The organism is Flavobacterium ammoniigenes, assembly GCF_020886055.1.
GTDB lineage: Bacteria > Bacteroidota > Bacteroidia > Flavobacteriales > Flavobacteriaceae > Flavobacterium > Flavobacterium ammoniigenes.
Window position 1 is genome coordinate 922,743 of record NZ_AP025184.1, and the last position, 57,671, is coordinate 980,413.

The 57,671-nt window shown below is 34.9% G+C and carries 47 protein-coding genes and 1 tRNA gene (2 of these 48 cut by a window edge); 16 read left to right on the forward strand and 32 right to left on the reverse strand.

The window, feature by feature from the left end:
- The 10 genes from acs to LPC21_RS04160 all read right to left on the reverse strand — a co-directional run.
- A protein-coding gene (gene acs, locus LPC21_RS04115; RefSeq protein ID WP_229318238.1) for an acetate--CoA ligase crosses the window boundary here: on the reverse strand, positions 1-859 show its start. 1,049 nt of this gene lie to the left of the window's left edge; 859 of the gene's 1,908 nt are visible here — the first part of the coding sequence; the start codon lies at positions 857-859; its stop codon lies off the left edge, out of view.
- Positions 860-895: 36 nt separating this feature from the next.
- The gene (locus LPC21_RS04120; protein ID WP_229318239.1) at positions 896-2,794 is read right to left on the reverse strand and encodes a propionyl-CoA synthetase; all 1,899 of its coding nucleotides are present in this window, start codon (positions 2,792-2,794) and stop codon (positions 896-898) included.
- Between the two features lie 27 nt (positions 2,795-2,821).
- Complete coding sequence (locus tag LPC21_RS04125; protein ID WP_229318240.1) at positions 2,822-3,187, reverse strand: response regulator transcription factor; 366 nt, start codon at positions 3,185-3,187, stop codon at positions 2,822-2,824.
- A gap of 4 nt (positions 3,188-3,191) precedes the next feature.
- Positions 3,192-5,897 carry an ATP-binding protein gene (locus LPC21_RS04130; protein ID WP_229318241.1) on the reverse strand — a complete coding sequence of 902 codons (2,706 nt, stop codon included), beginning with the start codon at positions 5,895-5,897 and terminating at the stop codon, positions 3,192-3,194.
- A complete protein-coding gene (locus tag LPC21_RS04135; protein ID WP_229318242.1) occupies positions 5,890-6,084 on the reverse strand; it encodes a hypothetical protein in 195 nt (64 codons plus the stop codon). The genes LPC21_RS04130 and LPC21_RS04135 overlap by 8 nt, the downstream gene beginning before the upstream one ends.
- 133 nt (positions 6,085-6,217) lie before the next feature.
- Positions 6,218-6,439 carry a DUF6814 family protein gene (locus LPC21_RS04140; RefSeq protein WP_229318243.1) on the reverse strand — a complete coding sequence of 74 codons (222 nt, stop codon included), beginning with the start codon at positions 6,437-6,439 and terminating at the stop codon, positions 6,218-6,220.
- Between the two features lie 33 nt (positions 6,440-6,472).
- Positions 6,473-8,041: an MFS transporter gene (locus tag LPC21_RS04145; RefSeq protein WP_229318244.1), complete on the reverse strand. Its 1,569-nt coding sequence runs from the start codon at positions 8,039-8,041 to the stop codon at positions 6,473-6,475.
- A 37-nt stretch (positions 8,042-8,078) separates the two neighbouring features.
- Positions 8,079-9,344 (reverse strand): DcaP family trimeric outer membrane transporter, encoded by a 1,266-nt coding sequence (locus tag LPC21_RS04150; RefSeq protein WP_229318245.1) that lies wholly within the window; start codon positions 9,342-9,344, stop codon positions 8,079-8,081.
- A 107-nt stretch (positions 9,345-9,451) separates the two neighbouring features.
- The gene (locus LPC21_RS04155) at positions 9,452-9,871 is read right to left on the reverse strand and encodes an IS1/IS1595 family N-terminal zinc-binding domain-containing protein (RefSeq protein WP_229318246.1); all 420 of its coding nucleotides are present in this window, start codon (positions 9,869-9,871) and stop codon (positions 9,452-9,454) included.
- A gap of 225 nt (positions 9,872-10,096) precedes the next feature.
- A tRNA-Phe gene (locus LPC21_RS04160) sits at positions 10,097-10,169 on the reverse strand.
- 98 nt (positions 10,170-10,267) lie between these two features.
- Here LPC21_RS04160 and LPC21_RS04165 point away from each other — a divergent pair.
- The 4 genes from LPC21_RS04165 to LPC21_RS04180 all read left to right on the forward strand — a co-directional run bounded on the left by LPC21_RS04165 (position 10,268) and on the right by LPC21_RS04180 (position 15,295).
- Entirely contained in the window at positions 10,268-11,002 is a 735-nt protein-coding gene (locus tag LPC21_RS04165; RefSeq protein ID WP_229318247.1) for a type III pantothenate kinase, read from the forward strand.
- Positions 10,995-12,245: a BamG family beta-barrel-assembly machinery protein gene (gene bamG / locus LPC21_RS04170; protein ID WP_229318248.1), complete on the forward strand. Its 1,251-nt coding sequence runs from the start codon at positions 10,995-10,997 to the stop codon at positions 12,243-12,245. Before LPC21_RS04165 ends, bamG begins: the two co-directional genes overlap by 8 nt.
- A 20-nt stretch (positions 12,246-12,265) precedes the next feature.
- The gene (lptC, locus tag LPC21_RS04175; protein ID WP_229318249.1) at positions 12,266-12,835 is read left to right on the forward strand and encodes an LPS export ABC transporter periplasmic protein LptC; all 570 of its coding nucleotides are present in this window, start codon (positions 12,266-12,268) and stop codon (positions 12,833-12,835) included.
- Positions 12,836-13,198: 363 nt separating this feature from the next.
- Positions 13,199-15,295 (forward strand): peptidylprolyl isomerase, encoded by a 2,097-nt coding sequence (locus LPC21_RS04180; protein WP_229318250.1) that lies wholly within the window; start codon positions 13,199-13,201, stop codon positions 15,293-15,295.
- Between the two features lie 76 nt (positions 15,296-15,371).
- Here LPC21_RS04180 and LPC21_RS04185 read toward each other — a convergent pair whose 3' ends face one another.
- A complete protein-coding gene (locus LPC21_RS04185; RefSeq protein ID WP_229318251.1) occupies positions 15,372-16,286 on the reverse strand; it encodes a GYDIA family GHMP kinase in 915 nt (304 codons plus the stop codon).
- Positions 16,287-16,292: 6 nt separating this feature from the next.
- The gene (locus tag LPC21_RS04190) at positions 16,293-17,609 is read right to left on the reverse strand and encodes a hydroxymethylglutaryl-CoA reductase, degradative (protein ID WP_229318252.1); all 1,317 of its coding nucleotides are present in this window, start codon (positions 17,607-17,609) and stop codon (positions 16,293-16,295) included.
- A gap of 175 nt (positions 17,610-17,784) precedes the next feature.
- Between LPC21_RS04190 and LPC21_RS04195 the strand changes: the two genes are divergently transcribed.
- From LPC21_RS04195 to LPC21_RS04210, 4 genes are read left to right on the forward strand one after another with little or no spacing between them, the layout of a single operon-like run.
- Positions 17,785-19,956, forward strand: coding sequence for a S9 family peptidase (locus tag LPC21_RS04195; RefSeq protein ID WP_229318253.1), 2,172 nt, complete (start codon positions 17,785-17,787; stop codon positions 19,954-19,956).
- 34 nt (positions 19,957-19,990) lie between these two features.
- Positions 19,991-21,685, forward strand: coding sequence for a peptide MFS transporter (locus LPC21_RS04200; RefSeq protein ID WP_229318254.1), 1,695 nt, complete (start codon positions 19,991-19,993; stop codon positions 21,683-21,685).
- A complete protein-coding gene (locus LPC21_RS04205; protein WP_229318255.1) occupies positions 21,672-23,159 on the forward strand; it encodes a peptide MFS transporter in 1,488 nt (495 codons plus the stop codon). The genes LPC21_RS04200 and LPC21_RS04205 overlap by 14 nt, the downstream gene beginning before the upstream one ends.
- Positions 23,160-23,195: 36 nt before the next feature.
- The gene (locus LPC21_RS04210; protein ID WP_229318256.1) at positions 23,196-23,657 is read left to right on the forward strand and encodes a thioredoxin family protein; all 462 of its coding nucleotides are present in this window, start codon (positions 23,196-23,198) and stop codon (positions 23,655-23,657) included.
- A 5-nt stretch (positions 23,658-23,662) separates the two neighbouring features.
- Here LPC21_RS04210 and LPC21_RS04215 read toward each other — a convergent pair whose 3' ends face one another.
- The 3 genes from LPC21_RS04215 to LPC21_RS04225 all read right to left on the reverse strand — a co-directional run bounded on the left by LPC21_RS04215 (position 23,663) and on the right by LPC21_RS04225 (position 27,211).
- Positions 23,663-25,699, reverse strand: coding sequence for a ComEC/Rec2 family competence protein (locus LPC21_RS04215; protein WP_229318257.1), 2,037 nt, complete (start codon positions 25,697-25,699; stop codon positions 23,663-23,665).
- Between the two features lie 97 nt (positions 25,700-25,796).
- A complete protein-coding gene (gene lpxB, locus LPC21_RS04220) occupies positions 25,797-26,909 on the reverse strand; it encodes a lipid-A-disaccharide synthase (protein WP_229318258.1) in 1,113 nt (370 codons plus the stop codon).
- A gap of 26 nt (positions 26,910-26,935) precedes the next feature.
- The gene (locus LPC21_RS04225; protein WP_229318259.1) at positions 26,936-27,211 is read right to left on the reverse strand and encodes a hypothetical protein; all 276 of its coding nucleotides are present in this window, start codon (positions 27,209-27,211) and stop codon (positions 26,936-26,938) included.
- Between the two features lie 184 nt (positions 27,212-27,395).
- Here LPC21_RS04225 and LPC21_RS04230 point away from each other — a divergent pair, with 184 nt between their 5' ends.
- Positions 27,396-29,660 carry a carboxy terminal-processing peptidase gene (locus LPC21_RS04230; protein ID WP_229318260.1) on the forward strand — a complete coding sequence of 755 codons (2,265 nt, stop codon included), beginning with the start codon at positions 27,396-27,398 and terminating at the stop codon, positions 29,658-29,660.
- A 70-nt stretch (positions 29,661-29,730) separates the two neighbouring features.
- On the opposite strand, the gene rodA is transcribed toward LPC21_RS04230, so the two are convergent.
- Genes rodA through purH form a run of 6 tightly spaced genes read right to left on the reverse strand, consistent with a single transcriptional unit; the run spans position 29,731 to position 36,888 of the window.
- The gene (gene rodA, locus LPC21_RS04235) at positions 29,731-30,966 is read right to left on the reverse strand and encodes a rod shape-determining protein RodA (RefSeq protein WP_229318261.1); all 1,236 of its coding nucleotides are present in this window, start codon (positions 30,964-30,966) and stop codon (positions 29,731-29,733) included.
- A gap of 2 nt (positions 30,967-30,968) precedes the next feature.
- Positions 30,969-32,918, reverse strand: a complete 1,950-nt coding sequence (mrdA, locus tag LPC21_RS04240; protein ID WP_229318262.1) for a penicillin-binding protein 2 — start codon at positions 32,916-32,918, stop codon at positions 30,969-30,971.
- Entirely contained in the window at positions 32,915-33,421 is a 507-nt protein-coding gene (locus LPC21_RS04245) for a rod shape-determining protein MreD (protein ID WP_229318263.1), read from the reverse strand. Before LPC21_RS04245 ends, mrdA begins: the two co-directional genes overlap by 4 nt.
- Entirely contained in the window at positions 33,414-34,238 is an 825-nt protein-coding gene (gene mreC, locus LPC21_RS04250; RefSeq protein WP_229318264.1) for a rod shape-determining protein MreC, read from the reverse strand. The genes LPC21_RS04245 and mreC overlap by 8 nt, the downstream gene beginning before the upstream one ends.
- A 41-nt stretch (positions 34,239-34,279) precedes the next feature.
- Positions 34,280-35,308: a rod shape-determining protein gene (locus LPC21_RS04255; RefSeq protein WP_229318265.1), complete on the reverse strand. Its 1,029-nt coding sequence runs from the start codon at positions 35,306-35,308 to the stop codon at positions 34,280-34,282.
- A 53-nt stretch (positions 35,309-35,361) separates the two neighbouring features.
- Positions 35,362-36,888, reverse strand: a complete 1,527-nt coding sequence (gene purH, locus LPC21_RS04260) for a bifunctional phosphoribosylaminoimidazolecarboxamide formyltransferase/IMP cyclohydrolase (protein WP_229318266.1) — start codon at positions 36,886-36,888, stop codon at positions 35,362-35,364.
- A 166-nt stretch (positions 36,889-37,054) separates the two neighbouring features.
- On the opposite strand from purH, the gene LPC21_RS04265 reads away from it, so the two are divergent.
- Positions 37,055-38,305 (forward strand): ABC transporter permease, encoded by a 1,251-nt coding sequence (locus LPC21_RS04265; protein ID WP_229318267.1) that lies wholly within the window; start codon positions 37,055-37,057, stop codon positions 38,303-38,305.
- Positions 38,306-38,385: 80 nt separating this feature from the next.
- On the opposite strand, the gene accD is transcribed toward LPC21_RS04265, so the two are convergent.
- Genes accD through tamL form a run of 3 tightly spaced genes read right to left on the reverse strand, consistent with a single transcriptional unit; the run spans position 38,386 to position 42,957 of the window.
- A complete protein-coding gene (gene accD / locus LPC21_RS04270; RefSeq protein WP_229318268.1) occupies positions 38,386-39,240 on the reverse strand; it encodes an acetyl-CoA carboxylase, carboxyltransferase subunit beta in 855 nt (284 codons plus the stop codon).
- A 57-nt stretch (positions 39,241-39,297) separates the two neighbouring features.
- Complete coding sequence (gene fbaA, locus LPC21_RS04275) at positions 39,298-40,365, reverse strand: class II fructose-bisphosphate aldolase (protein ID WP_229318269.1); 1,068 nt, start codon at positions 40,363-40,365, stop codon at positions 39,298-39,300.
- A gap of 57 nt (positions 40,366-40,422) precedes the next feature.
- On the reverse strand, positions 40,423-42,957 hold the full coding sequence (tamL, locus tag LPC21_RS04280) for a translocation and assembly module lipoprotein TamL (RefSeq protein WP_229318270.1): 2,535 nt from the start codon (positions 42,955-42,957) through the stop codon (positions 40,423-40,425).
- A 36-nt stretch (positions 42,958-42,993) separates the two neighbouring features.
- On the opposite strand from tamL, the gene LPC21_RS04285 reads away from it, so the two are divergent.
- Positions 42,994-43,725, forward strand: coding sequence for a TrmH family RNA methyltransferase (locus tag LPC21_RS04285; RefSeq protein ID WP_229318271.1), 732 nt, complete (start codon positions 42,994-42,996; stop codon positions 43,723-43,725).
- A gap of 3 nt (positions 43,726-43,728) precedes the next feature.
- Here LPC21_RS04285 and porT read toward each other — a convergent pair whose 3' ends face one another.
- From porT to LPC21_RS04325, 8 genes are all read right to left on the reverse strand, one after another.
- Entirely contained in the window at positions 43,729-44,454 is a 726-nt protein-coding gene (porT, locus tag LPC21_RS04290) for a type IX secretion/gliding motility protein PorT/SprT (RefSeq protein ID WP_229318272.1), read from the reverse strand.
- A 1-nt stretch (position 44,455) separates the two neighbouring features.
- Entirely contained in the window at positions 44,456-45,187 is a 732-nt protein-coding gene (gene ubiE / locus LPC21_RS04295) for a bifunctional demethylmenaquinone methyltransferase/2-methoxy-6-polyprenyl-1,4-benzoquinol methylase UbiE (protein ID WP_229318273.1), read from the reverse strand.
- Positions 45,188-45,600: 413 nt separating this feature from the next.
- Positions 45,601-46,083 (reverse strand): dihydrofolate reductase, encoded by a 483-nt coding sequence (locus LPC21_RS04300; protein WP_229318274.1) that lies wholly within the window; start codon positions 46,081-46,083, stop codon positions 45,601-45,603.
- A 34-nt stretch (positions 46,084-46,117) separates the two neighbouring features.
- Complete coding sequence (locus tag LPC21_RS04305; RefSeq protein ID WP_229318275.1) at positions 46,118-46,942, reverse strand: thymidylate synthase; 825 nt, start codon at positions 46,940-46,942, stop codon at positions 46,118-46,120.
- Between the two features lie 42 nt (positions 46,943-46,984).
- Positions 46,985-48,274, reverse strand: a complete 1,290-nt coding sequence (locus tag LPC21_RS04310) for a metal-dependent hydrolase family protein (RefSeq protein WP_229318276.1) — start codon at positions 48,272-48,274, stop codon at positions 46,985-46,987.
- 18 nt (positions 48,275-48,292) lie between these two features.
- A complete protein-coding gene (locus LPC21_RS04315; RefSeq protein ID WP_229318277.1) occupies positions 48,293-48,913 on the reverse strand; it encodes a bifunctional nuclease family protein in 621 nt (206 codons plus the stop codon).
- A gap of 104 nt (positions 48,914-49,017) precedes the next feature.
- Positions 49,018-49,983: an electron transfer flavoprotein subunit alpha/FixB family protein gene (locus LPC21_RS04320; protein ID WP_229318278.1), complete on the reverse strand. Its 966-nt coding sequence runs from the start codon at positions 49,981-49,983 to the stop codon at positions 49,018-49,020.
- A 12-nt stretch (positions 49,984-49,995) separates the two neighbouring features.
- Entirely contained in the window at positions 49,996-50,742 is a 747-nt protein-coding gene (locus tag LPC21_RS04325; protein WP_229318279.1) for an electron transfer flavoprotein subunit beta/FixA family protein, read from the reverse strand.
- Between the two features lie 266 nt (positions 50,743-51,008).
- On the opposite strand from LPC21_RS04325, the gene LPC21_RS04330 reads away from it, so the two are divergent.
- The 5 genes from LPC21_RS04330 to LPC21_RS04350 all read left to right on the forward strand — a co-directional run.
- Positions 51,009-51,986, forward strand: a complete 978-nt coding sequence (locus LPC21_RS04330) for a pyruvate dehydrogenase complex E1 component subunit beta (RefSeq protein ID WP_229318280.1) — start codon at positions 51,009-51,011, stop codon at positions 51,984-51,986.
- Between the two features lie 90 nt (positions 51,987-52,076).
- Entirely contained in the window at positions 52,077-54,566 is a 2,490-nt protein-coding gene (locus LPC21_RS04335) for a DUF5686 and carboxypeptidase-like regulatory domain-containing protein (protein WP_229318281.1), read from the forward strand.
- Between the two features lie 33 nt (positions 54,567-54,599).
- Positions 54,600-55,193 (forward strand): DNA-3-methyladenine glycosylase family protein, encoded by a 594-nt coding sequence (locus LPC21_RS04340; protein WP_229318282.1) that lies wholly within the window; start codon positions 54,600-54,602, stop codon positions 55,191-55,193.
- Positions 55,194-55,307: 114 nt separating this feature from the next.
- Positions 55,308-55,838 (forward strand): inorganic diphosphatase, encoded by a 531-nt coding sequence (locus tag LPC21_RS04345; RefSeq protein ID WP_229318283.1) that lies wholly within the window; start codon positions 55,308-55,310, stop codon positions 55,836-55,838.
- 110 nt (positions 55,839-55,948) lie between these two features.
- Positions 55,949-57,671, forward strand: the 5' portion of a protein-coding gene (locus LPC21_RS04350; RefSeq protein WP_229318284.1) for a sodium-translocating pyrophosphatase. The gene runs 833 nt beyond the window's last position; the window shows 1,723 of its 2,556 coding nt (coding positions 1-1,723); its start codon is at positions 55,949-55,951; its stop codon lies beyond the right edge, outside the window.

Consider the following 57,671-nt stretch of genomic DNA (forward strand, 5'->3'; position numbering starts at 1 on the left):
AAATATCATTCTCTTCGTAACTAAATACATTTTTAAAAGTGTAAGCCGTATACACCATATATCCAGCGGTTGTATGTACCATTCCTTTTGGTTTTCCTGTAGAACCTGAAGTATAAAGGATAAATAAAGGATCTTCAGCATCCATAATTTCGGCAACGTTGGTGTTCATTGCATCGTCTAGAAGAGGTTGTAACCATTGGTCACGACCGGCTTTCATATTGACGTTGGTGTTGGTTCTTTTGGCCACCAATACTTTTTCAACTGTTGGACATTTTTCTAAGGCTTCGTCCACAATGCCTTTTAAGTCAATGGCTTTGTTACCACGGTAACTTCCATCGGATGTGATGACCATTTTACATTCGCAATCATTGATTCTTGAAGCTACTGCCGAAGCAGAAAACCCTGCAAAAACAACCGAGTGAATCGCTCCAATTCTGGCACATGCTAAAACCGAAACCGCTAATTCAGGAATCATTGGTAAATAAATGCAGACGCGATCCCCTTTTTTGACGCCTTGCTCGCGCAAGACATTGGCCATTTTTGAGACTCGTTCGTACAATTCATTATATGTAATATGAAGCGCTTCTTCTTTTGGATCATTCGGTTCAAAAATGATAGCCGTTTTTTCACCTCTTTTAGCAAGGTGTCTGTCGATACAGTTTTTTGTAATATTGACTTTGGCATTGGTAAACCATTTAATTTCGGCTTCGGCCATATTGAAATCAATTACATTGTCCCATTCTTGGTACCAAGTAAAGTTTTCAGAGGCAATTCGGTCCCAGAATTTTTTAGGTTCACGAATTGATTTTTTGTAATGTTTGAAATATTCTTCTAGATTTTCAATTTTATAATAACTCATGGTATTCTATTTTATATGTTCTAATTCTGTTTATTATTATTTGCTATAACTTCCAATTTTGTATTTTTTTAATACTTCGATAATTTCACCTACAATCTCCTCGTCATCGATAGTAGAAGGAATTTGATAGTCTTCTCCGTCAGTAATGCTTCGCATTAATTTGCGTAGAATTTTTCCGGAACGAGTTTTTGGTAAACGCTGCACAATCACCACATTACGTAGGGATGCAACTGCACCAATTTGTTGGCGCACTAGTTTAACTATTTCTTGTTCCAATTGGAAATGCTCTATGTCTTCTCCGTGTTTGATTACTACCAAGGCCAAAGGAGTTTGTCCTTTTAATTCGTCATGTATTCCAATAACGGCGCATTCAGCCACTGACGAATGCGATGCAACAATTTCTTCCATTTCAGCGGTAGAAAGACGGTGACCCGCTACATTGATTACGTCATCAACACGTCCGGTTATGAAAATATATTCATTGTCATCTTTGAAACCTCCATCACCTGAAAAATAATAACCAGGGAATTTTTCTAAATAACCCGCTTTAAATCTCGGGTTGTCTTTCCATAAATCCAATAAGGTTCCTGGAGGCAATGGTAATTTAATTACTACGTAGCCTTCTTCATTGGGACCCACTTCAGTTCCGTTTTCACTAAAAATTCGAATGTTGTATCCTGGAACTGCTTTTCCAACAGATCCTGGTTTGATAGGCAAATATTCTATTCCCATCATATTGGCAACGATTGGCCAACCTGTTTCTGTTTGCCACCAGTGATCAATTGCTGGAACGGGAATATGTTCTTGGTACCATTCGAGTGTGGCTACATCGCAACGCTCTCCGGCCAAGAATTGAATTTTCAACGAACTCAAATCGTATTTTTTGATAAATTCTCCGTTTGGATCTTCTTTTTTGATGGCACGAATGGCGGTTGGAGCTGTAAACATTACACTTACTTTGTGCTCTTCAATAATTCGCCAGAAAGTACTGGCATCGGGAGTTTTGATTGGTTTTCCTTCGAAAATAATCGTTGTATTTCTATTAATTAGCGGTCCGTATACAATATAACTATGCCCTACAACCCAGCCCACATCAGAGGCAGCCCAAAATACTTCTCCAGGTTTGGCGTTGTACACGTTTTGCATAGAGTATTTTAGCGCAGTAGCATAACCACCCGAATCACGCACGATTCCTTTGGGTTTACCAGTGGTTCCCGAGGTATACAATACATACAAAGGATGAGTAGAATTTAATGGTACGCAATCGGCTTCTTCAGATCCATAAACCAAAGCATCATAATCTACATCGTATTTTTTAAAGGGCACTTTTGCTCCTAATTTTCTGTTAAGAATGATCACTTTTTTAGGTTTGTGCTCAGCCAATTGAATCGCTTCGTCAACTAAAGGTTTGTAAGCAATCAATCGGTCAATTTCAATTCCCGATGAAGCTGTAATAATCGCTCTAGGTTTGCAATCGTCAATTCGGATCGCTAATTCGTGAGGAGCAAATCCCCCAAAAACTACTGAATGCGTAACACCAATTCGCGCACAAGCCAACATGGCAAAGGCAGCTTGCGGAATCATCGGCATATAAATAACGGTGGTATCGCCTTTTTTTAAACCCAAAGATTGCATTCCTCCAGCGAGTTTAGCCACTTCGGTTTTTACTTCTAAGAAGGTGTATTTTTTAATAGTTTGTGTCACAGGCGAATCATAAATTAAAGCGATTTCATCGCCATAACCATCTTCAATGTGTTTGTCTAATGCCAAATAGCATACGTTTAATTCGCCGTCTTTATACCAAAGCGGATATCCATTTTCATCCGAAGATAAAATGGATTCGGGTTTTGTAAACCAACGTATAGCGTCGGCTTGATCTTTCCAGAATGCTTCTGGATTTTCAGTACTTGCGGTATAGGTATCTTTGTAATTCATGGTGATAATTCTGTAAATAAAATGGGACTAATTTTCGATCAATTCATGTACTTGTTCTACTAATTTTTTAGCAGAAAATGGCTTGACGACATATAAATTAGCTCCTAAATTCATCCCTTTTTCAATATCACTTTCTTTATTTTTTGCCGAAAGAAAAATCACTTTGCAATGTGCTAAACGTTCGTCTTTTTTAATTTCTTCTAAGGTGGCATAACCGTCAACCATTGGCATCATAACATCAAGAATGATGACATCGGGTAATTGTTTTTCTAAAATTTCCAATGCTTCTTGTCCATCACGCGCAATGAATACTTCAAAATTATTTTTTTTGAAAGTGTATTCTAAAGCCATTACGATGTTCGGCTCGTCATCTACGATTAGTATCTTTTTCATCTTCTTAGTTGTTTTCGGTTGTGTTGTAGTTGGGTAATGTGAAGACAAAAGTGGCTCCTTCTTTGACATTGTTTTCGGCCCAAATGGCGCCTTTATGATGTTCAATAATTTGTTTGCAAATGGCTAATCCAAGTCCGCTACCAATAGGTTTTTTGACATTTTGATTTCTTGACTGATAGAATTTATCAAAGATGGCTTCAAAATCTTCGCTTTTGATTCCTTTGCCATTATTGTGAATGGTGACGGCAACATTGGTTTCGTTTTCTGTAATTTGAATACGTATTAAACCGTCTGTTTCAGCAGAAAATTTAATTGCATTCGACACCAAATTATGGATGACTTGGATGATGCGTTCTTCATCATAAAAGGCTTTGATTTCTTTGCCGGCATCCTCAAAAACTAGTTGTATTTTTTTATTTGCAATCAGTTGTTTAACGGATTCTAATGTTTTTTCTACTGTTAATGCAATATTATTTCTGGAGAGATAGATCTTCTGTTTTCCTGTTTCGAATTTTTCTAAATCCAATATTTTATCAATCAAGCGATTTAAGCGATCCGATTCAGAAATGATATTTTGCAAGAATTGTTTGCGTACTTCATAAGGCACCTCTTCATCGTCATGTAGTATTTCACTGGCAGCTCTGATGGCTGTAATTGGAGTTCGTAATTCGTGTGTAACCGTGTCTAAAAATTCATCTTTTTGAATATCTTTTTTAACCAGCTCTTCATTGGCCACTTTTAACTGCTCTGATATTTTCTGTAATTCGTTTGAAGTATCAGTCAATTTTTTATTGATGATAATATTTTCTTTGGATTCTTCCAAAATACGTAATAATTCAGGCAAACTTATTTCGTCTTCTTTTACCACACTGGCGATTAAGATTTTGGCGGAAGCCGTACCAATATGTCCTGTCAATAAATTTTCGGCAAATTTGATAAACCGTGCGTCTGCAGTCGCTACATTTTTGTCAATATTGTATTTCAAGTTGAAAATGGACAAGGCGCGTTTGGTTCTTTCTTCTCCAAGAAATCGCAGTAATACTTTTTCGATATCCGAAACATAGGCAGTTCCCTTCCAAACAAATGCATCTTCGTGATTGGTAATGTATTTATCGATATCGACAAACATTTCGGCATAATTACGTTCTCTATAATTACCTTTGAAACTTACAGAAACAGCAGCAAATCCGATGGTATTGAAGAATAAACTCCAAAATAATGCATGCGGAATAGGATCTAAATAATCCAATCCAAATAGCTGAAATGGTTTCAATAATTCGATTCCCCAAGGGCCTTCTTTGAAGAATAAACTAGTCGAATTAGTAATTCCCAAAGCATAAGGGGCAAGTAGGGTGTAGCAACAAATTCCAAATCCAATTACTATTCCTGTAATGGCACCTTTGTTAGATCCTCTTCTCCAAAATAATGCGCCAAAAAAGGCAGGTGCTAATTGCGAAATGATTACAAAGGATACGAGTCCGATGGATACTAATGAGTAATCTAAAATAAAGATTCGATAAATGGCATAGGCCAAAATGATTAATAAAAAGATACCAATTTTCCTACTTCGTACGATTCGATTGTTATTTTTTTCTTGTGATTTATTTCTCAATCTTCCTACAAATCCGTACGGAATTAATAAGTTGTTACTGAGCATAGTCGCTAAGGCAATTGAAGAAACAATAATCATTGAAATTGCCGCTGAAAACCCTCCTAAAAAGACCAGTACAGTAAGTGTATTATTGTTGAAAAATTGGGGAATTAATAAGGAATAGGTATCGGAATTGAATCCTTTTCCTTCAAATAAAATGTTACCGCCCCAGGCGATTGGGAATACAAAAATATTAAACAACAATAGGTACAATGGGAACAACCACATGGCAGTTTTAAGATGTGTTTCTTTGTTGTTTTCTACAATGGATGTGTGGAATTGTCTTGGTAATAAGAAAATAGCAAACATCGATAGGATACAAAGAAAAAACCAGTTGATAGCCTCATTTAAACCTCCGATGGAATTTTTCTTTGCAAAATTTTCTAATCCTGAAGCTTTAGTGTAAATATCATCAAATCCATCAAATACAAAGTAGGTTACATAGATTCCAATAATTAAAAAGAAAACTAATTTTAGTACTGATTCTAATGCGACAGCAGTAACGATACCTCGCCTTTTTTCAGAAGCATCAACATAGCGTGTACCGTAATAAGAGGCAAAAAGTGCTAATGCAATACAGGCATAAGTGGTGGTGTCAAAAAAAATGTTAGAACTGGATTCGGTTTTGGTAACAATATGAAAAGTGTCCGAGATGGACTTTAGTTGCAAAGCAATGTAAGGCACAATACCAAAGATACACACGATGGTAACTAAGGCGCCTAAGAATCTATCATTGCCGTATCTCAAAGAAATGAAATCAGCAATACTAGAAATTTTATTTACTCTAGAAATTCGGATGATTTTTTTCAAAATAATCATCCAAGTAGGAATGATAATTATGGGACCTAAATAAATAGGCAAATAACTTAAACCGGAATTAGCTGCAACGCCAATACTTCCGTAATACGTCCAAGCGGTGCAGTACACAGCTAACGAAAGAGAATAGATGTAGGGATTATTAGTCCATTTGGAATGGTCCCTTTTTTCAGCCCAATAGGCGATATAAAAAAGGATTAGCATGTACAATGCTACAATAAACAAAAGGCCAAAACTACTCATAATATCGTTTAATGATTAGGTAGGTCGTGCCAATTGAAAATATCCAAGCCGAAAATATATAGATGTATACAATTGGAAAACCTAAAAAAGGTTCAGCACTATCAAACAATAACAATAGCGGCATGTTCAACGCTAATACCATTAGCATTGAAAGAATAACCAGCTTTTGTTCGTGTCTTTTTTTCATAAATTGTTCTATACTCTATTTTCGAATTTGATCGTAGTAATATACGAATTGTTATGAGGAATTCGTTGTTTTAAAAATATACAAACGCTGCCAGTAATTGACAGCGATTGCATATTTTAAACTATAAAATGAATTAGTTATCGCTATATTCTCCTGTAAGAGAGTAGTATCCAAAGATACCCAAACCACCTACGATAATCGGTGAAAGAATAAAGGTATAAATAATTGCAGGAATCATATCTTCTGGTTTTCCTGACTCAAATTTTGGAATAGCTTGGTTAATCAATAGATAATATCCAGCTGCAAGACCTAAACCGATCCACACAATCCCTAATAATTTTTTTATTGCGTTCATAATGATGTTTTTTTAAAATTTAAATTAAGCTAATTAGTGTTTGTGAGAAGTGCTTTTACCATCTACATAAATAGCTCCGATAATGAAACAGATGGCTCCAATTATAATTGGGTACCAAAGTCCTTGTAAATACGGTTCAGCTACGGCAACTGCTTGACCAGCTTCTGTTGCTGCATCGTTTGCTTTGGTTGCTGCTGCCACTAATGAAGTAGCTACCGCAGGAAGCAATCCTCCAAAGATACCGTTACCAATATGGTATGGTAAAGACATCGAAGTATAACGAATTTTTGCAGGGAACAACTCTACTAAGAAAGCCGCTGTCGGTCCGTAAACTACAGTCACTAAGAAGATTTGAATGAAAACTAACCAAACCAAAGTCCATTTGTCTGATTCATTTACCACCATTGTTTTCTTAACTTCTACTTTTGGTTTTCCATCATCACCAATTTTAGCTACACCATTTTCTAAAGTTACAGTTTTAACTTCTTTCCAAGTCGCTCCGTCTGTAAATTCTTTGGTTGTTGTATACACTGAATCTAGTGCTTTTGCTTTGTTTTCTTTTGTCTCAGCAAGAACTACTGTTTTTGCTTCGATTTCAGTTTTATTTTTGATGCTTGTAGTTTCATACATTGCTCTATAAATAGGTCTGTAGGCCACAACGGCAATCAAAATACCAGCAAGCATTAACCATTTTCTACCAATTTTATCAGAAATCCATCCGAAGAATACAAAGAAAGGAGTAGCCATTAAAATTGCATACATCATAATGTCTCCCACTTGATCAGAAAGACCCATTACTTTTTCAATAAAACTCATAGCGTAGAATTGTCCAGTGTACCAAACTACACCTTGACCCATTACGATTCCAAATAAAGCTAACAATACAAATTTAAAGTTCAATTTGTTGCCAAAACTTTCTTTCAATGGATTTTTAGACGTTTTTCCTTCTGCTTTTACTTTTGCAAATTCAGGAGACTCGCTCATGTTTTTACGAATTAAGTAAGAAACTAGAATCATTAAGATAGATACCCAAAACGGAACTCTCCATCCCCAATCTTCAAAGGCTTCTTTGGACATAGCGCTTTTTGTAGCCATGATTACCATAAGAGAAACAAATAGACCAATTGTAGCTGTAGTTTGAATCCAAGAAGTCCAATATCCTCTTTGACCTGGTCCAGCATGTTCTGCTACATAAGTCGCAGCACCACCGTATTCCCCACCAAGAGCAAGACCTTGAAGTAAACGTAGAACCAATACTAAGGTTGGTGCCATAAATCCAATAGTTTCATAACTTGGGATACATCCAATTAAGAAAGTAGCTCCCCCCATTAATACTAAAGTAACCATGAACGTATATTTACGTCCGATTAAATCGCCTAGACGTCCAAAGAATAAGGCTCCAAAAGGACGCACAACAAAACCTGCAGCAAATGTTGCCAAAGTAGATAAGAAGGCAGCAGTTGGATTGTCTGAAGGGAAAAATTTAGTTGAAATAATAGTAGCTAAACTACCAAAGATGTAAAAGTCATACCATTCGATCATGGTACCTACTGAAGACGCTCCAATTACGGTCCATAAGGAGCTTTTTTTGTGTTGATTCATAATATAATTGTTTTTTGGTTTGGTTAATTAATTGTTATTAAAAGGTGTATACACAAGATACCATTGTTCTAAAGTTGCTTACGTTAGTTAAAGCACCTGTTGCTTTTCCATACGAATCTGAAGCACCCCAATCAGCTGAAGTCAATTCCAACTCTGGAGTAATTCTAAATTTATTTTTCTTAAAGTCAATACGTCCAGATACTCTCCAAACATTATCAACCATTCTAGCGCCATTTACACCAATTCCTCTTCCGTAAGCCACGGTTCCGACTTTGTCAGCTCCATTGTTTTGTGATCTTCCGAAGAAAATTCCAGGAGCCACTGATTTTCCATTACTAGCAATGTCTATCCAAAAAGCAGATGTTTTGGTAGCCTCATAAGATTCGATCCCATTTGCAGTTGAACCAATGTATCCTCCTAACATGACCATGTTGAATAAGTTGCCACCTGAAATACCATACGCTTTAATAGTGATATTGTCGTTAGCATATTTTCCATATCCAAAAACCGATGTGCTGTTTGCTTTTTCTGTAGAGTTTAATTTTGAAGCGCCAGTTAAACCATTGTCTGTTCTTGGTTGTAGTGATTTAATTTCAACACCGGCACCCATAAATAGATTTTTACCTTTGTATTGTAGTTGGGTATTGATAGAAGGAATAGCCGAGTTAATCGAAGCTGAATTTTGTGTTCCAGGTCCAGAAGTAGTAAACTCACGTTCTTTGTAGGCAGTAAAACTAATCGAAAGGTCTTTACTTAAGTTTTGTTTCAATTTCACTTGAGAAGCCCATCCAAAAGGATTGAACATAATTCCGGTACTAAAATTGGCTACCCCAGGAAAAACCTCTGGAATAAAAGTAGGGTACCAAGTTTGTCCCATGGTTAAGGAAGTTTTTTTCCAATCTAATTGTGCATAGGCATGACGCAAACGCAACATTCCAATTGATGATCCTTCAAAGTTTCCGAAGAAATCACCTTCAAGAGTCCCACTTACTTTGGCACCCCATACATCTGGGCCTTTAACTTTAACGCCTAAACGAGATACAACAGATAAAAAGTTAGATTGTCCAACAGCGTTAGCATCTTTCCCGTCACCTGCATTTATTGATTTATCTAAAGGGTATAAATTCAAATGGTCTTCTCTTACTTGAGCTGATTTTCGGGTGTCCCACATATAATCAGTTCTTACAAATCCGTACCAAGTGATACTGTAGTCATTTGCTACAGGCGCTGGTGCGGCTGGTGTTTGTGAATATCCTTTAAAAGAAGCTACAGCAGCTAAAAGGAGTAAATAACGTTTTTTCATAATAATTTTTTGGTTTGGTTAGTAAAAGGGTTAGTTTTCACACTGCCAAATTGATTTATTTTTGGAATAAAAAAAATTATTATATATTTTTATGTAAACTACTATAGTTAATCTTTAAAACGCTCCCATTTTATAAGCATAAACTTGTCTCCAAGTTCGGTTATTATCATCCCGGCTCCAGAAAGTAAATCTTTGTTTTTTAGGTATTCTACCAATTCTAAATGATTAAAAATCTTATAAGTAGGGTGGTAATTGGTTTGAGATGGTTTTTTGATATTAAAACTTTTTACCCAATTGCTTATCGTAACGTGTGACACCCCGATAATCCGTTCAATTTCGCGAAAACTCAATCCTTCTAAATACAATTGTAATGCTTTGGTAACATAGTAATTGTCTATCTTTTTACCTATTTTGTTTACTGTAAAAAAATAGTTGCATTTTTTGCATAAATACCTTTGTTTGTTGTTGATGATACCACTTTTAATGATGTGATTATTTTGGCATTTTGGACAGCTTACAATTTCCATATATATAAATTTTGCATAAATATAATAAATTAGCAAATATGACAATTATAATTCAGCAATAAATTGCAATAAAAATTACAAACCCTTTAGTTTTATTGAATAAATTATGGATGATTGATAACGTAATCTGTAATTATAAAAAAAAACTACAGGAAAGAAGGATGTCGGCAAACAATTTTTGCTAAAGAATACAAACAAAAAACCCACTCGTTTGAGTGGGTTTCGTGGTACCTCCAGGGATCGAACCAGGGACACATGGATTTTCAGTCCATTGCTCTACCATCTGAGCTAAGGTACCTTGCTAATGCGGGTGCAAATATAGAATCATTTTTAATTTATCCAAAACAAATATTAAAAAAAATCAATTCGTACCTTCGCGGGGTTAAATTAAACAATATGATTCTAACTATTGATGTTGGGAATACTCGAATTAAAGGTGCTGTTTTTGAGAACGATACCTTAATAGAGCAATTTCATACTGAGCCAAGAGCAATGCAAAATGCAATTGAAAGTATTTTATTAAAATACCCTAATGCTTCTGATTTGGTGGTGGCCAATGTGGGTAATTTTGATAAAAATGACTTTTTAGCTTTTTCTAATCGGATTGCCATTCATTTTGTTTCGCATTCGGATACGTTTCCATTTTTAAATGCCTATGCTACACCAAATACCTTAGGAATTGATCGTATGGTTTTGGCAGCAGGAGCCACCTTGCGTTATCCAAATCAAAATCGGTTAATAATTGATGCAGGTACCTGTGTCACCTATGATTTTATTAGTCAAGATGATGTATATTTAGGAGGTGCTATTTCTCCTGGATTGCGTTTGCGCTACCAATCACTTCATAACTTCACTGCTTCATTACCACTTTTGGATTCAGAATGTCCAGATTATTTTATAGGAAATTCAACGGCTAATTCTATTCACTCTGGTGTAGTCAATGGATTGGCACATGAAATTGATGGCTTCATCGAAGAATACCAAAGTCGTTACCCAAATTTTATCATAATTTTAACGGGCGGAGACGCAGAATTTTTGGCTAAACGATTAAAAAATACCATATTTGCCAATTCAAATTTTCTTTTAGAGAGTTTGAACCAAACCTTTCAATATAAAATCAAAAATGATTAAAAAATTTATACTAAGCGGTTGTTTGTTATTTTCACTAGTATCCTTTGCCCAACAAGGTACATCTTCTCCGTATTCCTATTTCGGAATTGGAGATGTTAGGTATAAAGGTACTGCTGAAATGCGCTCAATGGCTGGAATTGGTGTAGAGCAAGATAGTATCCATCTTAATTTAGATAATCCTGCAAGCTTTGCGAATCTTAAACTGACTGTTTTGTCAGTAGGAGGAAGTTATGCTACTAATAAATTAAAAACATCAACCCAATCAGCAAGCACCCAGAGATCTACTTTAGATTATTTAGCAGTTGGATTGCCAATGGGAAAATTAGGTTTTGGTTTTGGTTTGATTCCTTACTCTTCGGTGGGCTACAAAGTAGAATCAATAGCAACAGATGTTAGTCAAAATAGTAAACGATTTGATGGGACAGGCGGTTTAAACAAAGTTTTCTTGGGTGTTGGTTATAAAATAACTCCTTCATTAAGTTTAGGAGCAGATATGCATTACAATTTTGGTAAGATAGAAACATCAAGTTTAGAATTTTTGTCGACAATTCCTGTTGGAACTAGAGAAATGAATTCTGCAGTTTTATCAGGATTTAATTTTAATGCAGGCTTGATGTATCAAACCAAGATTAGTACAAAAATGAATTTGTATTCTAGTTTAAATTATTCATTAGAGAGTACTATAACATCCAATAACACTAGTAATATTGCTACCGTATTAATTGATGGTGATTTCAACACCTCTGTAGTAGATGCTGCTGATGATGTCGTTCAAACGGCATCTATGATTACACCAAGTAAATTAACTTTCGGACTTGGTTTTGGTGAATCCAAAAAATGGATGTTAGGCGCTCAATTTAGTTCAAGAAATGCAGCTCAATGGGGAAATACGTATAATTCATTCTCCAATTTGTCATTTGAAAAATATCAAAAAATCAGCCTAGGGGGTTACTTTATACCTAATTACAATTCTTTTACTAGCTATACTAAACGATTAGTATACAGAGGAGGATTTAAATTTGAAAAAACGGGTTTAGTGATCAACTCACAATCCATTAATGATGTTGGTCTTACCCTTGGAATTGGTTTTCCTGTAACAGGATCTTTTTCAAATGTTAATCTTGGGTTTGAGTTAGGTAAAAAAGGAACTACTACTACTAATTTAGTGCAAGAGAATTATGCTAATTTCAGTTTAAGTTTGTCTTTGAACGACAAATGGTTTGAAAAAAGAAAATTCAATTAATTTTTTAATTTCTTTTTATTGTGTTAGATCGAATCAAAGTATTCTCCAATAAAAAAAGGTACAGCTTCCTTGTTGTATTCTTTGTAATTGGAATACTTGTGGGGTGTGAAAGCAATCTTAAGGACATTCAAAAAGACAATTTTTCCGATTTTGTTCCTAGCAATAATGCAGATGAAGTCCATTTAAAATATACTGATTCTGGAAGAATTACCGGAATTTTAGTAAGTAAGAAAATGTTGGATTATGCTGTAGTCGACTTTCCGTTTACTGAATTTCCAAAAGGAATCCACGTTACCTTATTTGACAAAAACGCAAAGAAAACAGTGGTGACTTCCAATTATGCGATATCCTATAAGCAAACCGGAATTATTGATTTGCAAGATAAAGTGAAAATCGTATCAGACGATGGTCAAATACTTGAAACCCAACAATTGTATTACGATCAAAAAAACGCTTGGTTTTTTACCGAAAGGAAATATAAATTTAGCTCTCCAAAAGGAGTTTCTAATGGACAAGGAATTGATTTTAGTAAAGACTTTAAAGTAATAAATTCACAAAGAATAACTGGCGAAGTAGATTCGGCCGACTAACACCTAACTCATATGATGTATCTTAAATACACCCCTTATTTGTACCTAATTTTAGGAATTTATTTGATCATTAATTCCGTTATGAATTGGAATAACCCCGCCGAAAATTCGCAATTAACTTTACTTTTCGCTGCAATCGCCATTTTTTTATTTGGGTTTAGATTACGCTATGCGAAACGATTTGAAGCCCGAAAAAACAATAGAACCGAACAATAAATAAAAGAAGAATAGTCGAAAATAGTGCTAGTCGATTGTTTTTATTTAGAAATTCGAAAAAACTTTCAAAATAAAACGTTACTAGTATAATTATTAATTAGATAATTGTATTTTCGCAAACTGAATATAAAATAAATTACAATAAAAATGGCAGTTTTAGCAAAAATTAGAAAACGTTCCGCATTATTAATTAGTGCAATCGCACTTGCTTTATTTGCGTTTATCATTCAAGATTTGATTGGTAAAGGGGGTATTGGACAAGATTCAAAAGATGTAGGAACTGTTAATGACAAAGATATCTCGTTTGAAGACTTTCGAGTTAAAGTAAGTAATGTAGAAAAAAGTGGGCAAGGAATTACTGCTACCCAAGCAGCAAATCAAGTTTGGGATCAAGAAGTTTCTATTGCTTTGTTGACTTCTGAGTTCGATAAATTAGGTTTAAGAGCTGGAGAGAAACACTTAATTGAAGTGCTGAAAGCAGATCAAAATATTGGAAGTAATCCGATGTTTTTAAATGCAGCTGGGTTATTTGATTTGGCTAAATTCAAAGAATATTTCAAAGCCAATCCTGAGCAAGCTCAGTTCTTACAAGAAAGAGAGAAATCAGCTGAATTGAATGCTAAATTTCAAATGTACAATACTTTAGTAAAAGCAGCTTTGTACACTACTGAAGCTGAAGGGAAATTGAAATATGAAATGGAAGCTAACAAAGTAAACTTTGCTTATGTTGCTGGATTATATTCAACTATTAAAGACAGTCAAGTAAAAGTTACTGATGCTGAGATTGTAGATTTCATGAAGAAAAATGAAAAGAAATACAAAGCAGATGAGTCTAGAGAAATCGAGTACGTATTATTAGAGGATAAAGCATCAGCACAAGATGAAGCCGATGTAAAAGCTAAAATTGTAGCTTTATTATCTGGATCAGTAGTTTATAATGCTAAAACAGCAAAAAATGATACTGTAGCTGGTTTTAGAACTGCTGCAAATGCCATTGACTTTGTCAACTCTAATTCAGATGTTCCTTACGATTCTACTTTTATTGCTAAGAAAAGTTTGCCAGCAACTGATGCTGATCAATTATTCAATTTAGCACCTGGTGCTGTTTATGGACCTTACAAATTTGGAAATTACTACTGTATTTCTAAATCATTTGGTAAAAGAGCCAATGTAAATGTAAAAGCGAGTCACATCTTGATTAGCTATGAAGGAACTCAAGTATCCAACAAAAAAGAAAAAAGAACTAAAGAACAAGCATTGGCTAAAGCACAAGCTATCTTAGCTCAAGTAAATGCCAATCCTGATAGTTTCATGATGTTGGCCTATTCTAACTCTGACGATTCTTCTTCACAACAAGGAGGTGATTTAGGTTATTTTGGTCCTAACGAAATGGTAAAACCATTCAATGATTTCGTTTTTGGAAATCCAATTGGAAAAGTTGGATTGGTAGAAACTCCTTTTGGATTTCATATCATCAAAGTTACAGATAAACAAGACGGAGTTCGTTTAGCTACTGTGGCTCAAAAAATCGAACCATCAGAAGCTACTTCAGACAAAATCTTTACTCAAGCTACTCAGTTTGAAATGGATGCGGCCAATAAAGATTTTGCTCAATTGGCTAAAGAAATGAAATTGACGGTTGCTTCTCCAGTTACTGTTACTGGTATGGAAGAAAACTTTGCCTCATTGGGTAACCAAAGAGCTATCATTAGATGGGCATTTGAAGACGATTCTAAAGTAGGCGCAATCAAACGTTTTGAGTTGGCTAATATTGGTCACGTAATTGCACGAGTTAAATCAATTGATGATTCAGGATTAGTACCAGTTTCTCAAGCAAGAGCTTATGTAGAACCAATTCTTAAAAACAAGAAAAAGGCAGAGTTGATCAAAGCAAAAATGACAGGTTCTTCATTAGAAGCTATTGCGAAAGCAAATGCTGCTAAAGTAGAACAAGCGGCTAATATTACTATGGAAAACCCAGTGTTTGGTTTAGTAGGTGCAGAGCCAAAAGTTGTAGGAACGGCTTTTTCATTAGCAACTAATAAAGTATCTGCTCCAATCGAGGGAGTAACAGGGGTATATGTTGTAAAAAATCTAAGCACTGTAAAAGCACCAGCGTTGAAAAACCATACAGCTTACGTAGCTAAATTAAAACAACAAACGGCAAATGATGCGGGTAGAATTCTTCCTGCTTTGAAAGCCAATGCTACTATTGAAGACAATAGAAGTAAGTTCAACTACTAAGTAGTAAAACATAGATATAATAAAAGCCAAGACATTGTCTTGGCTTTTTTATGTTGTAAACTTTACAGAATGAGTATCACAAAATCATATCGTCATACGCAATCACCGTTTCGTATCCTTTGTCAATAAAATACGAACTAGGATTTTCTTTCGAAACGACTAAAACAAAATCACCTCCCCATGCGCCTAAACTTTTGATAGCGCCATCAAAGTCAGGGAATAAAGCGGCTTTTACAGTTTCGGTGTTTAATATAGAACTTAAAAGAACTTCGTGTTGATTTATTATACGAGTGAAGGATTCTAAATCTGTTGTTAGAATACAATCAGTTGTTAGTGCATTGATTGCCTCAATATTTTGCGATAACTGAGCAGTTTTGTTAAAATGATAATCTGCTATGGCCGATTTACTATTGCGTTTTTGGTTCAAATACACAAAATAGATGTATTGAGCGAATTCCGGCTCGAAAGCTATTTGTTCTACATTCGGGTTCCCATTTATAATAGAATAGGTTATAGGAGTGTTGTTTTGCGCACAAGCAATGTCGTAACCGCTACCGCCAAAACTTTTGTTCAATAATTCGAAGGCGTCTATTTGAAACCATTGCGCAATATTATTAATTAAAGTAGAGGAAGTACCCAATCCCCAATTTCTAGGAAAACTCAATTGAGTAGTAATGGCAAATCCATTTGAATTAGTTAACAAATCAGGATTCATTCTATTAGCTACTTGTAAAATTCTAATTAGAGTCCCTTTGACTGATTCGGGAGCAATAGTATTTGTTGCTGTAATTTCGTCAAACGAAAGAATTTCTTCAAACCAAATACTTCCATCGGCATCATAGCTTTTCCAATGAATTGTTTCAGTGTTCGTGGATTCTACACTAAGATTTTGTCCCATTTTGGTGGGCAAAGCCAAACCTTTGGCACCGTCTAAAATGAGGTATTCCCCTGTGATTAACAATTTGCCGTTACTGTAGAAAGTCTGTTGCATTCTAATTTAATTTCTCAATTGATTCATCAAATCTACCACGGCGCTATGCGAAACCGTTTGATTTTTAAAATGATTTCGTACTGCAATACGCTCGTCTTCTGTAGCGTCAAATTGGTTCAAAATATTATTCAAATGCATTTTCATATGGCCATCCTGAATGCCTGTTGTGGTCAAAGATCGCAAGGCAGCAAAGTTTTGGGCTAAGCCCGCAACAGCCACAATTTGCATTAATTCTTGGGCAGATGGTTTTTCTAACATTTCCAAGGCTAGTTTTACCAAGGGGTGTAACGAAGTCAATCCGCCGACTGTTCCTAAAGCTAATGGAATTTCCATCCAAAAACTAAAAACTCCATTTTCTATTTTTGCATGAGATAAACTAGCATATTGTCCGTTGCGCGAGGCATAGGCATGAACTCCGGCTTCAACCGCTCTAAAGTCATTTCCGGTTGCCAAAACAACGGCATCAACCCCATTCATAATTCCTTTATTGTGCGTTACTGCACGGAAAGGCTCAACTTCGGCAATGCGAACGGCTTGCACAAATTTTTCTGCAAACTCTTGCGGATTTGTTATGTGTTTTTCTTTTAAGTCGGCGATAGGACAGGAAACTTCGGCACGAACTAAGCAATTCGGAACATAATTGGACAAAATGCTCATTACGATTTGAATGTCTTTTTCGGTTTCCGAAAATAATTCATATCCGCTAGCTTTTTCCTTTAAGGTTTTGGCAAACTGCTCCAAACAAGAGTTGATAAAATTGGCTCCCATACTATCCTTGGTTTCAAAACTCACATGAAGTTGATAGTAATTCGGGATGACATCGGTTTTGTCTTTTAAAATAATATCCAGGATTCCGCCACCACGGGCTTGCATGTTTTTGGTAATGCTTTCGGTTTCTGTAAACAAATCATTCTTGATTTTTGAAAAGAAAGCATTCAGTTTTTCTGTTGCTCCATTAAAAATAAAATGGACTTGTCCAATTTTTTCAGTGTTGATCACTCGGGTTGTAAATCCACCACGGGTGGACCAGAATTTAGCCGCTTTGGAGGCGGCAGCAACCACCGAACTTTCTTCGATAGCCATCGGTATGGTTTTGAATTTTCCGTTGATCAAAAAATTGGGTGCTACACCCAAAGGGATGTAGAAATTAGAAATCGTATTTTCGATGAATTCGTCGTGTAGTTTTTGGATTTTTTCGTCTGAATTCCAATAATTTTTCAATACTTCGATTGCATTTTCAGGAGTTGAAAAATAAGTTGTTGCAATCCAGGCTATTTTTTCTTCTTTGGATAATTTTGAAAATCCGCTTACGGCTTGGTTCATTCTCAATCGATTAAATAATTCAGTTACAAAGATACACTTTTCGACCTTTTCTTTAGTATTGCTATGCCGTCAATAAAAATAACTACTAGATTTACCATAACATTTAACAACTCAAATGTGAAATTATTGTAAAATTTTCACTAAAATTGGGGGCTGTTAAAACCAAATTAAAACTATGAAATTAAACGTATCCTTTGTGCTGTTTTTTCTATGCACAATATCCCTTTTTGGACAACAAAAAATTACTGTTGAAGACATTTATTCAGGGGCTTTTAGAGCCAAAGGAATGGACGAATTACAGTCCATGAAAAATACTAACCAGTATACGGTGTTGAATTATGATGCAGCTTCAAGAAGCATGCAAATTGATTTATTTGACTTTGCTACCTTGAAAAAAGTAGCTACACTGATCGATACAAAAAGTCATACAGTATTAGCAGACGGAATAGATAGTTATACTTTTTCACCTGATGAAAACTCAATTTTGATTGCGAATAATACCAATCAAATTTTCCGTCACTCGTTCACGGCCGATTATTATTTGTATGATACAACCAACAAAAAAGTATCCAAAGTATTCGACTTCCAAGTACAAGAGCCTACTTTTTCGCCAGATGGTAAAAAGATAGCCTTTGCAAGAGATAATAATTTGTACGTATTCGATATCGCGAGCAAACAAATTACTGCCATCACCTCCGATGGGAAAAAGAACAGTGTGATTAACGGAATCACCGACTGGGTGTATGAAGAAGAATTTGCGTTTGTACGCGCTTTTGATTGGAGTAAAGACAGTAAAAAAGTAGCCTACATTCGTTTTGACGAAAGTCAGGTTCCTGAATTCTCGATGTCTATGTTTAAAAAGGATTTGTATCCAACAGTGGAAACGTTTAAATATCCAAAAGCAGGGGAGAAAAATTCAGAAGTTTCATTGCATATTTATGATGTTGCTTCCAAAGGAACTCAAAAAGTAAATCTATCTCAGTATACTGATTTTTATATAGCTAGAATGCAATGGACGAATGAGAATAATGTGCTTTCGGCTCAGGTATTGAATCGCCATCAAGACAATTTAGATCTATTGTTTATAGATGGTAATTCAGGAGCTGCCAAAGTAGTGCTGAACGAAAAAGACAAAGCGTACATTGATGTAACAGACAACTTGACTTTCTTGAAAGACAATAGCTTTATTTGGACCAGCGAAAAAGACGGTTTCAACCATATTTACTTGTATGATAAAACCGGAAAATTAAAAAATCAAGTAACCAAAGGCAATTGGGAAGTAACCAATTACTATGGTTTTGACGAAAAAACCAATACGGTTTTCTATCAATCAGTAGAAAATGGTTCGATTAATAGAGATATCTACAGCATCAACTTGAACGGAAAAAACAAAGTACGTTTGTCTAAATCTACCGGGACTAATGCGGCCACTTTCAGTCCGAATTTCCAATATTTTATTACGACTTTCTCTAGTGCTACTCAGCCTACAACCTACACCTTGAATGAGGCTAAAAAAGGAGCTCAAGTGCAAGTGATTGAAAACAACGCGGCATTGGCTTCGAAATTAAAAGGCTACAATTTACCTTCTAAAGAATTCTTTGTTTTGAAAACAGCTAAAGGGAATGAATTGAATGCTTGGATTTTGAAACCCAAAGATTTTGACCCCAATAAAAAATACCCTGTTTTTATGTACCAATATTCAGGTCCAGGTTCGCAACAAGTGAATAACGATTGGAATTCGAATGATGATTATTGGTTCCAAATGTTAGCACAACAAGGTTATATTGTGGCTTGTGTGGATGGGCGCGGAACCGGATTTAAAGGGGCTGCTTTCAAAAAAGTAACTCAAAAAGAATTAGGTAAATACGAAGTAGAAGATCAAATAGATGCAGCTATAGTTATTGGAAATTATCCTTATGTAGATAAGAATAGAATTGGTATTTGGGGTTGGAGTTATGGAGGATTTATGGCATCAAATTGTCTTTTAAAAGGCGCAGATGTTTTTAAAATGGCTATTGCTGTGGCTCCAGTAACTAACTGGCGTTTTTATGATAGTATTTATACAGAACGTTATATGCAAACACCTCAAGAAAATGCAAGTGGTTATGACGAAAATTCGCCAATCAATCATGTAAATAAATTAAAAGGAAAGTTCTTGTTGATTCACGGATCTGGTGATGACAATGTACACGTTCAAAATTCGATGCAAATGATAGAAGCATTGATACAAGCGAATAAACAATTTGATTCTCAAATTTATCCTGATAAAAACCATGGTATTTATGGTGGTAAAACCAGAATTCAGTTGTTCAATAAAATGACGAATTTTATTAAAGAAAATTTATAAAAATAACCAATACTTACAACCAAAACACAGAATTATGACAGCAACTCAATCGAAAACAGCACATCCAAAAGGACTTTGGGTTTTGTTTGGAACAGAAATGTGGGAACGATTCAATTTCTACGGGATGCGAACTTTATTAGTGCTTTTCCTTGTGAATTCTTTAGTAATGAAAGAAGAAGATGCTTCTTTAATTTATGGAGGTTTCTTGGGTCTTTGTTATTTGACGCCTATGTTGGGAGGTTTTATAGCCGATCGATTCTTAGGCAATAGGAACTGTATTATGTTGGGCGGATTGATTATGGCAGTGGGTCAGTTATTGTTGTTTACCAGTGCCAGTGTTTTCGGAGAAAATCTACCTTTGGCTACTACCATCATGTACGGTGGTTTGGGAGCGATTATTTTTGGTAATGGATTCTTCAAGCCTAATATTTCTAGTATGGTGGGGAGTTTGTATCCAAAACAAGAAAAAAATAAATTGGATACGGCTTTCACTATTTTTTATATGGGTATTAATATTGGGGCTTTCTTAGGACAATCCATTTGTCCGTTGTTAGGAGATGTGAAAGATTCTGCTGGAATTAGAGATATTCACGCTTTTAAATGGGGGTTTCTTGCTGCTTCAATTGCGATGCTTTTAGGAACTATTTTGTTCTACTTTTTGAAAAACAAATATGTGGTTTCGCCAGAAGGGAAACCATTAGGAGGCTTGCCTTCTAAAAATGAATCCTCAGATTATGAAGAAGGAGAGGCACAAAAAGCAGTATTTACTCCAACTGCTTTAGCAGTAGCATTAGCTTGTTTTGCGGGATTATTCTTGTTGTTCCATTTTTCAGTGGACGGAGATAATGTGGTAAAAACTATTATTTATCCTATTATCTATGCCAGTGGGATTACATTAGCAGGATTGATTTTGTCCGATAGTTCGTTAACTAAAATTGAAAGAGACCGAATCCTTGTGATTTACATTGTTTCGTTTTTTATTATTTTCTTCTGGGCAGCTTTTGAACAAGCAGGTTCTTCTTTAACGTTTATTGCCGATAATCAAACCGATAGAACTTTTATGTTGGGTTGGCAAATGCCGGCTTCTATGGTGCAAATTTTCAATGGACTTTTCGTAGTTATTTTAGCTGTGCCATTCAGTATGTTATGGGACAGATTAAGAGCTAAAGAAAAAGAACCAATCTCACCTTTTAAATTGGCTTTAGGATTATTTTTGATCACAGTAAGTTTCTTCATGATTGCGAATCAAGTGAAAGGCTTAGGCACTTCAGGTTTGTTAGCCGTTAAATGGTTGATTTTATTGTATTTTTTAAATACTTGTGCAGAGTTGTGCTTGTCGCCAATTGGATTGTCATTAGTGGGTAAACTGTCGCCAAAACGTTTTGCGTCTTTACTATATGGTGTTTTCTTTTTGTCTAATGCTTCCGGTTACGCTTTAGGAGGAACTTTGGGTTCTATCTTACCAGCTACTGGAGATAAATTTGATAAAGCGAAGGCATTAGGAATTGACTTACAACCTATTTTGGATAAAAAAATCACACCAACTGCAGAGCAATTGAAATTATTAGCTGATAATCAAATTAGCGATCACAATCCAATTTTTGCTGGTTTTGAAATTCATAATCTATTTGAATTCTTTATGGTATTTGTGGTGTTGACTGGAATTGCTTCTGTAATATTATTTGCCTTGACACCTTTTTTGAAAAAAATGATGCATGGTATCCGATAATTTAACCTTAGAAAAAATACAAAACTTTGAAGGCAAATACCCCAAGCAATTATGGTATTTGTTTTTAGTAGAAATGTGGGAGCGCTTCTGTTTTTATGGAATGCGTGGGGTTTTGACGTACTTTATGGTCGACCAATTGCTATTGAAAGACGAAGCGGCAAATCTACAATATGGCGCTATACAAGCCTTTGTTTATGCTTTTACTTTTATTGGAGGTATTTTTGCTGACAAAATTTTAGGATTCAAAAAATCATTATTGTTCGGAGGAATTGTGATGATTTTAGGCAATTTATTAATTGCTTTTTCTCCAACTACCTTATTCTATTACGGCATTGCATTTTCTATTATTGGAACCGGTTTTTTCAAACCCAATATTTCTTCGATGGTGGGGGAGTTGTATCATGAAAATGATAACCGACGCGATGCTGGTTACGGAATGTTTTATGCTGGTATTAATGTGGGCGGACTCTTAGGAGGTGCTTTGTGTATCTATTTAGGAAAATATTATTCTTGGCAATGGTGTTTTTTATCGGCAGCAATTGTGATGTTTTTAGGGTTAATTACTTTTTTATTGACCAAAAAACAGTTGGGCCCTATAGGCGATTCTCCTTTATCTAATTTAAATTCAGGGGAAAGAAAATGGAGAGAAATTGCCGTATATGTTGGTTCCTTGTTGAGTATTCCATTGATTTTTTTAATGGTAAAAAATACCGATTACACAGATTACTTTATGTACAGCATTGGTATTATTGCTATTTTATATTTTATAATTGAAACGGTGAATTTGAAGAATATCGGCTTGCAAAAAAAGTTAATTGCAGCCTTCTTGTTTATTTTCTTTTATTTTTTATTTAATGCAATTTACGAGCAAAGCGGTGGATCGCTCTCTCTTTTCGCTAAAGACAATCTAGATAATAACGTGCTATTTTTTCATATTGACCCCAATGTAGTCAATAATAGTTCCAATACTTTTTTTGTAATTGTATTGAGTCCGCTTATAGGATTATTGTGGTTGTGGTTAGCTAAGAAAAAAATAGAACCAAATACAATTGTAAAATTTGGTATTGGGTTTTTGTTTCTTGGAGCTTCTTTCTATATTTTTTACCTCACCCGTTTTTTCGCTAATGGGAATGGCATAACTTCTTTGAATGTATTTACTTTTGCCTATTTAGTCACTACCATTGGTGAATTATGTTTAGGCCCCATTGGCATGTCAATTATTACAAAGTTATCACCTAAACGCCTCTTTGGAATGATGATGGGATTGTGGTTTTTGGCGAGTGCTTTTGGCCAATTAGCCGCAGGAAAACTTGGAGCTGCCATGTCAAATTCAGATACAGGAAATACCTTGATATCCAAATTACAATCGTATACCGAAGGCTACTATCAATTGGCTATTTATTCAATAATTGCTGGAATTTTTTTAATTGCAATTACACCCTTAGTAAAAAAATTAATGCAGGACGTAAAATAAATCACTAATTTTGAATTCATAATAAAATACAACAAAATGAAAAAAATAATTATCGCTTTAGTATTTGTATTGGGAGCTATTTCCGTTCAAGCACAAGAATTATATTGGGAAACTAATGTCAATAAAGCTATTGAAGTTTCCAAGAAAACAAAAAAACCAATGTTGTTGTTTTTTACAGGTAGTGATTGGTGTGGATGGTGTATTCGTTTGCAAAAAGAAGTATTGAAAACCCCAGAATTTTCTACTTGGGCAAAACAAAATGTCGTATTAGTCGAATTGGATTATCCAAGAAGTAAACCTCAAACCAACGAAATCAAACAGCAAAATAGTCAGTTGCAACAAATTTTTGGGATTCAAGGATATCCTACCGTTCATTTTGCAACCGTTACAGAGACCAAAGGAAAAATTAACTTTAATTCTTTAGGAAATACAGGATATGTTTCAGGAGGACCTTCTGCTTGGTTGGGAGTTGCCAATGGTATTTTGAAGAAAAAATAAAGGATTTAATTCAGTATATAAAATCCCTTTTCACTAGTAGAGTGAAAAGGGATTTTTGCTTTTAAGCAACTAGCTTTCCATCTTTCTTGAAAGGATTTATAATTGGTAGCATCGGCAACAATTTCTTTAGGATGATTTATTTGAATTAGTCGATCCAGATTAATTTTTGGTGACTGAGTTAGGACTAGGATATCTGCTTGTTGCTGTTTGGGATATATTCCTATGCTATCTATAATAAGAATGGTATGGCCTTTAAAAAATGCAGTATTTTTTATTTTTTTGGCTGCAGCCAAATGACTAAAATTTCCCACTAAATAGTTATTGAGTATTTGGTTTTTTACACCAATCTTCAAAAGGCTATCGTTGGCAAAAATAGTAACTTTAGTTCCGATACGTTCGGTAATGAAGGTGTTTTTATTCGAATTAAAGACAATCCATTCTCGTTGATTTGTGCTATCATATTTATTCCATAACAAAGCAATTTGAATAAATATAACCGAAACTAAAATAGCAATCATTCGCTGAAATCTTCTTTTTTCAAACCAAAGAATACTACTTATAATTAGCATATAGCTTCCTAAAAGAAATACGGAGTTGAATGGAATATCTTTGATGATAAACTGTTCGAATGAAGCAATGGTATGAATGATTTTGTCAATGACAAACAAACACCATTCGAGAGCCTTGGACAAGTAGTTCGGGCATAGGTCAAAATAAGCCAGGATCATAACGACCACTCCTAATCCCATAATAAATCCTGTTAGGGGAATGATAGCTAAATTGGTTATAAAAAATAGACCCGGAAATTGATGAAAATAATACAAACTCAAAGGGAGAGTGCCAATTTGTGCGGCAAAAGAAACGCTTAAAATATCTCTGATATATTTCAAAATTTTGTTTTTGGGTTCCCAAAGACGGGACAACAGTGGATGAAACCACAAAATGAAAAATAGCGCCAAATAACTTAACTGAAATCCTACATCAAATAGGAATCCAGGTTGTACTAATAAAATGAGTAAAATCGACACTAATAAAGTGTGGTACCTATTTACGCTTCGGCGAAGGTGTTGTCCTATGGCTACAAATGAAAACATCGTTACAGATCGTACTACCGAAGGCGCTAAACCGGCTAGAATTCCAAATAGCCAAAGTGAATACAATATGACAATCAACTGTAACAAAGAACCTTTTTTGTTGTTAGGAACAGGTTTAAGTATGAAAGTAACAAACAGCAAAACAAAACCAATGTGCAAGCCTGAAACAGAAAGAATATGAACTGCTCCCGCAAATTGATAATCTTTAATTATTTCCGGGTCAATGTCTTGTTGTTGACCAAGAAGTAACGCTACTGCCACATTCAGTTCGGTAGCTTTAAAACCATCTTTTTTTAAATTATCTATGATGGAATTGCGAATACGAGCAGCATAATACCAAATATCTTTTTCAATAAGAAAACTTTTTTTGATTTGAGTAGCATTAGTATAGAGCTGACCGTAGATTTGTTTGTTTTTTAAATACGTGCCATAATCAAATTGAAACGGGTTTTTAGGCGCCATGTTGGGATATAAACTCCCTTGAATTTGAAGGCGGTTGCCAATGATAAATGAATGATGTAAACGGTCTTTATTAATGTGCAACAATAGTTTCCCTGAGCACTTAGTTGAGTCAACTTGATTAACCAAAGCTACATACCGTTGATTATTTGCAGTGTTTTTTAATTTTTCTTTGAGGACAATGGTAAAGGTATGTGGTTGCTCCAAAATGTTCGGAAGTTGAGTAAAATGATTTTTTTGATACGCGTCAGTATGAATGGTTTGGGTACTCATGCCAACAGCAAAAGCAAGTCCGAAAATAGATAAACCAAAATAACGATTGTGATGGGGTTTTTGGGTACACCAAAAATAAGCAACAGCTGAAAATAGGGCAGCTATAAATAAGGACGAGAACACAAGATGGGGACTCGGTTGTGTATAATAGGTAAATACAATACCAACAATAAAAACCAATGTAACTCTTGCTAGGGGGAATTGCAAAACTTTCATTGTACTAAAATACAAAAATTTACAAACGAGAGGTTTAAAAATAATAAAGCTTCCTTTCTTTAAAAGACAGGAAGCTTTTTGGAATTACAATTTACAATTACTTTAAACTTACTACAATCAACTGCGCCGTTTTTTGACTGGCGCCAATGCCTCCCAATTGCTGTTCTAATTGGTCATATTGGTCTAATAGCTGGTCGCGATGTTGTTGGTCCAGAATTTTAGCTAATTCTTGTTTGATGCGAACTGTACTGCAGTTGTCTTGGATTAATTCGGTTACGACTTCTTTATCCATGATAAGGTTCACTAACGAAATGTATTTTAAGGTAATGATGCGTTTGGCAATTTGGTAAGAAGCCCAACTTCCTTTGTAGCATACTACTTCGGGAACTTTAAAAAGTGCGGTTTCTAAAGTGGCCGTTCCAGAGGTTACTAAAGCAGCTGTGGCAATTTGCAATAAGGAGTACGTTTTATTCGAGATGAATTTGATATTGTCATTGGTAATGAATTTTTCGTAAAATGAAAATTCCTGACTTGGCGCACCTGCAATCACAAATTGGTAATCCGGAAAATCTTTGACAACACTCAACATTACAGAGAGCATTTTGGTAATTTCTTGTTTTCGGCTACCTGGTAAAATAGCAATAATGGGCAGGTCGTTTAATTGATTTTCTTTTCTAAAAGTAGCATTGTCCACTTTGGGTTGGTTGTGTATGGCATCAATTAAAGGATGTCCCACAAAATGTACAGGATAGTGGTGTTTGTTTTCGTAAAACGCTTTTTCAAAAGGCAAAATCACATACATCTGATCCACATCGCGCTTGATGTCAGTGATTCTGTTTTCTTTCCAAGCCCATATTTGAGGCGATATATAATAGTTGGTTTTGATGTTTAACGATTTTGCCCATTTGGCAATTCGCAAATTAAATCCTGGATAATCAATAAAAATGATGACATCCGGTTGGAATTCAAGAATATCTTTTTTAGCAATTTTAATATTATTTAAAATAGTTTTTAGATTGAATACCACTTCAATAAAACCCATGAAAGCAAGTTCTTTGTAATGTTTCACCAAAGTACCGCCAACAGATTGCATTAAGTCGCCACCCCAAAAACGAATTTCAGCTGACGGATCTTCTAGGTATAAAGCCTTCATTAAATTGGATCCGTGTAAGTCACCTGATGCTTCTCCGGCAATAATGTAATATTTCATTGTAACAGTGTATCTTGTTCTAAATGTTATACCAATAGAGTTATCAAAGTAAGTACGATTACGGCTAAAATAACTCCTCGCGCCATGAACTCTTTATTTAACTTTAATAAGGCCCAAAAAACTCCTAAATCTAAAACGGTACCCAAAGTGATAATTTTTCCTAATTTACCTTCTGCTTTCATTAGCTCAATTCCGGTACTAAAGGTAAATTTTGTAAATAATTGAATAAATAAAAAACAACCAAAAACAGCGCTGATTATTCCAATACTAAATCCAAGTAGTAGGTCTGTTTTATTTTTCAAGTGGCTTTCCAATTTTGGTATTTGATAGATTTTATCTAAAAATTAGAAACAAAGAAAAACAAAAAATACCAACTTCATTCAATTAATCTTTATCAAAAAGAACAATTTTATATCTTTAACAAAAAATTAAGTACATCGCATCATTGTTGAAATAACTTTTGCTGTAATTTAGACAAAAAACTGGATGAATACCATTACCAACTTTATGAAAAGAAATTATAAACTACTTTTAGTAGTCACCTTTGTATCCTTATCCTTACTCGCTTTTAAATCTAATTTTACTTCAACTTCTGATCCTGAGAAAGATAAGTTGCTGATTGAGTTATTGACCTTTGTTCTAGAGAAGGGACATTACAATCCAGCGACAATGGATGACGAATTTTCAAAAGGAGTTTACAAGGATTATATTGAGGCTTTGGATCCATCCAAAAGATTCTTCTTGCAAGCTGATATTGATGAATTTTCGAAATACGAATTGGAACTGGACGATCAATTGTTAAACAAAGATTTGACATTTTTTGATTTGACTTATACCCGTTTGATGCAACGTATAGATGAAAGCAAGTCTATTTATAAGTCAGTTTTGACTAAACCGTTTGATTATAAAGCGGATGAATCATTTAATACGGATTACGAAAAAATGCCGTATGCTAAAAACGCTACGGAACTAAATGAAAGATGGCGTAAGCAAATTAAATTATCTACTTTGTCTTCATTAGTAGACCGTATGGAGATTCAAGAAAGTAATGGGAAAATTGATAAAGATTTAAAAGAAGCGGCAGCCCCAATAAATTCAGAGGTTGGTTTTCAAGATGCAGATGTAAATGCTAAAAAAACTACAGTAGCTGAAAAAGTAAAGAGTAAGACGTTTGATGAACTGGAAAAAGAGACTCGAGAAAGTTCTTTGAAATCATTGGATGAATATTTTGGGTTTATCAAAGATTTGACTCGAAATGATTATTTTTCAGTGTATTTGAATTCGGTTACGGGTCGTTTTGATCCGCATACCAATTATTTGGCAGCTGAAGAAAAAGAGCGATTTGATGTGAGCATGAGTGGTAAACTGGAAGGTATTGGCGCGCGTTTGCAAAAGAAAAACGATTATACGGAGATTTCAGAATTGATTTCTGGAGGACCAGCCTGGAGAGGGAAACAATTGGAAGCCGGAGACATCGTAATCAAAGTAGCCCAAGGCAATCAAGAGCCCATTGATGTTGTTGGAATGCGATTGGATGATGTAGTCAAAAAAATCAAAGGGACTAAAGGAACAGAAGTACGATTAACAGTTAAGAAAGTTGACGGAACTATTAAAGTAATTTCAATTATTAGAGATATTGTTGAAATTGAAGAAACTTATGCCAAATCAAGTATTGTAGAGAAAAACGGATTAAAATATGGCGTAATTTATTTGCCAAAGTTTTACATCGATTTTGAAAATAGAGAAGGTAGAGATGCTGGTAAAGACATTGCCTTAGAAGTAGCTAGATTGAAAAAAGAAGGGGTAAATGGAATTGCTTTAGACGTTCGCGATGATGGTGGAGGATCTTTGTCAACCGTTGTTGATATAGCAGGATTATTTATTGAAGAGGGTCCTATTGTACAAATTAAATCAGCGGGTAGACGAAAAGAAGTTTTATACGATCGTAATAAAAAAATAGAGTGGGATGGTCCATTAGTAATCATGGTTAATAGTTTTTCTGCTTCAGCTTCTGAGATACTGGCTGCTGCTATTCAAGATTACAAACGTGGAATTATCATTGGAAGTAAACAAACCTATGGTAAAGGAACCGTTCAAAATGTGATAGACCTAAACCAATTTGTAAGAAGTAGTTCGGTAGGTGATTTAGGGGCTTTAAAAACTACTACACAAAAATTCTACAGAATTAATGGTGGTTCGACTCAATTAGAAGGAGTAAGCAGCGATGTTGTGATGCCGGATCGTTATGCCTACCTTAAAATGGGGGAACGCGATATGCATAATGCGATGCCTTGGGATAAAATCGATCCAGCCCAGTATAGTGTTTGGAATAATTCCAAAAATTTTAGTCAAGCTATTGCAAACAGCAAAAACAGAATTGCACAAAATCAACAGTTCCAATTAGTAGAAGATAATGCCAAATGGATTGATAGTCGTAGTAATGATTATGAGTACAGTTTGAATATAGATAAATTCAAAATGGCACAAAAACAAATTGAAGAGAAAGCTAAAAAGTTCAAACCCTTACAGAATTATAAAAATAGTTTTAATTTCAAATCATTGCCTTATGAAATGGAAGCAATGAGTAAAGATGCTACTCTTAAAGAGAAAAGAGAGCGTTGGCACGAGCAATTAGCTAAAGATATTTATGTAGAAGAAGCTTTAAATGTATTAGAAGATTTACAAACTAAAAAAGTGATCAAAAAACCGATAACGCCTAAACTAAAAACAAATCCTTTAGTTAAATCGTAAATCAGTTCACACAATAAAAAAAACGCCTCCATTTGGAGGCTTTTTTTATATATATAGTATTAGAAGTAAATTACCATTCGTTCACTTTATTGGCATCCATTTTTAAAAAGATAAACAGCAAAATTGTGAATCCCCATAAACCGGATCCTCCATATGAAAAGAAAGGTAAAGGCACACCAATTGTTGGAAAAATACCTACAACCATTGCAATATTAACAAAAAAGTGGATGAATAAGATTCCCGCTACACAATAGCCGTACACTCGGCTAAATTTAGTTTTTTGTCTTTCAGCTAAGTAAATAATTCGTAACAAAAGGATTACAAACAGCGCAATTACGACTAACGAACCTAAAAACCCCCATTCTTCGCCAACAGTAGTGAAAATATAATCGGTATGTTGTTCTGGCACAAAACCACCTTTAGTTTGCGTTCCTTCAAGGAATCCTTTCCCAAAAAAACCACCTGATCCTATAGCAATTTCAGATTGGTTAGTATTGTACCCAATACCTTTCATATCGACTGTTTTACCCAATAAAATATTGAAACGGTCTCTATGGTGCTGTTTGAAAACATGGGTGAACACATAATTTACAGATAAAACGAAACCGGATATAAGTGTAAATAAAATGGCACTTAAAACTATATTTCGATCAGCTAAACGGGATTTTAGATGTACAATTACAATAACTAATAGCGCTAAAAGAATTACGTATTGCGGTTGTAAGAGTAAGGTGAGGACAAATAATAGTATAGCTGAAAACCCAGTCCAAATGTACCAAGAAGGCAAACCTTCACGATACAATACTAAAAAGAAAGCACTGTAAATTAAGGCACTACCTGGATCGGGTTGAGGTAATATCAATAATACGGGTAGACAAACAATCGCTAAGGCTTGGATTTGTCTATTGGTATACGAAAGGTTAATTTGTGTATCGCTCAAATATTTGGCTATTGCCAAAGCAGTTGCCGCTTTTGCAAATTCAGAGGGTTGTAAGGTAAAACTTCCAAACCCATACCAACACCGTTGGCCAGCTATTGTTTTACCAAAAGCAAAAAGTCCAAGGAGTGAAAGTAAAGATATTCCATATATGATAGAAGCATATTTTTCGTAAAATTTTCCGTCCACAAAAAGAACAATAAATATAAGAGGTATAGTAAAGATGATAAATAAAAATTGCTTTTCAGAAGTACCTTCCATAGAAGATAATGAAGAAGAGTAAATATTCAACCATCCTAAAAGGACAAGAACACCATAAATAATTACGGAACTCCAGTCAATATTATTCGTTATACTTTGGTTTTTCATTCTTAACGTGTAACTTTTTTAATGGATTTAACGGTGTCTTTATTTATCTTGGAAGTTGTCGTTTTACTTTGAACAATGGAGTCTTGTTTTTTCATTTCTCTTTTTACTGTCTCTGAAAGACCACCCAATTTAGCATATTGACCTTGTAAGCTTTTGCTTAATATTCGAGTTTCTAAGTCAGTTCTTGTAATCTTTTTTCTAAGATATTTTTCAATCATTAAACTGGCAATGGGACCTGCTATGGTGGCTCCAAATCCACCGTTTTCAACCATTACAGCAATAGCAATTTTCGGATTGTCTTTTGGTGCGAAGGCTACAAATATAGAGTGGTCTTCCAATTGGGTTCTGACACCTCCAATTTTTGCAAAATTTTCTGCTGTACCCGTTTTTCCGCAAATATCAATTCCTTCTACTTTAAGATGGTAGGCTGTTCCTAAATTATACACATCAAATAATCCGTCAATAATTGGTTTGAAATATTTTTTATTTATTGTAGTTACGTGTTTGGTTGTGAATTTCTTGTCAATAGGTTTCCCTTCAATTTTTTTTATGATATGAGGGGTGTAATAGTATCCTTTATTGGCAATTGTAGCCATCATATTGGCTAATTGGATTGGCGTCATTAACACTTCGCCTTGACCAATTGCATTGGAAACAATAGCGGTACTTCTCCAGCCACCATTTGGATAAATGCGTTTGTAGGTTTTTGAATCGGGAATATTTCCTTTTCGACCTGTGGGCAAATCATAACCCATAAATTGTCCTAAACCGAAACTTTTTACATGATTACTCCAAACATCAACCGCATAGCTTGGTTTCACATATTTATTAATGGTTTTCATATAGGAAGTCCCAAAAAATGCATTACAGGATTCGTATATACCCCGATGTAATTGTAACATTCCACCATGGCAGTGGCATCTCATAAAACGCCCTCTTGCATAGCTGAAACCATGATTACAGGCTACACTAGTTTGTTCATTAATTACGCCTTCTTGTAAGGCTACTAAACCCGTTAGAATTTTAAAGGGCGACCCTGGAGGATACTCAGCTAAAAGACCTCTATCATATAAAGGTTTAGCAATAGAATCTCGGTATAAGAGGGTATAATTTTTGGAACGTTGTCTTCCAACTAAGATAGAAGGATCGTAAGATGGAGCGGTTACTAAGGCTAATATTTCTCCTGATTTAGGTTCAATGGCTACAATTCCGCCACGTTTATTGATCATTAATTCCTCGCCGTATTTTTGAATTTCAGCATCAATACTTAGATGGATGTCTTCCCCTTGAACAGCAATAGTATCGTATTTTCCTTCTTTGAACGAACCAATTTCTCTATTGTATTTGTCTTTTTGGATGTATTTTACTCCTTTAATTCCGCGTAATATTTCCTCGTAACTTTCTTCAACTCCCTGTTTTCCAATTAAATCCCCGCTGTTGTAATAGGGATTTTTAGCAATCAAATTTTCATTTACTTGGGTAATAAAACCAAAAATATTGGCTCCATAGTTAACTTCGTAATCTCGGAGCGAACGTTTCTGAAAATAAAAGCCTTCAAATTTTCTAATTTTTTCTTGGAAAGCGGCAAATTCAATTTTGTTTAATTGTGTTAAAAATACAGAAGGTAATCTAGGACTATAGATCTTGGCTTTTTCGATTTTTTTGATAAAGTCTTCTTTGGTAATATTTAATAGTTCACAAAATTCAATGGTGTCTAATTTATTGATCTCTCTAGGAATAACCATGATATCATAAGAAGCCTGATTAGAAACTAATAATTTTCCGTTTCTATCATATATATAGCCTCTTTCGGGATAGTCGTATTTAATTTTAATAGCGTTGTTATCTGATTTCAGTTTAAATGAATCATCAATAACTTGAAGATAAAAAATGCGTAGTACCAGCAAGGATGCTGCAATAATGATTAAGGAAGGCAGCAAAACTTTTCTCATCGCTTATTTGGCTTAATTAAGTAGATTATAATAATGCAAATAGTTAGGGTAACAATACTACTGAGTAGGGTTCGGATTAAAATATCCCAGAGTAGACTGAATTGGAAGGCTTCAAATATGAATAAGATTAAATGATGCAGTACAACCGCTACTAATAGAAATGAAAACCGTTCAGGAGTTAGTGTATCATTTAGTTTTATGGTTTGGTATTCGTAACTCACACCAAAAGCAAATTTAAAAATGGAGGGTCTAAAATAAGCTAGTAGTAAACTGGCTGTGGTATGAATTCCTCCGGAGTTGCTAAACATATCTAGGATAATTCCCAGCAGAAAACTAGCCACTAATAAGCCTGATTTATTTCCATTCACCGGATATAAAATAATAAACAAGATATACGGGAACGGACTGATGAAACCAAACAAATTGATATTATTGAATACAATAACTTGAAGGCTAAGTAAAATAAAAAATCTAAAAAGGTTGAAAAACAAACTACTATTCATCTTCTTCTCGTTTTTCTAGATTCATAATCTCTTGTCTGTCTTTCCCTTTAATGATATACACATGACCTAGGTTAGTCATATCATTGAATAATTTGATATCCAAAGTATAATAATTCGTTTCATTATCAATATATACTTTATCAATGGTACCAATGTTAATGTTTTCAGGAAAAATTACAGATTGACCTCCAGTTACAATAGTATCTCCTTTTCTTACCGAAGCTAATCTTGGAACATCAATCAATTGAACAAATCCAGTACTCTTCCCATTCCATATCAAGGAACCAAAATGGTTTGATTTTTTAACCTTGGCATTGATCTGTGATTTTTTGTTCAAAATACTAATGACTGTAGCATAGCGAGGGGAAGTATTGTCGACAATTCCAACAATTCCTAAACTATTAATTACTCCCATATCAGGTTTAACCCCTTGGAGTTCTCCAGAATTTAAAGTGAGATAATTCTCGTGAACATTATACGAATTGTGAATTACTTTGGAGACAATAATATCAGTAGGTTTTACTCCTTTGATACTGTCTAATTTGGCAACAACAGTCGAATCTTTTCTGTTAAATAACAAACTTTTTAATGTGGCATTTTCTTGTGCCAATGCCTCATTTTGAGATTTTAAATTCAAGTATTCATCAAATTCGCTCAGTTTTTCATATACCCCACCACTCATGAAATTAGCAGAACTAATCACTTTACTTCTATGAAATGAATGGGATTGAATGGTGAGTGATAACGAAATACCTAAAAGCAGCAAAAACAGTAAGCGATTACTGTTTTTAAATATAAAAGTAAATATTTGCTGCATTTTATAATTGTATTATTGATGACTTCTCTTTTAGAACAAGACTATTTAATCAAGATGCTTTTAAATCTATTGATGTTTTTAAGCGCCATACCAGTCCCTCTTACTACTGCTCTTAAAGGATCTTCTGCGATATAAACTGGAAGATCAGTTTTTAAAGAAATTCGTTTGTCAAGACCGCGCAACATCGATCCTCCACCTGCAAGATAAATTCCTGTATTGTAAATATCGGCTGCTAATTCTGGAGGTGTTTGCGATAAGGTTTCCATAATTGCATCCTCGATACGTTGTATTGATTTATCCAATGCTTTAGCAATTTCTCGGTGAGAAACTTCTACTTGTTTAGGTTTTCCAGTTAACAAATCACGTCCTTGAACTGACATATCTTCTGGAGCAGTTTCTAAATCTTCTAAAGCGGCTCCAATTTGAATTTTAATTTTCTCTGCGGTACTTTCTCCAACAAATAAGTTGTGTTGTGTACGCATATAATAGATGATGTCGTTTGTAAAAACATCCCCTGCAATTTTAACTGATTTGTCACAAACAATTCCGCCAAGAGCAATAACTGCAATTTCGGTAGTACCACCACCAATATCTACAATCATATTTCCTTTAGGTTGCATAATGTCAATTCCAATACCAATGGCTGCTGCCATAGGTTCGTGAATCAAATATACTTCTTTACCATTTACTCTTTCGCAGGATTCTTTTACCGCTCTCATCTCTACTTCGGTAATGCCTGATGGAATACAAACCACCATACGTAAAGCAGGGGTAAACATTCTTTTTTTCAGCGCAGGAATACTCTTAATAAACATATTAATCATTTTCTCTGAAGCGTCAAAATCAGCAATTACTCCATCTTTAAGAGGGCGAATTGTTTTTATGTTTTCGTGAGTTTTACCCTGCATCATGTTGGCTTCTTTACCAACAGCAATGATTTTACCAGAAATTCTATCTCTAGCTACAATAGAAGGGCTATCTATAACAACTTTATCGTTGTGAATAATTAGTGTGTTTGCGGTACCAAGGTCGATTGCAATATCCTCGGTCATGAAATCAAAAAATCCCATAAGCGTAATTGGGTTTTAAATTTAAAATTAAATAACAAGCAAAGTTAAACAAATTAATGTTTAAAATGACGTGTTCCTGTAAATACCATTGCTAATTTATTTTCATTACAATAGTCAATACTTAACTGATCTTTAATAGATCCTCCAGGTTGAATTACAGCTGTGATTCCTGCTTTTTTAGCCAATTCCACACAATCAGGAAATGGGAAGAAAGCATCACTAGCCATAGAGGCTCCATTCAAGTCAAAACCAAAGGCATTGGCTTTGTCAATTGCTTGCATTAAAGCATCAACTCTAGAGGTTTGTCCTGTTCCAGATGAGATAAGTGTGCCATTTTTAGCAAAAACAATAGTGTTCGATTTGGTGTTTTTGCACACTTTAGATGCAAAAATTAAATCGTCTACTTCTTGGGCAGTTGGAGCTGTTAGTGTAACGGTTTTTAAATCTTCTTTGGTATCGGTAATGTTATTTCTGTCTTGAACTAAAATCCCGTTCAAGCAAGTACGAACTTGTCTTTGTGGCAAAGCCACCTCATTTTGAACTAATATAATTCGGTTTTTCTTTTCTTCTAAAATTGCGATGGCTTCTGTATCAAAAGCAGGTGCGATAACTACTTCGCAGAACAACTTGTTGATTTCAGTTGCGGTTGCAACATCTATTTTGGTGTTGGAGATTAACACTCCCCCAAAAGCAGAGGTTGGATCACAAGCCAAAGCCGCTAAGTAGGCTTCGCTAATTGTTTTTCTTGAGGCCAATCCACACGCATTATTGTGTTTTAGGATAGCAAATGTAGGACCGTCGTTTTTAAATTCTGCGATTAAATTTACGGCAGCATCTACATCAAGGAGGTTGTTGTATGACAACTCTTTCCCATGAACTTTGTTGAACATTTGGTCAAATTCGCCAAAGAAAAATCCTTTTTGATGTGGGTTTTCTCCGTAACGCAATACTTGTCCATTGGCAATACTTTCTTTATAAATAGTTTCGTCTGTATTGAAATAGTTAAAGATAGCACCGTCATAATGCGAAGAAACGTGAAATGCTTTGGTTGCCAAAAGCTTTCTGTCTTCCAATGTTGTAGCGCCATTTTGAGCCGTAATCATATCTAAAAACAAGCTATAATCGTCAACAGAAGCGACAATAACAGTATCCTTGAAGTTTTTGGCTGCGGCACGAATCAATGAAATTCCACCAATATCAATTTTTTCAATGATGTCAGCTTCACTAGCACCAGAGGCAACTGTTTTTTCAAACGGATACAAGTCAACAATGACTAAATCAATCTGAGGAATGTCATATTCCTTCATTTGTTGCACATCACTTTCATTATCTTGACGGTTTAAGATGCCTCCAAAAACTTTTGGATGTAATGTTTTTACTCTCCCACCAAGGATTGAAGGATAAGAAGTTACATCTTCAACAGGAATTACAGGAATACCTAGGTTTTTGATGAAATCTTCGGTTCCTCCTGTAGAGTAAAGGGTTACATTTTGTGAATGCAATTTTCTTACAATTGGTTCAAGACCGTCTTTTGAAAATACTGAAATTAATGCAGATTGAATCGATTTAGTTGTGCTCATTGTGTAGTTAAAATTTTAAAGTGCAAAAATAGTTTTTTTTTGATTATAAATATCCATCTAAAGCTGTAACATTCTGAGAAATATATACACTTATCTTCCAACTAATTTATATTAGGTTTTTGAATAAAATTTACTGAATTTTACATTGTTACAAAAGAAAAAAAGTATGCTAGTATATCTTCGATTATTAAAAGAGAGTTTTGGATTTGCATTGAATGCTTTGCGCAATAATAAACTCAGGACCTTGCTTTCATTATTAGGGGTTACTATAGGCATTTTTTCAATTATTGCAGTACTTGCTGCAGTTGATTCTTTGGACCGAAAAATCAAAAAAGACTTGAGTAGTTTGGATAAAAACACCATTTATTTGATGCGTTTTTCTTTTGGGCCCTCTGAAATTCCGCAATGGAAAAGAGAACAATTTCCAAACGTTAAATATGATGAATACGAATATTTAAAAGGTTCAATGAATGATGTCAATCAAATGGCTTTTCAATTTTTTGTCAATAGAGAATCTGTAAAATACCAATCCGCAACCGTTAGTGATATTAATGTGGTTCCAGTTTCACATGAATTTATAGAAATTGAAGGTTTAGAATTTGACGAAGGTCGTTTTTATAATGAATCGGAATCCAATTCTGGCTCGGCCGTTATTGTTTTAGGAAATGAAATAGCATCGGGTCTTTTTGAAGGAGCCAATCCAATTGGCAAAAACATTAGATTGTACGGTCAACGTTTTACGGTAATTGGTGTTTTGAAAAAACAAGGCGCTGGAATTTTTGGGGATAGTAATGATACTTCGGTTTTTATTCCTGTCAATTTTTTAAGACGAATGTATGGCGATAACAATGATGCCTTAACTCCAGTAATTTTGGTAAAACCAGAAAAAGGGGTTGATATGGATGCATTTAAAGCCGAACTCACTCAAAAATTGCGCAACTTTCGTGGAATGAAAACTGATGAAATAGACAATTTTTTTATCAATGTCTTGTCTGGATTTACAGATTTGATTGATGGAATTGTAGGTCAAATGAATGTAGTAGGTTGGATTATCAGTGGATTTTCTTTGTTAGTGGGTGGCTTTGGAATTGCCAATATCATGTTCGTATCTGTAAAAGAACGAACCAATTTAATTGGTATACAAAAATCACTTGGTGCTAAAAATAGATTTATCTTGTTTCAATTTTTATTTGAAGCCGTTATTTTATCAGTAATTGGTGGTGCTGTAGGATTGTTTTTGGTTTGGATCATATCGATAGTTTTAACGAAAGCTATGGACTTTGAGTTTGTATTAAGTATGGGCAATGTGTTTTTAGGTACAGGATTAGCCGCAATGATTGGTTTGATATCTGGAATTTTACCTGCAATCACCGCTTCAAAACTAGATCCAGTTGAAGCGATTCGTACAGGAATGTAAAACAATTTTAGAACTAATAAAAAAAGAAACCCCAAAATGCAATTTGCCTTTTGGGGTTTCTTTTTATTTTAAATTTTCAACTATCGAATATCGTTGTTTTGAATCAAATCGATATAAAGATTGATGTTGTCTTTCAATTCCTTTCTTGGTGAGATAAAATCTAAGAAACCATGCTCTAGAAGAAATTCAGCAGTTTGAAATCCATCTGGCAAATCTTTTCCTGTTGTATCTCTAACTACACGAGGTCCTGCAAATCCAATCAATGCGCCTGGTTCTGAGATGTTGATATCTCCTAACATAGCATAAGAGGCTGTAGTTCCACCTGTGGTTGGATCTGTACAAAGTGAGATATAGGGTAATTTTGCTTCGGCTAATTGAACTAATTTTACCGAAGTTTTGGCTAATTGCATTAAAGAAAATGCAGCTTCCATCATACGAGCTCCACCTGATTTTGATATCATTACAAAAGGCAATTTGTTTTGGATTGCATGGTCAATTCCTCTTACGATTTTTTCTCCCACAACACCTCCAATAGATCCTCCAATAAAAGCAAAATCCATACAACAAACTACTAGTTCTTTTCCTTTTGATTTTCCAACAGCTGTTCGTACCGCATCATTCAATTTTGTCTTTGATGTAACATCTTTAAGACGGTCTGAATACTTTTTGGTATCTACGAAATGCAATGAATCTTTTGAGGTCATGTTCTTATCTAATTCAACAAACTCATTATTGTCAAATAAGATTTCGAAATACGTTTCACTTCCAATTCTAACGTGAAAATCATCTTCAGGACTCACATATAAATTACGTGCTAATTCCTCTGCGTCAATAATTTTTCCAGTTGGAGATTTGTACCAAAGACCTTTTGGAACATCCATTTTGTCTTCAGTAGGAGTAGTAATGCCTTTTTCGTGTCTTTTAAACCAAGCCATAGTTGTACTAAATAATAAACCATTGACAATTCATTGAATTGTCAATGGTCAAGTTAATTATAGAGTGTTTACATTGTTCAAGTCAGCAAATGCTTGCTCTAATCTTGTGTTGAATGTAACTTCACTTTCGCGAATCCATTTTCTTGGATCGTAGTATTTTTTGTTAGGAACATCAGCACCTTCTGGGTTACCAATTTGTGTTTTCAGATAGTCAATGTTTTTAACCATATAATCACGAATTCCTTCAGTATATGCAAATTGTAAATCAGTATCGATGTTCATTTTAACTACACCATATCCAATAGACTCTCTAATTTCTTCTAATGTAGAACCAGATCCACCGTGGAAAACGAAATCAACTGGATTAGCTCCAGTATTGAATTTGTTTTGTACGAAGTCTTGAGAATTTTTCAAGATTTTTGGAGTTAATTTTACGTTACCTGGTTTGTATACCCCGTGAACGTTTCCAAAAGCTGCAGCAATCGTAAATTTAGGACTTACTTTTGATAATTCCTCATAAGCATAAGCTACTTCTTCAGGTTGTGTATATAATTTTGAACTATCAACATCAGAATTGTCAACACCATCTTCTTCACCACCCGTAATTCCTAATTCGATTTCTAATGTCATTCCCATTTTGCTCATACGAGCTAGGTATTCTTTACAGATTTCGATGTTTTCTTCAATTGGCTCTTCTGACAAGTCAATCATATGTGAAGAAAATAATGGTTTTCCAGTTGCAGCAAAATGTTTTTCAGAGGCATCCAATAAACCGTCAATCCAAGGTAATAATTTTTTAGCACAGTGATCTGTGTGTAAAATTACAGTTGCTCCGTAAGCTTCTGCTAATGTATGAATATGAAGAGCTCCTGCAATTCCACCAGCGATAGCTGCTTTCTCATTTGCATTAGACAATCCTTTTCCAGCATTAAATTGTGCCCCACCATTAGAAAATTGAATAATAACAGGCGCATTTAATTTAGCTGCTGTTTCAATAACTCCATTGATTGTGCTTGATCCAGTTACGTTAACTGCAGGAAGTGCAAAACCTTTTTCTTTTGCATAATTAAAGATCTCTTGTACTTGATCTCCAGTAGCAACTCCTGGTTTGATGTTGTGTGACATTGTAATTGTTTTTAGTTGTTTTTAGTTTGAGTTCGCAAAAATAAGAATTAATTAGTATTAGAATGGATAATTTATTCCAAAATTTAATACGGACTGCCCGAAATTACAATCTTTTAGCCATCTTCGATCTTTGTTTTGTGCTGGATTATAGGTTTTGAAACCTAAGTCAAAGCGAAGCACAAAAAAGTTCAAATCATAGCGAAGTCCAAATCCTGTTCCTAGTGCTATGTTTTCTAAATCTTTCAATCCTTTAAATGTTGCCTTAGGGTCCACCGTATTGTCTAGAACATTCCAAATGTTTCCTGCGTCTGCAAACAGGGCGCCTTTCAAGCTCCCTAAAATTTTAAATCGGAATTCCCCACTGATGGTTAATTTCATATTGGCTTCATTGAAATCATTGATTCCTCCTGTACTTCCAGGACCTAAACGATACGGATTCCAACCTCTATTATCATTGGAACCTCCTGAATAATAACTTCTTGAAAAAGGAATATTGTCCGAATTCCCAAAAGGTATTGCGATGCCAAAAAAGCCTCGAATAGCAATTACTTTTTCTCTGGATAAATCCCAATATTTTACAAAATCAAATTCTGTTTTTATATATTCTGAATATTCTAAATTAAATAGCTCATAACGATTGGAAGTGTTTTTATTCAAATTTGTAGCATTAGCAAACAAACTCAGAATAGAACCTGCAGATTCAATTTTAGTTTTGAAAAGATAAAAATCGCTATCAGCTAAGTCTTTTTTGGTTGTAGTTGAATAGCTAAAATTGGTAGCTAGTATAAAATCATTTTCGGTAAGTCTAAATTGTCTCTCTGCAATACTTTTTACAGTGGAATAATCAGTTACGGAGCTGGGAACAGCCTGTGTTAAGATGCTATTTATAAATTGATTGGTTCCGTTTTCAATTGTTAAGTTGCCATCGGCATCATAGAAATTAGCGCCAATTTGATAGGATGGATTTTTAGCTAAAGTGTTCAACGCTGCATACGAAGAAGAGTACACATTATAGTAATTCTTAGGATTTAAGTTTCGAACAAATTGTACATTAAACAAATCAAATCGTGCAGTTCTGTTGGTTTTTGGGGTCCAATTGTAATTGATGGCACCTATGAAATTTTCTTTGTCTAATCCAATATTTTTTTGAGTAGAATAGCCGGTTGTAATTAAGGTGGAAGGAATCATGCTTTTTGGAATGATTTTCTCGGTTGCAAAAGGCATTACGATTCTTGGAAAATTTAGTTTTAAATCTACTCCAAGTTCAGAGGCATTAAAAAACACGTCATTTGGATTGGCAAAATCTTTGGAGGATCCCACATTAGCTCTGCCCGAAAACTCTAATGTTTCGGCTCCATTAAAAACGTTTCGAATGGAAATAGAAGGGCTAAAACTAATACCAATATTTTGAATATTCGAGTGTGTTACATCTAGTGACTGTCCAAAGCTGTATTTCTTTTTTGGAGTCAAATAAATCTTTGCAATTAGGGATTGTGCTGTACTATCTCTTTTATCTTGTTCGTAAATAATAGAAGGGTAATTAAAGATTTTTAGATTACTTAAATACCGACTAGTTAAATTGGTTTTTGTATCCGAGAAATACCCTCCTTTGTTGATAAAAACAGCATCTGTAATGGCAAAAGGTTTGTATTTGAGTTTATTTCGGCTTACCAATTTAAAATTCTTATACTCTGTGCTATCCGTTAGAGTTGCTTTTGCATCAGCTGCAGAATAATCGGTAAAAATTCTAACGTCACTTATTTTGTATAATTTGAATGGCTCAGTAACAGTTACATCTTGCTTTTGGTAATTGTAATCGCCAATTTTTAATCGGACGCTGGCTTTGTTTTTTTTCTGAATAGTGTCAATATCAAAACTAACATTGTTCGGTTGAAAATCATAGGCACCGCTATTTCGGAATAAAGTTGTGATTCTATTTTTTTCATTTTCAAAATCCTCCGTTTTATATCTGTTCCCAGGTTTTATAATTGAATTGGATTGGGTTGATTGGTACAATGAATCTAAAACTACCGTTGCTATTTCAGTAGATACCGAATCAATTGTGTAAGCAACACCAGGTTCTATATAATAATTGACACGGCCTTTTTTAAGACCAACGGTGTCAAAAACAGATTTGATTTTGACATCAAAAAAACCTTTATTAAAATAGAAATATGATAAACGCAATACCGACTTCTCGGTTTTCAACGGATCGTAAATCACCGGAGGCTCGCCAATTTTTTTTAAAAAATTAGAAATGCCATGTTGCCAAAACGATTTCCCTTTTTGGTTTATCGGTTTATAAGTAGGACTTGTAGCAACCGGATTTTGTATTGCTTGATGAGTAGAGTCAATTTTGGCTTTTGCCCAATTATTGAATGTCAAAAATAGCGGAATTCCAGCTATTTTACTATTTGGTTTTTGGTACAATTGACTGAACGTAGTTTCATCGGAAATCACTTTGTTATTCTCGAATATTTCGTTTTTAGTCAACAAAAATTTACCGTTTGGAACTCTTTTTACAGCGTTACAAGCAGAAATAAATATTGCAATTAGAATAAATGCAGTTACTTTTGTGAAAATATGTTTCAACGGTTCTAAAATTTTAATTCAAAAGTACATTTTTTTATGGTTAGTAAAAACCAAATAAAGCTTATATCCAGTTTACATCAAAAAAAACACAGACAAACGCATCAATTGTTTATTGCTGAAGGGATTAAAGGAATTCAAGAATTGTTAGACGAACATTTTGAATTGGATCATTTATACACCACTCAATCCGATTTTGAAGCGGTACCCACTAAATTGAAAACTGTTGTGTCTGAAGCCGATTTGAAGAAAATAAGTGCTTTGGCTTCGCCCAATACTTGTTTGGCAGTTTTTAAAATGCCTAAGGTTAAAGCAATTAATTCATCGGGATTAATTGTAGCATTAGATGACATTCGGGATCCAGGAAATTTAGGTACCATCTTGCGTTTGTGTGATTGGTTTGGAATTCAACAATTAATTTGTTCCAAAGAAACGGTGGATGTATTTAACCCTAAAGTAGTTCAGGCAACTATGGGTTCTATTGCCCGTGTAAATGTGACTTATGTTGATTTATATGATTATATTGCCAATAGTAAGCTAGCTGTTTTTGGAACATTTATGGAGGGCGAGAATATTTACACCAGTAATTTGCCTCAAGATGGAATTATTGTAATGGGGAATGAGGCTAATGGAATCGCATCGGATTTAGAGAAAATTATAAAAAATAGATTAACCATTCCGCGTTTTGGAACACTTCAAAAAACAGAAAGTTTAAATGTAGCAACAGCAACAGCAATTGTTTTAAGTGAGTTTCGCCGCGCTACACTTTAGATTTTAATGAAAAGTAAAATTGACAAACAATCCCCTTGTTTGCATGGATTCGATGTTACTTGTCCAGGGACTTGCTGGATCATTATCTTGGATTAATTCATTATTAAGTCCAAAGACACCTCTTATGGATGGAGAAAAAATAAAATATTCTGAAAATACATCAATGCCAAATCCCAATTCATAATTGGGACTCCATGCCTTTACTCTAAATAGTTGTTCTAAATTATCGTCTGGGGATTTTGAATTGCTCGACAAATTCAATGTGGTTGAAAAACCGCCCAGTAAATAAGGTCGAATATTACCGGTTCGTAAAGCGGAGAATTTTAATAATAAAGGAAAGTGGATGTATGTACTATTAACTTCTCTAATTTTGTTTGAGGGATTAGGAATAAAAGTGGTAAAATAGTTGTCGGGATAATTTAATGTTCTCTTGGTATAATACAATCCAGGTTCAAAACGTAAATTAATATATTCCTGTAATCTCAAATCGGCTACCAATCCAACATTAAATCCAGTGGTTTTTTGAACCTGTATATCTTCCATTACATTGGCTTTGTATTTGAATTTGAAATCATAGGAGTTCAAGCCCAGGAAAAATCCAAAATACAAAGGTTGTTGTTGCCAAGTCTCTAAATGAATTACAGGGTCTTTGCTAAAAATACTTTGTGTAAATTGAGCTCGAACAGTTGTTGTAAAAACAATAAAAAGAACAAAAATAGCTTTTTTCATATTATTTTTTAGAAGCAGAATAAATGGTAGCCACTCCAAAAGTTTGAGGTAAAGCTACAACATCTATAAACCCAATTTTTCTCAAAATATTGTTCAACTTTTCACCGTAAGGGAAAGCCGCCGCTGATTCTGATAAATACCCGTAGGCATCATTGTCTTTGGAAAACAATTTTCCAATTAGCGGAAGAACATAATTGCTGTACAATTGATATCCTTGCTTGTAGGGTGTTTTATCTGGAACAGAAGTTTCCAGAATGACAAAAGTGCCGTTAGGTTTTAGAACTCGTAAAATTTCTGCTAATCCTTTTTCTAAATTCTCAAAGTTACGCACTCCAAACGCAACCGTTATTGCGTCAAAATAATTATCCTCAAAAGGCATGTTCTCCGAATCTCCAAGTACCATTTCGATGGTTTTGGTTAGGTTTTTGGATGCAATTTTTTGGACGCCAACTTCTAACATTCCAGCTGAAATATCTAAACCTATAATTTTTTCTGCTTTTGTTTGTGCCATTAAAATCGCTAAATCTCCTGTACCTGTTGCGATGTCTAAAATGGTATTAGGATTCGATTTCCCTACCATTTTCAAGACTTTTTTGCGCCATTTAACATCAATTCCAAACGAAATTACACGGTTAAGATTGTCGTAATTTCCTGAAATAGTATCAAACATTTGAGCTACTTGCTCTTTTTTGCTTAATGATGAATCTTTGTAGGGAGTGATTTTATCTGCCATCTTTTTAGTTTGTGCAAATATAAGTAAACTCTACTAACTTAAATGGGATGATTTAGGCCAAACTTTTGGAGTTTAAAAAGATTTCAAAAATCACTAAAAGTGGGTATTGTAGTGCTCTGATTAAATATCCAATTTTACCTAAAGAAATAGGTTTTTCTTTTTCAATGTTCAATTGGGAGTTAATGATTGGAAATCAAATAGTTGAAATTTGCGCAACCAATTATATTTTGTCTTTTGGTCTTATTTAATAGCTTTTTGAGAGTTGTTAAATAAAGCGCAAAACACGTTCTTAAGAATTAATTTGTTTTTGGAAACTTTAAATTTATTCGTTTGAATTGCCTTCGTGGTATTTGGCAGTTCATTAAAAGGCAAAAAGACATTTCATTCTTTCTCCCAATGCATTGAAAATTTTTTTATTTTTTTACAAAAGTTTGATACGTATAATCGTAAAGATGTTTCTCATCTTTAGTATTAAACTCTGATTGTACCAGCTCCCATTCATTTTCATTCATTTCAGGAAAAAAGGCATCGGCTTCAAATTGACCATGTACTTTCGTAATTTCTATTTTATCAGAAAAAGGGAGTGCTTGTTTGTAGATTTCGCCTCCACCAATGATGTAAACTACTTCATTTTCAGGACAATTTTTTATGGCCTCTTCTATACTATGAGTCACAATACAGCCTTCAGGTTGGTAATTGGCTTGTCTAGTAATGACAACATGCGTTCTGTTAGGTAATGGTTTTGGAAAACTTTCAAAGGTTTTTCGTCCCATAATTATGTAATGACCCGAAGTTAATGCTTTGAATCTTTTAAAATCATTAGGTAAATGCCAAACCAATTCATTGTCTTTTCCTAAGGCATTATTTTCGGCAACAGCAGCAATCATTACGATCATAAATGTAGTCTTAAAGTAGTTTAGATAACGTGATTTACACTGCTACACTTCCTCTAATAAGAGGGTGAGGATCATAACCTTCCAAAGTAAAATCATCAAAATCAAAGTCAAAAATATTGGTGATCGCCGGATTTAGAATCATCTTTGGTAATGGTCTAGTTTCTCTAGACAACTGTAATTCTAGTTGTTCAAAGTGGTTGTTGTATATGTGTGCATCACCAAAAGTATGAATGAATTCACCCACACCTAAATCACAAACTTGCGCGATCATCATAGTAAGTAACGCATAAGAAGCTATATTAAATGGAACACCTAAAAATATATCGGCGGAACGTTGGTACAATTGGCACGATAATTTACCATCAGCCACATAAAACTGGAAAAATGCGTGACACGGAGGTAAAGCCGCTTTATTGTTAGCTACATTTTCTTCAAACGATTTTTTGGTGTCTGGAAGTACAGATGGATTCCAAGCAGACACTAACATTCGTCGGCTATTTGGATTTGTTTTTAACTCGGTTATTAGGTCCGAAATTTGATCAATTTCTTCGCTATTCCAATTCCGCCATTGATGACCATAAACAGGTCCCAAATTACCATCGGCATCTGCCCATTCGTCCCAGATTTTTACGCCGTTATCTTGTAAATATTTGATATTGGTATCGCCTTTTAAGAACCAAAGTAATTCATAAATAATGGATTTAAGATGCAATTTTTTGGTAGTCACCATTGGGAATCCTTCGTTCAAATCAAAACGCATTTGGTATCCAAATACACTTTTGGTTCCAGTTCCGGTTCGGTCGCCTTTTTGGCAACCATTTTCCATAACATGTTGCACTAAATCTAAATATTGTTTCATGTGATTGGGTTGAATTATGGTATTTAACTGTTTATGAAAAAATTAAAGGTTTTTATAAATGACCCCGTTTTTCATAACAAATTGAATTTGTTCTAATGTTTTGATATTGTTTAATGGATTTTCGTCTACAGCAATAATGTCAGCAAAAAAGGCAGGTTTGATTTGGCCAATTTCATTTGAAACTCCTAAAAGCATTGCATTAGTTAGCGTAGCAGATTGGATGGCTGCCAAGGCAGGCATACCTGCTTCGACCATATAACCAAATTCTTTTCCGTTTTTCCCATGATCGTATACTCCTGCATCCGTTCCAAAGGCAATTTTAACGCCTTTTTTGTATGCTTTGGCAAATGTAGATTGTATTTGTGGACCAACTTCTTTGGCTTTGGGTACAACAATGTCAGGGTAAAAACCTTCCACTTCTGCTTTAAGAGCTACTTCTTTTCCTGCAGTGATGGTTGGGACCAAATAGGCATCGTATTTTTTCATTAACTCCATAGTTTCTTCACTCATAAAAGTGCCATGTTCTATAGTTTTAATTCCGCCTAAGATAGCTCGTTGCATACCCTCGTCGCCATGCGCGTGTGCTGCGGTAAGCATGTTGTAATCTTTTGCAGTAGTGGTAATGGCTTTAATTTCTTCAATAGAAAATTGAGGATTTTTACCGCTTTTAGCCACACTTAAGACTCCACCGGTTGCTGTAATTTTAATGACATCGGCACCTTCTTTGTATCTTTCACGTACAGCTTTTACTCCGTCTTCTGGAGAATTCACCACCCCTTCATGAGGTCCTGGGTCACCCATTAATTTGCGGTTGCTACCGTTAGTTGGGTCAGCATGTCCTCCAGTAGAAGCAATTGATTTTCCTGCAGTGTAGATGCGGGGTCCTTTGGCAATTCCTTTATTGATGGCATTTCGTAATGCTATATTAACTCCAGTTCCTCCTAAATCACGAACCGTAGTAAATCCAGATAGTAATGTAATTTCGGCAAATCGAGCTGCTTCAAAAGCGACATCTGCCTCGTTGTTAGTGTATTTTGAAGCATAACTTTTTGGATTTTGTTCGCTTTCAATATGAACGTGTAAATCAATTAATCCTGGTAGTATAAATTTATTTTTTAAATCTACTTCAATATCATTTGCATTGGACTTAGCAACAAATCCATCGCTAATTTTTGTTATTTTATTTTTGGAAACAACTATGGTAGCGTTCTTAATTTCCTTTCCAGTTTGTACGTCTAAAATGCTTCCACAATGCAAATAATAGTCTTGTGAAAATCCAATCATGGATTGTAATCCAATAGCTAACGTTATTAGTAATGTATTGATTTTCATATAGTTATTTTTTAAAATTTATCTTTTTGAAATTTCATCTCGTATTTTGGCTGCTTTTTCGTAGTCTTCATTGTCTACTGCCTCTGCCAGTAATTCATTTAACTCTTGAATGGTTTTTGAAGCATAGGTTGATCCTGACTGATTATTTTCAATTTCGTGACCAAAAGTGTCCGGATTTGAAAGGATGGTATCAAGATCACTTTCGTCTTTATTGAGTTCACTAGTGTTGTTTAAGAAAATACCGGCTTTGTCTAATATATTTTTGTAAGTAAATATAGGGGAATTAAAACGCAAAGCCAAAGCAATGGCATCAGAGGTACGAGCATCAATAATTTCTTCGATTTTATCTCTTTCGCAAATGATGCTGGAATAAAATACTCCATCTACCAGTTTATGAATGATTACCTGTTTTACGGTTATGTCAAAACGTTCTGCAAAATTTTTAAATAAGTCATGAGTAAGTGGGCGAGGGGGTTTGATTTCTTTTTCTAAAGCAATGGCTATAGATTGTGCTTCGAACGCTCCAATGACAATGGGTAATTTTTTATCGCCATCTACCTCGTTTAAAATCAAAGCATAGGCTCCGTTTTGGGTTTGGCTGTATGAAATTCCTTTTATTGATAATTTTACTAAACTCATTGAATTGATATAAAAAAATTGGAGTAGGTTTTAAAAAAAACTGCCTTAACGCAAAGATATAAATATCCTTGTTTTAAGGCAGTTTTTTATAAATTAATTTAAAACTACTGTTGTGCTTTGAATGCTTTTAATTTTTCAATCAATTGCGGAACCACTTCAAAAGCATCTCCAACTACCCCATAATCAGCTACTTTGAAAAAAGGCGCTTCGGGATCACTATTGATTACTACTTTTACTTTAGATGAATTCACTCCAGCTATATGTTGTATTGCCCCTGACACCCCAATCGCTATGTATAAATTAGTAGCTACTGGTTTTCCAGTTTGCCCTACGTGTTCTCCGTGAGGTCTCCAGCCTAAATCAGAAACAGGTTTTGAACAAGCTGTTGCTGCACCAAGTACAGACGCTAATTCTTCAATCATTCCCCAGTTTTCTGGCCCTTTTAGACCACGTCCACCCGAAACAACAATATCAGCATCGGCGATAGACACTTTTCCAGAACTTTTTTCTGTAGCAGTTACTTTGACATTAAAATCGGCTGCATCAATCGTTGGATTAAAATCTTCTTCTGTTAGAGAACCGTTGTTTTCAACTAATCCATAGGAGTTTTTGGCTAAGCCAATTACTTTCACATCGGTGGAAATTTCGGTGATATTGAATGCTTTGTTTGAAAAAGCGGTACGTTTTACTTGGAATGGAGTCGTGCTTACAGGAAGTCCAACCACATTTGAAGCAAATCCTGCGTTTAAACCAACTGCTACTAGACCTGATAAATACATACTATCTGTAGTTGAGGAAAGGACAACTACTTTCGAACCTTCTTTTATAGCGGCTTGTTTGATTATATCGGAATAGGCTTTAGCTGAAAATCCTGTTACGGCTTCGTTATTAACTTTTAAGACTTTATCTACTCCGTATTTACCTAATTCAGAAACATCAGCTACGTTGATGGTTACGGCGGTTACTGAAGTTCCAAGACTTTCGGCTACTTTTTTTGCATAAGAAGCCAATTCATAGGCTACTTTTTTAAATTTTCCCTCTGCTGATTCAGCGTATATTAATATAGACATGATGGTACGGTTTTAAATTACTTTTGCTTCGTTGTGTAATAATTGAATTAACTCGTCTAAGTGATCGGCAGCAACCAATTTTACAGCCGACTTAGCTGCCGGTTTTTCAAACTGAACTGCTTTTGAATTTACATTTGCGGCAATTGGTTCTACTACATTAATTACTTTAGTACGGGCAGTCATAATTCCTCTCATGTTGGGAATACGAAGATCTTTTTCTTCAACCAATCCTTTTTGGCTACCTATTATTAGAGGTAAGGATGCGCTCAAGGTTTCTTTACCACCGTCAATTTCGCGAATTGCGATTGCGTTTGTCCCTTCGATAGTTAATCCTGCACAAGAGGTAACAAAATTATATCCTAAAATACCTGCCATCATTCCCGGAACCATTCCGCCATTGTAATCCAATGATTCTTTACCAGCAATGATTAGATCGTAACCACCAGTTTTGATCACTTCGGCTAATTGTTGTGCTACAAAAAAACCATCGGTTGGATTGGCATTGATACGAATCGCTTCATTGGCTCCAATTGCAAGAGCTTTTCGTAGAGTTGGTTCGGTTTCTGGTCCACCAACATTCACAACAGTTACAGTTGCTCCTTGTTGTTCTTGGAACCAAATTGCTCGGGTTAAACCAAATTCGTCATTAGGATTGATTACAAACTGAACTCCGTTTGTGTCAAATTCAGAATCACCATTTACGAAGTTGATTTTTGAAGTAGTATCAGGCACATGGCTGATGCAAACTAATATTTTCATAGGGGGTATATTTATGGATTTCTTAATTGTACCACAAATTTAAAATAATAAATCGGAATATTTACTATGCGCGCATAATATTTTTTTATCATTTTTTGTTTTTATAGCCCGGATAGTAGCGGCATCCTTCCTGTGGTGTCTTCAGCCAGAGGAAGATATAGCGAATAGCCGGAAAAAGCTTCGGATTATTTTAGTAGATTTTATGCTTTTAAGTAATTTAAAATATTTATTTTTGCATTCGAAAAATACAATTACAACATACAACTATGAGAACGATACAATTTAGAGAGGCCATTTGCGAAGCGATGAGTGAAGAAATGCGTCGCGATGAATCCATTTACTTAATGGGAGAAGAGGTTGCTGAATATAATGGTGCTTACAAAGCGTCTAAAGGAATGCTTGCCGAATTTGGTGAGAAAAGAGTAATCGATACACCCATTGCAGAACTTGGTTTTACTGGAATTGCAGTAGGTTCAGCTATGAACGGGAATCGTCCAATTGTAGAATACATGACATTCAATTTCTGTTTAGTAGGGATTGACCAAATTATAAACAACGCAGCCAAAATGCGTCAAATGACAGGAGGACAATTTAATGTGCCGATTGTTTTTAGAGGACCAACTGCTTCTGCAGGACAATTAGGTGCTACCCACTCACAAGCTTTAGAAAACTGGTTTGCTAATACTCCAGGTTTAAAAGTGATTGTACCTTCTAATCCATATGATGCTAAAGGATTATTAAAATCAGCTATTCGTGATGACGATCCAGTGATTTTTATGGAGTCTGAGCAAATGTATGGCGATAAAGGAGAAGTGCCTGATGGTGAATATACAATTCCAATTGGAGTAGCTGACATCAAACGTGAAGGGACTGATGTTACTATTGTTTCTTTTGGGAAAATTATCAAAGAAGCCTATATTGCTGCTGATGAATTAGCTAAAGAAGGGATTTCATGTGAAATTATCGACTTAAGAACGGTTCGTCCAATGGATCATGATGCGATTTTAACTTCGGTTAAAAAGACCAATAGATTAGTAGTTTTAGAAGAAGCTTGGCCATTTTCAAGTGTGTCTTCAGAGATTGCTTATATTGTTCAAGAACGTGCTTTTGATTATTTAGACGCGCCTATCCAACGTATAACTACTGCTGATACACCAGCACCTTATTCTCCAGTATTATTGAAAGAATGGTTGCCAAATTCAGAAGACGTTATTAAAGCCGTAAAAAAAGTATTGAATAAATAAATCAAAATGTTAATTGTTTAAACACAATTACAATATTGATTACCTTTGAATCTTCATCAAATACTATTTGATGAAGATTTTTTTTAGCTTATGAGATTAAAATTTCCCAATCTTTTTTTTGTTGTTTTATTGATGACAGCTCAGTTGCTTTTGGCCCAAACCAAAGTGAGTGGCGTTGTTGTAGATAAAACGAATCAACCCATTCCTTTTGCTACGATTGTGTTTAAAAAAACGAACATTGGTGTTGTAGCCAATGAGGATGGTCGATTTTATATTGAATCACCTCAAAAACAAACGATTTTAGTAGTTTCTTCAGCTGGGTTTTCGGAAAGAGAAATTTTCTTAGAAGATGCTATTTCATATAATTTCAAGGTAAAATTAAACGAAGCAGAATCCTTAAATGAGGTAGTTGTTTTTACTGGAAAAACTTCCAAAAAAAACAATCCAGCTTTGGATATTCTCAGAAAAATATGGGAACGAAAACGCAAAAACGGCTTGTATCAATTTGACCAATATCAAATGGAAAAATATGAAAAGGTCGAATTTGATATGAATACTATCGATAGCGCTTTTATGAAAAACAAAGTGTTCAAAGGAATGGAGTTTGTTTTCCAACATGTTGATACCTCTAAAGTTACTGGAAAAACGTATTTGCCAATTTTTATCAACGAATCCTTGTCGGATGTCTATGGTGACAACCGCCAGAAGAAAGTGAAAGAAAAATTGAAGGCCAATAAAACATCCGGCTTTGAAGGGAACCAACAAATTTTGTCTTTCCTAAAAGATTTGTACAGCGATTATTCAATTTATAACAATCACTTGACGTTTTTTGACAAGAGTTTTACCAGTCCTTTGTCTCGAACAGGAATCGATGTCTATAATTATGTATTAAGAGACAGTGCCTATATTGATAACAAAAAATGCTACAACATTTTGTTTTATCCAAGACGAAAAAACGAGTTGACTTTTAAAGGTGATTTTTGGGTAAACGACACCACCTTTGCCATCAAAAAAATCAATATGGCAGTAACCAAAAGCGCGAACATCAACTGGATTAAGGACATTTATATTGAACAGGAATTTGAGGTTATGAACGACTCGGTTTTCTTGTTGACACGAGATTATATGATGTCGGACTTTGCCTTAAATAAAAAAGAAAACTCTAAAGGAATTTATGGAAAGCGCACTACTTTGTATCGCAATCACGAATTCAATAAAGTCAAACCATTAGCTTTTTATAAAGAAGAAGTCAATTTTATAGACAATGAAGTCTATCAAAAGTCAGACGAATATTGGCATGAAAACCGTTTTGAAAAATTGAATAAAGACGAAGCGGGAGTTTATAAAATGCTCGATACCCTTCAAACGGTCAAAAAGTTCAAACAGATGTACAATTTGGTTTCCATTTTAGGCAGTGGCTATGTCGAGTTCAAGAATTTTGATTACGGACCTATCTTTTCTTCCTTAGGGTTCAATGAAGTAGAAGGTGTTCGCTTACGTGTTGGAGGGAGAACCTATTTTGGTCCAAATGACCCTTGGCGAATTCAAGCTTTTACTGCCTATGGTACGGACGATCATAAATTCAAATATGGACTTTCTGGAAAGTGGATGGTAGATAAGAAAAATAGAATCATTATCTCCGGAGGGAATAGACGCGATATTGAGCAAATTGGCGCAAGCTTAACTACCACAAACGATGTAATGGGACGAAGTTTTGCTTCCTCCGCTTTATTTACTACTGGGAGTAATGGGAAATTGACCAATATAAATTTGTCCAATATAGCAGTTGAAATAGAACCCGTAAAAAACTTAATTTTCCAATTAGGGATTTCGCACCGAACGTTGGTATCGGCCTCACCTACCTTCAGTTTGGATTATTATACAAACGCCTCGAGAACCACTATTCAAAGTGAGGTAAAACAATCGGAAGCAAATATTCAAATAGAATATATGCCCAATCGAAAAACCATTGGTTTTGGTGTAGAAAGAGACGTAGTAGACAATCCCTACAGCCGCTTTTTTATCAACTACAGTCATGGTTTTAAAGGGGTGTTAAATAGTGATTTCAAGTACGAGAAGTTGCAATTATTTTACAAGCAGCCAATTATTATTGGTCCATTGGGGCGAACCAATATTACAATGGAATTAGGTAAAACTTTCGGAACGATTCCATTAGGATTGATGAGTGTGATTCCAGGAAACCAAACCTATTTCACGATCGAAAATACCTTTAGTAATTTGAATTTTTATGAATTCATTAGCGACCAATATGCCACGTTGAAATGGGATCATAACTTTAACGGTAGAATCTTTGCACGCATTCCTTTTATGCGAAAATTAAATTGGCGTGAAATTATTGGGATTAGAGGAGTGTATGGATCTATCTCCAATGCCAATAGAGCTATTAATGCATCTGGATTAGCCTACAATGCACCCGAAAATGGGTATTGGGAATACAGTGCCGGTATTGGTAATATATTTAAAGTATTTCGTATAGATTTTTCTTGGAGAGGCAATTATCTAAATACTCCAGACGCTACTAAGTTTGCTATTAAAGGGGCTTTTGGATTTCATTTTTAATTTCAAAACAAGCCTAGTTTAAATTTTTATTTGATGCAAGAATCAATTCCTTTTTTGTCCCAAAAAGATGAGGTTTTAAAAACTATAATTGCTGATTTTGGTCTCCCAATAATTCAAAAAAGAGAAGAAGGATTTGCCTCCATGTGTCACATTATCTTGGAACAACAAGTTTCTATTGCCTCTGCCAGAGCAGCTTATGAAAAGCTAGTTAATTTGGTTGGCAAAGTAGATCCTTTTACGATATACAATGCCACTGATGAAGCTGTAAGAACTTGTGGCATATCCAGACAAAAAACCCTCTATTTAAAAGATTTAGCCCAAAGAGTTATAAGTAAGGAATTGGATTTCTCTTCACTCCCAATGAAATCAGAACAGCAGATTCGAAATGAATTAATTCAAATCAAAGGAGTTGGCAATTGGAGTATAGATGTTTATTTAATGTTTTGTATGCAATCGCAAGATATTATTCCTCTTGGGGACATCGCTATTAAAAACACCTTAATTGAATTGTATAATTGTCAATCGGATGAAGAAATGCTTGCTATTTCTTCCAATTGGAAACCCTTTCGAACAGTTGCATCCTTTATCATTTGGCATTATTACCTCAAAAAAAGGGGTAAAATTTAAATATTGGCAAATTGATGTTAAAAAAACATTTTTTTATCCCTTAGTTTTATTGTCAAAACGCTATGTTTCCGTACTTTTGCACCAAATTAAAAAAAGAAAAATACAACAATTACAATGACTGCAGACAAATTAAAAACGTTCGATGTCTTAATCGAAATACCAAGAGGAAGTAGAAACAAATACGAATACGATTTTAAAATTAGAAGAATGCGTTTTGACAGAATGTTATTCTCTTCAATGATGTACCCAGCTGATTATGGTTTTATTCCTGAAACTTTAGCCTTAGATGGTGATCCATTAGACGTTTTGGTATTGATCAACGAGCCTACTTTTCCTGGTTGTGTTATGGAAGTAAAACCAATTGGTGTTTTCCATATGGCAGATGATAAAGGACCAGATGAGAAAGTGATTTGCGTACCGGTATCTGATCCAATTTGGAATTCATTAAATGATTTAAGTGATGTAAATCCACACTTAATCAAAGAAATTGAGCATTTTTTCCAAGTGTACAAAGATTTAGAAAACAAACAAGTAGATGTAGAAGGTTGGGGAGACGTGAACGAAGCATTTGCCATCATTAAAGAATGTACGGAACGTTTTGATGCTATTGAAAACAAACCAAAAAACTTATTTAGCATTAAATAATTTTTTTAGTTAATCTTATAAAAAAAGCAATATTCTGTAAAGAGTATTGCTTTTTTGTTTAAATTCGTTCGTTATCAATGAATTATTAATTAAAACCAAAATTATTTTTTATGAATGCATTTATGATTTATTTGCCAATAGTAATGGCGATTATTGGACTTTTGTTCATGGCAGTTAAAAGAGCTTGGGTGCTAAAACAAGACGCTGGAGATGGTAAAATGAAAGAGATTTCAGATTATATTTACGAAGGTGCCTTAGCTTTCCTTAAAGCAGAATATCGATTATTGACTTTCTTCGTGATTGGCGCCAGTGCCGTTTTGGCGGGGATTTCATTTATAGTTCCTACCACACATATATTAATTGTAGTTGCCTTTGTTTTTGGTGCCTTCTTCTCTGCTTTAGCAGGAAATATGGGAATGAAAATTGCCACTAAAACTAATGTTAGAACTACGCAAGCCGCTCGTACTAGTTTGCCTCAAGCCTTGAAAGTTTCTTTTGGTGGTGGAACGGTGATGGGATTGGGAGTTGCTGGTTTGGCTGTTTTAGGATTGACAGGTTTCTTTATTATTTTCTTCCAAATTTTTATGAATGGTGCTTGGACTTCGTCAGAAGACATGACCAAAGTATTAGAAACATTAGCTGGATTTTCATTAGGTGCTGAGTCAATTGCTTTGTTTGCCCGTGTGGGTGGTGGTATTTATACCAAAGCAGCCGATGTAGGAGCTGATTTAGTGGGTAAAGTAGAAGCAGGTATTCCAGAAGATGATCCGCGTAACCCAGCCACTATTGCTGATAACGTAGGAGATAATGTGGGTGACGTTGCCGGAATGGGAGCCGATTTATTTGGTTCGTATGTGGCAACCGTATTAGCGGCTATGGTTCTTGGAAATTATGTGATTAAAGATATGGGTGGTAAAATCGAAGATGCTTTTGGCGGAATCGGACCGATTTTATTACCGATGGCTATTGCTGGTTTCGGAATTTTATTCTCAATCATCGGAACGATGTTAGTAAAAATTTCTAGTGATGATGCAAAAGAAGCACAAGTACAAAAAGCATTGAACATTGGAAACTGGGTTTCTATTGTATTGACTTTAGTAGCTTGTTATTTCTTAGTACAATATATGTTGCCTGCTACCATGAAAATGGAATTCTACGGTGAAGGATTGAAAGATATCTCGTCTATGCGTGTTTTCTATGCTACTATTGTAGGTTTGATTGTGGGTGGAGCTATTTCATCTGTAACCGAATATTATACAGGACTAGGAACAAAACCAGTATTGGCAATTGTTCAAAAATCGTCTACAGGTGCTGGAACTAATGTTATCGCAGGTTTGGCTACAGGAATGATTTCTACGTTTCCAACAGTAATTTTGTTTGCTGCCGCAATTTGGTCTTCGTATGCTTTTGCAGGTTTCTACGGGGTTGCTTTAGCAGCTTCGGCTATGATGGCTACAACTGCAATGCAATTAGCAATTGATGCTTTCGGTCCTATTTCTGACAATGCAGGAGGTATTGCTGAAATGAGTGAATTACCAAAAGAGGTGCGTACTCGTACCGACATTTTGGATTCAGTAGGTAATACTACAGCTGCAACTGGAAAAGGATTTGCGATTGCTTCTGCAGCCTTAACTTCTTTAGCATTGTTTGCTGCTTATGTAACTTTTACAGGAATTGACGGAATCAATATTTTCAAAGCACCCGTTTTAGCAATGTTATTCGTTGGAGGGATGATTCCAGTAGTATTCTCTGCTTTGGCAATGAACTCTGTTGGTAAAGCAGCGATGGATATGGTATATGAAGTGCGTCGTCAGTTCAAAGAAATTCCAGGAA

Bases quoted from the DNA above. Each gene is read 5' to 3' on its own strand.
- LPC21_RS04185 (WP_229318251.1), bottom strand. From the start codon at position 16,286: ATGCAACAGACTTTCTACAGTAACGGCAAATTGTTAATCACAGGGGAA.
- LPC21_RS04315 (WP_229318277.1), bottom strand. From the start codon at position 48,913: ATGAGTTTAGTAAAATTATCAATAAAAGGAATTTCATACAGCCAAACC.
- LPC21_RS04255 (WP_229318265.1), bottom strand. From the start codon at position 35,308: ATGGGATTTTTTGATTTCATGACCGAGGATATTGCAATCGACCTTGGT.
- LPC21_RS04150 (WP_229318245.1), bottom strand. From the start codon at position 9,344: ATGAAAAAACGTTATTTACTCCTTTTAGCTGCTGTAGCTTCTTTTAAA.
- LPC21_RS04325 (WP_229318279.1), bottom strand. From the start codon at position 50,742: ATGAAAATATTAGTTTGCATCAGCCATGTGCCTGATACTACTTCAAAA.
- mrdA (WP_229318262.1), bottom strand. From the start codon at position 32,918: ATGAGAAAAGTTTTGCTGCCTTCCTTAATCATTATTGCAGCATCCTTG.
- LPC21_RS04210 (WP_229318256.1), top strand. From the start codon at position 23,196: ATGAAAAAAATAATTATCGCTTTAGTATTTGTATTGGGAGCTATTTCC.
- LPC21_RS04165 (WP_229318247.1), top strand. From the start codon at position 10,268: ATGATTCTAACTATTGATGTTGGGAATACTCGAATTAAAGGTGCTGTT.
- LPC21_RS04190 (WP_229318252.1), bottom strand. From the start codon at position 17,609: ATGAACCAAGCCGTAAGCGGATTTTCAAAATTATCCAAAGAAGAAAAA.
- ubiE (WP_229318273.1), bottom strand. From the start codon at position 45,187: ATGGCAGATAAAATCACTCCCTACAAAGATTCATCATTAAGCAAAAAA.
- LPC21_RS04120 (WP_229318239.1), bottom strand. From the start codon at position 2,794: ATGAATTACAAAGATACCTATACCGCAAGTACTGAAAATCCAGAAGCA.
- mreC (WP_229318264.1), bottom strand. From the start codon at position 34,238: ATGCAGCAAATATTTACTTTTATATTTAAAAACAGTAATCGCTTACTG.
- LPC21_RS04310 (WP_229318276.1), bottom strand. From the start codon at position 48,274: ATGAAAATCAATACATTACTAATAACGTTAGCTATTGGATTACAATCC.
- fbaA (WP_229318269.1), bottom strand. From the start codon at position 40,365: ATGTCACACAACATCAAACCAGGAGTTGCTACTGGAGATCAAGTACAA.
- LPC21_RS04345 (WP_229318283.1), top strand. From the start codon at position 55,308: ATGACTGCAGACAAATTAAAAACGTTCGATGTCTTAATCGAAATACCA.
- LPC21_RS04215 (WP_229318257.1), bottom strand. From the start codon at position 25,699: ATGAAAGTTTTGCAATTCCCCCTAGCAAGAGTTACATTGGTTTTTATT.
- LPC21_RS04265 (WP_229318267.1), top strand. From the start codon at position 37,055: ATGCTAGTATATCTTCGATTATTAAAAGAGAGTTTTGGATTTGCATTG.
- LPC21_RS04135 (WP_229318242.1), bottom strand. From the start codon at position 6,084: ATGAAAAAAAGACACGAACAAAAGCTGGTTATTCTTTCAATGCTAATG.
- accD (WP_229318268.1), bottom strand. From the start codon at position 39,240: ATGGCTTGGTTTAAAAGACACGAAAAAGGCATTACTACTCCTACTGAA.
- porT (WP_229318272.1), bottom strand. From the start codon at position 44,454: ATGAAAAAAGCTATTTTTGTTCTTTTTATTGTTTTTACAACAACTGTT.
- LPC21_RS04300 (WP_229318274.1), bottom strand. From the start codon at position 46,083: ATGATCGTAATGATTGCTGCTGTTGCCGAAAATAATGCCTTAGGAAAA.
- LPC21_RS04330 (WP_229318280.1), top strand. From the start codon at position 51,009: ATGAGAACGATACAATTTAGAGAGGCCATTTGCGAAGCGATGAGTGAA.
- LPC21_RS04230 (WP_229318260.1), top strand. From the start codon at position 27,396: ATGAATACCATTACCAACTTTATGAAAAGAAATTATAAACTACTTTTA.
- rodA (WP_229318261.1), bottom strand. From the start codon at position 30,966: ATGAAAAACCAAAGTATAACGAATAATATTGACTGGAGTTCCGTAATT.
- LPC21_RS04145 (WP_229318244.1), bottom strand. From the start codon at position 8,041: ATGAATCAACACAAAAAAAGCTCCTTATGGACCGTAATTGGAGCGTCT.
- LPC21_RS04340 (WP_229318282.1), top strand. From the start codon at position 54,600: ATGCAAGAATCAATTCCTTTTTTGTCCCAAAAAGATGAGGTTTTAAAA.
- LPC21_RS04125 (WP_229318240.1), bottom strand. From the start codon at position 3,187: ATGAAAAAGATACTAATCGTAGATGACGAGCCGAACATCGTAATGGCT.
- lpxB (WP_229318258.1), bottom strand. From the start codon at position 26,909: ATGAAATATTACATTATTGCCGGAGAAGCATCAGGTGACTTACACGGA.
- LPC21_RS04130 (WP_229318241.1), bottom strand. From the start codon at position 5,897: ATGAGTAGTTTTGGCCTTTTGTTTATTGTAGCATTGTACATGCTAATC.
- LPC21_RS04245 (WP_229318263.1), bottom strand. From the start codon at position 33,421: ATGAATAGTAGTTTGTTTTTCAACCTTTTTAGATTTTTTATTTTACTT.
- LPC21_RS04205 (WP_229318255.1), top strand. From the start codon at position 21,672: ATGGTATCCGATAATTTAACCTTAGAAAAAATACAAAACTTTGAAGGC.
- LPC21_RS04140 (WP_229318243.1), bottom strand. From the start codon at position 6,439: ATGAACGCAATAAAAAAATTATTAGGGATTGTGTGGATCGGTTTAGGT.
- purH (WP_229318266.1), bottom strand. From the start codon at position 36,888: ATGAGCACAACTAAATCGATTCAATCTGCATTAATTTCAGTATTTTCA.
- bamG (WP_229318248.1), top strand. From the start codon at position 10,995: ATGATTAAAAAATTTATACTAAGCGGTTGTTTGTTATTTTCACTAGTA.
- LPC21_RS04155 (WP_229318246.1), bottom strand. From the start codon at position 9,871: ATGGAAATTGTAAGCTGTCCAAAATGCCAAAATAATCACATCATTAAA.
- LPC21_RS04285 (WP_229318271.1), top strand. From the start codon at position 42,994: ATGGTTAGTAAAAACCAAATAAAGCTTATATCCAGTTTACATCAAAAA.
- LPC21_RS04200 (WP_229318254.1), top strand. From the start codon at position 19,991: ATGACAGCAACTCAATCGAAAACAGCACATCCAAAAGGACTTTGGGTT.
- LPC21_RS04320 (WP_229318278.1), bottom strand. From the start codon at position 49,983: ATGTCTATATTAATATACGCTGAATCAGCAGAGGGAAAATTTAAAAAA.
- LPC21_RS04195 (WP_229318253.1), top strand. From the start codon at position 17,785: ATGAAATTAAACGTATCCTTTGTGCTGTTTTTTCTATGCACAATATCC.
- LPC21_RS04180 (WP_229318250.1), top strand. From the start codon at position 13,199: ATGGCAGTTTTAGCAAAAATTAGAAAACGTTCCGCATTATTAATTAGT.
- LPC21_RS04305 (WP_229318275.1), bottom strand. From the start codon at position 46,942: ATGAAACAATATTTAGATTTAGTGCAACATGTTATGGAAAATGGTTGC.
- LPC21_RS04335 (WP_229318281.1), top strand. From the start codon at position 52,077: ATGAGATTAAAATTTCCCAATCTTTTTTTTGTTGTTTTATTGATGACA.